Here is a 55,384-nt window from a genome sequence, read left to right as displayed (position 1 = left end):
GCAGCGATGGCCTACATCGACGACGAGACCGCCCTGCTCTCCGCGACGACGGCCGGCAAGGCTCCGCGCGAAGGCTTCGACTTCTTCCCGCTCACGGTCGACGTCGAGGAGCGCATGTACGCCGCGGGCCGCATCCCCGGCTCGTTCTTCCGCCGCGAGGGGCGCCCCTCGACGGACGCCATTCTCGCGTGCCGGCTCATGGACCGCCCGCTCCGCCCCGCGTTCGTCAAGGGCCTGCGCAACGAGGTCCAGGTTGTCGTGACCGTTCTCGCGATCGATCCGGACGAGCTCTACGACGTGGTCGCGATCAACGCGGCCTCGATGTCGACGCAGCTCGCGGGCCTGCCCTTCTCCGGCCCGATCGGTGGCGTGCGCGTTGCACTCGTCCACGACGGCGAGGGTTCGCAGTGGGTCGCGTTCCCGAAGCACTCGCAGCTTGAGAACGCGACGTTCGACATGGTCGTGGCCGGCCGGGTTGTGTCCGGCGGCGCCGGCGGTGCCGATGGCGATATTGCAATCATGATGGTCGAGGCCGAGGCCACCGACCACTCCTGGAACCTCATCAAGGACGAGGGCGCTACTGCCCCGACCGAAGAGGTCGTGGCGGAGGGCCTCGAGGCGGCCAAGCCGTTCATCCGGGCACTGTGCGAGGCCCAGCAGGACCTTGCGGAGCGCGCGGCGAAGCCGACCGGGGAGTTCCCGCTCTTCCTCGACTACGAGCAGGACGTCTACGAGGCCGTGGAGTCTGCCGCGGCCGAGCGCCTCGCAGAGGTGTTCAGCATCGCCGACAAGCAGGAGCGCGAGGCCGCCTCGGATGCGCTCAAGGACGAGGTCGTGAGCCAGCTCGCGGGCCAGTTCGAGGGTCGCGAGAAGGAGCTTTCCGCCGCGTTCCGCTCGGTTACGAAGAAGGTCGTGCGCCAGCGGATCCTGCGTGACCAGGTCCGCATCGACGGCCGTGGCCTCACCGACATCCGTCAGCTCACCGCTGAGGTCGAGGTCCTGCCGCGAGTTCACGGCTCGGCGATCTTCGAGCGCGGGGAGACCCAGATCCTCGGCGTGACGACGCTCAACATGCTCAAGATGGAGCAGCAGATCGACTCGCTCTCGCCCGAGACGCACAAGCGCTACATGCACAACTACAACTTCCCGCCGTATTCCACGGGTGAGACGGGGCGCGTGGGTTCGCCCAAGCGTCGCGAGATCGGCCACGGCGCCCTCGCCGAGCGTGCGCTCGTCCCGGTCCTCCCGTCGCGCGAGGAGTTCCCCTACGCGATCCGCCAGGTCTCCGAAGCACTCGGGTCGAACGGCTCGACGTCGATGGGCTCCGTGTGCGCTTCGACGCTCTCGCTGCTCAACGCGGGCGTTCCGCTCAAGGCACCGGTTGCCGGCATCGCGATGGGCCTCGTCTCCGACGAGGTCGACGGCCAGACCCGCTACGCGGCCCTCACCGACATCCTCGGTGCCGAGGACGCGTTCGGCGACATGGACTTCAAGGTCGCCGGCACGAGCGAGTTCGTGACCGCCATCCAGCTCGACACCAAGCTCGACGGCATCCCCGCCTCGGTCCTGGCTGCCGCACTCAAGCAGGCTCGTGAGGCGCGGCTGCACATCCTCTCGGTCATCAACGCGGCGATCGAGGGCCCGGACGAGCTCTCCGAGTTCGCGCCGCGCATCATCGCGATCAAGATCCCGGTCGACAAGATCGGCGAGGTCATCGGCCCCAAGGGCAAGATGATCAACCAGATCCAGGAGGACACGGGCGCCGACATCTCGATCGAGGACGACGGCACCGTGCTCATCGGCGCGACCGACGGGTCCTCGGCGGAGGCGGCACGGTCTGCGATCAACGCGATCGCGAACCCGCAGCTTCCCGAGGTGGGCGAGCGCTACCTCGGCACGGTCGTGAAGACGACGACGTTCGGTGCGTTCGTCTCGCTCACGCCGGGCAAGGACGGCCTCCTTCACATCTCCGAGCTGCGCAAGCTCGCCGGTGGCAAGCGCGTGGACAACGTCGAGGACGTCGTCTCGGTGGGCCAGAAGGTCCAGGTCGAGATCACGAAGATCGACGATCGGGGCAAGCTCTCGCTCGCACCCGTAATCGCCGAAGACGAGGCCAGCAACGAGGAGGCCGTGACCGTCCAGGCAAGTGCCGAGGCGGCCGACGCCTAGCCCATGGCCAGTGTTGCCTTGCCGCTGACCTCCGGGCAGCTGGTCGACGGTGCGCCGTCGACGACCACGATCTTCGGGCAGGATGGGGGCGCCGTCGTGCGGCGTTCCATCCTGCCCGGAGGCGTGCGCGTCCTCACTGAGGCGATGCCGGGCCAGCGCTCGGCATCGATCGGCTTCTGGGTCGGGGTCGGCTCCCGGGATGAAGCTTCGGGCCAGCATGGCTCCACCCACTTCCTTGAGCATCTGCTCTTCAAGGGAACCCGCCGCCGGACCGCCCTCGAGATCGCTTCGGCGTTCGACGAGGTCGGCGGTGAGTCCAATGCGGCCACCGCCAAGGAGAGCACGTGCTATTACGCACGCGTCCTCGACACGGACCTTCCCATGGCGATCGACGTCATCGCCGACATGGTGACGTCCGCCGTCCTCGACGCCGACGAGCTCGAACAGGAGCGCGACGTCATCCTCGAGGAGATCGCGATGGACGGCGACGACCCGACGGACGTCGCCCACGAGCATTTCGTGGCCTCTGTCCTCGGAGAGCACCCCTTGGGGCGCCCGATCGGGGGCACGCCTGAGGCGATTCGCGCCGTCGCCCGTGATTCCGTGTGGGAGCATTACCGCCGCTACTACCGGCCCTCGGAGCTTGTGGTGACAGCCGCGGGCGGCCTGGATCATGACGTCGTCTGCCGGCTCGTGCTTGAGGCGCTCCAGTCCGCGGGATGGCGGCTCGAAGAGGGCACCGCGCCGGTCCCGCGCCGCTCCACGGCCGCGGCCGAGATCATAGGCCGCCCGGGCCTCACGGTCGTCAAGCGTCAGGTCGAGCAGGCCAACGTCATCGTGGGGTGCCCCTCGATCACGGCGACTGACGGCCGTCGCTACGTCATGAGCGTCCTGAACGCGGTGCTTGGCGGCGGGATGTCGTCACGCCTGTTCCAGGAGATCCGTGAGAAGCGGGGGCTCGTCTACTCAACCTACTCGTTCGCCTCTGCCTACGCGGACGCGGGGTACTTCGGCCTGTACGGCGGCTGCGCGCCAGCCAAGGTCCCGCAGGTGCTCGCGCTCATGGACACCGAGCTTGCCAAGCTCGCCGAGCACGGGGTCACCGAGGAGGAACTCCGCAAGGCGGTCGGCCAGCTTTCGGGCGGGATCGTGCTGGCGCTTGAGGATACCGGCTCGCGCATGTCCCGTCTGGGCCGCGCCGAGCTCGTTTCGGGGGAGTTCCAGGACGTCGACGAGACGCTCACCCAGATCCGATCCGTGACGGCCGACGACGTCCGCGAGTTGGCGGCCCAGCTCGCCTCGGCGCCGCGCACCGTCACTGTCGTGGGACCGTTCGACGAGACGGAGACGTTCGGGCTCTAGGCCAGGATGTCCTTGGTGCTGAACCTGCCATAGGCGAGCGCTCCGAAGAAGGCGACGTACGCCGCCTGAAGGAGGGCGTTCGCGCCGAACGAGCTCCACGAGATCGGTTGGCGCAGGAGGTCGGCGAGGTCGAGCCAGTGGTCGCTCAGGAGCCACGGGTGCAGCCAGTCGAGCTGGTCGAGTGCGTCGAGCACCTGGGAGACGACTGCGAGGACGACTGTGGCGGCCATCGCGCCGACTGGAACCGTTGTCATCGTCGAGGCGAAGAGACCGATGGCGGCGAGGCCCAGGAGCGAGACCGTGGCAAAGCCCCCCATGAGCAGGAGCCGCCCGAAGGCCTCGCCCGGCCCGATCGTGTCGCCCGAGAGCAGGGTCGCCCGCCCGACCGGGAAGAGGGCGAGGCCGGTGAGGACACCTCCGAGGACGACGGCGAGTGCCGCGGAGACGCAGAACACCGCTGAGGCGAGGTACTTGATGACGAGGAGGCGGAGCCGGCCCGCGGGCGCCACGAGCAGGTAGCGCAGCGTCCCGAGGCTGGCCTCGCCCGCGATCGTGTCGCCAGCCACGACCCCGACCGTGAGCGGGAGGAAGAGGGGCGTGCAGACCACGAGCCCGACGACGCCGACGAACAGCCCGTTGTGAGTGATCTGGTCGAGGAAGGCGGGGCCGCGCCCCGTCGGCGGCCCCTTGGGCGAGAAGCGGACAGCGAGCCCAATGAGCACTGGCACGGCAGCGAGCGCCGCGAGCATGGCCCAAGTGCGCCAACGTCGGAACAGGACGGATACTTCGGACGCGAAGAGCCTGACACCCGGCAGCAAGCTATTCTGCAACATCGAACCCCTCTCCCGTGAGCTCGACGAAGCGTTCTTCAAGGCTCGCAGCGCCGGCGCTGAACCCTCGCACACGGGCTCCGGCCCGCACTAGGGCGGCGACGATGTCCTCGGCCGGTGGAGCGCCGTCGGCCTCCGCAACGATGCTGCCTGACCCCGCCGGTTCGGGTTTGAGGCCGAACTTGCGCAGGACGTCGGCAGCCACTCCTAGGTCAGGCGTCCGCACCTCGATTCGGTGCTGCGCCGCGCCGCGGAGTTCGTCGAGTGGCCCCTGCGCCACGAGCTGGCCTGCACGGAGCACCGCCGCGTGGGTGCAGATCTGCTCGACTTCGGCGAGGAGGTGGCTTGAGACGAAAACGGTCGTGCCGTCGTCTGCGAGCGAGCGGATGAGCGACCGCACCTCGCGCGTGCCCTGGGGATCGAGTCCGTTTGTCGGCTCGTCGAGGACGAGCAGTTCTCGCGGAACGAGGAGCGCCGCGGCCAGTCCGAGACGCTGCTTCATCCCCAGGGAGTAGGCATGGACCTTCTTGTGAGCAGCGTGCGAGAGCCCGACACGTTCGAGCGCACGAGCGACCCGCGCGCCCTGAGTGGCGGCGGGCGACTTGAGGTCGGCGGTGTCGAACCGGCGGAGGTTTGCCTCGCCGGAGAGGAACGGGTAGAAGGCGGGCCCCTCGACGAGCGCGCCCACCCGGGGGAGCACGTTCCCGAGGCGCTCGGGCATCTCTTCCCCGAGCACGACCGCCTGGCCTTCGGTCGGCGCGACGAGCCCGAGCAGCATGCGGATCGTCGTCGTCTTCCCGGAGCCGTTGGGCCCGAGGAAGCCGAACACAGCCCCTTGCGGGACAGCCAGTTCAAGGCGGTCGACCGCGGTCTGGCGCCCGAAGCGCTTGGTAAGCCCGATGGTGCGGACAGCGAGCGCTTCCGTCACTTGGCGGCGGCCATGAGGGTCGCCGCGGGGACGCTACCGGCGATGACCCTCCCGTCGTTCGTGATGAGGATGTTCAGGAGAGAGGACGAGAGCAGTCGGCCGCCGGCGACGGGGGAGGCGAGCTGCTTGACAAGCGCCGAGCCGGTGAAGCCTGCGGGCACCTTGTCGGCCGGGACGACGACGACGGAGTCCCAGTTCTTCGCTGGCTCAGTCGCCTTGGACGCCGTTGCCTTCGGCTTCGGTGTAGCTTCGGAACCGGCCTTCGGCGCCGGGAGCTGTTCCTGCTTGACAGTCGCGCCAGCAGGAGGCGTGAAGGCGAACACCGACGCATCCGGGGCGTGCAGGTCGAGCTTCTGGAACGCGGTATGGAATGCGGGGTCGGACTGGCCCTTCGCGTAGACGTCCACTGACAGCGGAAGCCCGGTCTGGGATTCCACTGCGATCTGCACAGATGCGACGAGCGTCCCCGAGGTCTTGGGCGTCAGGACGAGGGTGTAGGCGCTGTGGTCTGCGACCGTCGTCGTTGGACCGAGCGTGACGTTGGTGCTCGGCCCTGCGGCCGTGAGGAAGCGCTGGGCGAGCTGGTCAGGCGTCACAGCCGGCACGCTGGGGCTCGTTGAACCGCTCGATGTGCCAGAAGGCAGACTCGCGTGCGTGGCCGTATTGGTCTTGGAATCGTACGTCCAGGCGTCGCTCCCGTTCCGGACGGCGTCGCGCTCGGCGAGCTGGTCCATCACCTGGACGCGGAGCTTGCTCGGCCCGTCGGCGTAGACGCGTGCGGTGTGCGGGGTCGTGAGGAGTTCGAGGACCGTGGCCGCGGAACCGAGGCTTGAGCTGCTGGTCGCCGGTCCGAGCGCCTGGGAGGGGATCGAGGGCAGCCCAAGGTCTGCCTTCTCCTCTATGGTTCCCGAGAACCTTTGCGCTGTGTGCCCGGCGACGAGGGCCAGCACCTGTTCGGGAGTCGAGGGCGACGGCGGCGTCACAGCCGAGGCTCCCCCTGCGAGCACAGCAACCGCTACCGCAGCCGGGGCCGCAGCCGCGGGGAGCCATCGGGTCCAGATGCGCTTCATACCTCCACGCTACGCCGAGTGCCCGAGCATGTCGTCCTCCCTGAGTCGTATCTCGCGGGATCCCTCAGGGCTGGTAGGCGACGTATGCGAAGCGGTCGCCCGCGGGCGACCAGCTCGGGACGTTGATTGTTCCTTGGCCGCCCCAAAGCGGCAGCCGGCGGACGGGATCTGTCCAGTCGTCCGCGACCACGCACAGCTCGACGTCGAGACCTCCCGGGTGCCCCAGGGTGCCAGCGGGGTAGCTGAGGTAGACGGCCGCGCTCCCGTCCGGGGTGAGATGCGGGAACCAGTTGACCCGCTCGTCGAACGTGAGCTGCTCCGGCTCGCCGCCCTCTGCCGGGATGCGTGCGATCTGTGCGTGCCCCGGTGAGAAGGCTTCGGTGTTGAAGTAGATCCAGCTCCCGTTCGGGGAGAACTCGCATCCGTCCGCTGGCGCGCTTCCGAAGGTGAACTGCTGATCGGGGCCGCCCTGCGACGGGATCGTGAAGACGTTCGCACGCGCCCACCGGTTGTCGCCTTCGGCCTCGACCCCCACGTAGGCAAGGGTGCCGCCGTCCGGGCTCACCCCGTGGAGGAAGTGGAGCCGCCCCGTCTCGTTCGTCACCCGCACTCCGCGCCCTCCGCTCAGAGGCGCCCGGTAGATGTGCCCATCGTGCGCGGAGAGGAAGACGTGTTCCCCGTCGGGGTCCAAGACGTGGTCGTTGTTGAGCTCCGGCACCCCCGAGATCGGAATTCGGTCGAGGCTGTTGGTCGCGAGGTCGAACCGCCACAGGACTCCGTCGCCGTTGAGGATCAAGGCGCGCCCGTCCTGGCTCCAGTTGGGTGCCTCGAGATGCAGATGGTGGGTCTCGAGGACGAGTTCGGGCTCGCCGGCGATAGAGGTGGTGAAGACTTGGGAAATCACGCGCCTATCCTCGCGCTATCCGCCCGCGAACGGCGGGAGGACGTCGACGAGGTCGCCGTCGGCGAGTCGCCGCTTCGGGTCCCTCGCCGCGACTTCGTTGACCAGGTAGGAACAGCGGCGTAGGACCTCCTCGAGCCCCGGCGCGTCCGGGCCAGGAGAGCGGACGACGGCGCGGGCTGCCTCGAGCGCCGAGGCGAGAGTGGCGTCCTCAGGCACCTCGAGCCGCTCGCTTTCGACGCCGGCCGCGGCGGAGGCCGCGGCGTAGTACCGCAGGGTAATGACCATGGGTGCCGCTTCAGCCCCCGATCGCGCTCATGGAGCGGTCGGGCTGGACGAAGTCGGGGGCGCCGAGGCCCACGTGGCCCATGCCATGTGCGCGGGGCTTGACCCACATGGCGTCTTGCCAGCGGGCGGCGATCTCGTCGTCGTCCGCGCCTCCGCGCAGGAGATCGCGGAGATCGACCTCCTCACGTGAGAAGAGGCAGCTCATGACCTTGCCCTCGGCGGTGATCCGGGTCCGCTTGCAGTCGGCACAGAACGGCTCGGTGACCGAAGCGATAATGCCCACGGTGCCCAGCGGCGGATCGCCGGCCGCGGCATTGCGGGGGCGGACTTCGAAGCGTTCTGCGGGAGCGCCGTCGCGCTCTCTGGGATCGGGGGAGAGGGTGAACCCTTCGCTCAGGCGATCGCGGATCTCGGAGGCCGTGATCATCCCCTCCCGGGTCCAGCCGTGGTCGGCGTCGAGGGGCATCTGTTCGATGAACCGCAGCTCGTAGCCGCGTTCGAGGCACCACTCGAGGAGTTCAGCTCCGTCGCCGTCGTTGATCCCGCGCATGAGTACGGCGTTGATCTTGATCGGCCCGAGCTCCGCGGCATCGGCTGCCTCGATCCCGGCGAGGACACGGTCGAAGAACGGCCTGCGGGTGAGCTGGGCGAATGTCTCTGGGTGGAGGGTGTCGAGGGAGATGTTGATCCGCGTCAAGCCCGCCGCCTTGAGCGGCGCGGCCTTCGCGGTGAGCCCGACGGCGTTGGTCGTGAGCGCGATGGGGAGGTCGGGGTGAGCGGCTCGCAGCGCCGCGACGATCTCGACCACATCGGCCCGCACAAGCGGCTCGCCGCCCGTGAGACGGAGCTCGCGGACTCCAAGCCGGTCGACGCCGATACCGACGATCCGCACTATCTCCTCCGCGGAGAGCACTGCCTGCTTGGAAAGCCAGGCGAGGCCCTCTTCGGGCATGCAGTACGAGCAGCGCAGATTGCACTTGTCGGTCAAAGAAAGCCGGAGATCGGTCGCAACCCGCCCGAACCGATCCCGCAGCCCTTCGAATGCCGGGCGCTCTACTGTCATAGCTCCACGTTACGCCAGTGACCCCCACCATGCCCCGCTTGCGCTCAGGATGCGGACCTATTCTGGTGGCATGGGAGCAACCCAGCTGCGCCCCCCAGTCGCTACGGCGCGGCATGCGTATTGGTGGTCGGCCGCAGCGGGAGTGCTCGCGGCTGTCGCAGGCGTCCTGACGGGCGAGCTTCTCGCGGGCCTCGCGAGCCCCTCGCTGAGCCCGGTTTCGGCCGTGGGGAGCGCCGTCGTCGACCTCGCGCCGCCCAACGCCAAGGAATGGGCCATCCAGACGTTCGGGACCGGCGACAAGACGTTCCTCGTGACCGTGATCTCGATTGTCCTCCTGGCCGTCGGGGCAGCGGCCGGCCTGCTCGAATTCCGCCGCCCCGGGACCGGTGTTGCCGTCGCGACCCTCATCGGGATCGTCGGCATCGCTGCTGTCGCAACACGGGCCCTCTCGAACCCCCTCGCCATCGCGTGCGCCGTCGCCGCGGCCGCGGTGGCAGCTGGCCTCGTGCGCTGGCTCGTCGGAGCGCTGCGGGCCGAGGAGCAGGCTCCTGAAGCAATGACCGAGGAATCCGGCTTTGCCCGCCGTAAGTTCCTGCGCATTATGGCGGGCAGTGCCGTCGTCGTGGCGCTCGGCGGCGTCGTGACCGCCGTCGTCCGCGGAACCGCCCTCGCGGCGAGCGCGGCGCGGGACGCGCTCAAGCTGCCGGCGCCCGCCTCGCCTGCTCCGCCCGTTCCGCCGGGGGCCTCGGTGGGGCTTTCGGGCATCGATCCCCTCGTGACACCCGACGGCAGCTTCTACCGCATCGATACCGCCCTCGTGGTTCCCTCGGTCGATCCCAACGGCTGGTCGCTGCAGGTCACCGGAATGGTCGAGGAGCCGCTCAGCATCTCCTGGCAGGAACTGCTGGCGAAGCCGCTCATCGAGCGCTATGTGACGATCGCCTGCGTTTCGAACCCCGTGGGGGGCAACCTCATCGGCAACGCGCGCTGGCTGGGCTGGCCCATCCGCGAGCTTCTTGCCCGTGCGCGGCCCAAGCCCGGGGCAGACATGGTCCTCTCGCGCAGCGTCGACGGCTTCACCGCGAGCACGCCGCTCGAAGTGCTCACGGACCCCGGGACGGACGCGATCCTTGCCGTCGCCATGAACGGAGAGCCGCTCCCACCCGAGCACGGCTTCCCCGTCAGGATGATCGTGCCGGGACTCTATGGCTTCGTATCCGCGACCAAGTGGGTCAACGAGCTGAAGGTCACGACTTTCGCGGCAGATCAAGCCTACTGGTCGACCAGGGGCTGGTCCGAGCGCGGCCCGATCAAGACCTCGTCCCGGATCGACGTGCCGAAGGACGCCGCGCAGGTTCCGACGGGCGACCTCATGGTCGGGGGAGTGGCCTGGGCCCAGCACCGCGGCATCTCGAAGGTCGAGGTCATGGTCGACGAAGGCTCGTGGCAGCCCGCTACGCTCGGCACGGGGATTTCTCGGGACACGTGGTACCAATGGTCGGCAAAAGTGGAGCTCTCGGCGGGGAAGCACCAGATCAGCGTTCGTGCCACGGACGGTACGGGGGCTCTCCAAGCGGAGCAGACGGCGCCCCCGCCGCCGGACGGGGCGACCGGCTACCATACCGTCACGATCGAGGCAGGAGCTTGAGGCATGGGAACGAGCGTCGACGACTACCGGGCGTCCATCCGGACCCTCCTCGCGCCGCTCGCCCAGCGGGAGCCCGTCACTCGGCCCCTTGACCGAGCGCTCGGCCTCGCCCTCGCCCGTGATCTCGCGGCACCGGTGAGTCTTCCCCCCTTCGACAACTCGCAGATGGACGGCTTCGCGGTCCGGAGCGAGGACTTTGGCGCGGTGCCGGAGTTCGCCGTCGTCGCGCCGATCCCCGCTGGCGCCGTCCCGGTTCCGCTTGCGGCCGGGCAGGCCGCGCCGATCATGACCGGCGCCATGCTCCCCGACGGTGCCGACGCCGTCATCCCCGTGGAGAGAGCGCAGCCTCCGCGATTTCCCGAACCTTCCGAGCTCTCGGACCACGCGCGCGTCGTCCTGCCCGTCACCGAGGCCGGGACCTTCGTGCGGCGAGTCGGGAGCGATGTGGGCGTCGGCGACGTCGTCCTTGCCGCCGGGACCAGGCTCGGCCCCGCCCAGCTCGGCCTCGCCGCAGCCCTGGGCCTCACCGAGGTTCCGGTCCGCGCTCCGGTACGGGTCGCCGTCGTCAGCACCGGAGCCGAGCTCGCCGTTCCCGGCGAGCCGCTCTCGCCCGGCCGGATCTACGATTCCAACGGAGCGCTCCTTGTCGCCGCTCTGCGCGAGGCAGGGATCGAGGCGAGCGCGACGGCGGTGCGCAGCGACGAGCCGGGCGAGCTCCGGGCGGCGCTCGCCGACTCCGCTCAATCCGCCGACCTCCTCGTGACCACGGGAGGCGTTTCAAAGGGGGCGTTCGAGGCGACGAAGCTCGCGCTCGCGGACGCGGACGTCGAATTCGTCCACCTCGCGATGCAGCCGGGGGGCCCGCAGGGCATCGGCACTGTGGCGGGCGTGCCGTTCCTGGGATTCCCCGGGAATCCCGTGAGCTGCTGGGTCTCATGGGAGGTTCTCCTGAGGCCGGTCCTCGCCGAGCTCCTCGGTGCGCCGATTGCCAGGCCGCGCCTTCGGCTCCCTCTTGCCAGCCCCCTGGACTCGCCGTCCGGCAAGCTCCAGGTGCGGCGCGCACGTCTCGGGGACGACGGCCGCGTGGGCCTTGTCGGCGGTTCAGGTTCCCACCTGCTCGGAGCGCTCGCCGCCTCCAATGCCCTCGTGCTCGTCCCCGAGGACGTGACGGAACTCGAGGCCGGAGCCGACGTGGAAGTATGGCTCCTGTGAACGACTCCGAACCCACCCAGAGCCTCACGCACGTCCGCGCGGACGGCAGCGCCCACATGGTCGACGTGAGCGAGAAGCCCGAGACGAGCCGCGAAGCGACGGCGCAAGCCGTCCTCCGAACGACCACGGAGGTCATCTCGCTCCTGTCCGAGGGCGGCCTCGCCAAGGGGGACGCGCTCGCCGTGGCTCGAGTGGCCGGCATCATGGCGGCGAAGAAGACGCCTGAGCTGATCCCGCTGTGTCACCCCCTCCCGATCTCCAAGGTGACCGTGGACTTCGAGGTGGCGGAGAGCTCCGTCCGCGTCCTCGCGACGGTCAAGACCCGCGGTGTGACCGGCGTCGAGATGGAGGCCCTCACCGCGGCGTCGGTCGCCGCGTTGGGCGTCTACGACATGATCAAGGCTGTCGACAAGCATGCCGTGGTCAGCGAGGTCAGGGTGCTGGCCAAGAGCGGCGGAAAGAGCGGCGACTGGAGGCTCCCAGCAGAGGAGCCAGCAGGGGAGCCAACAGAGGAGCCAACAGGGGAGACGGCGGGGGAAACGGCGTGACCCGTCGCGCCGGGATCGTGATCGCATCCACGCGGGCGGCGACAGGGATCTACGAGGACCAGTCCGCGCCCGTCATCGCGGACTGGCTCACCGAACACGGCTTCGACATCATCCCCGCCGCGGTCGTCCCAGACGGCCCCTCGGTGGGCGCCGCGCTCCGCGGCCTTCTCGCCCTCGCGCCGTCCGTCGTCGTCACGAGCGGGGGCACCGGCTTGAGCGCCGACGATGCCACGCCCGAGGAAACGCTGCCGCTCCTCGATCGCGAGGTGCCAGGCATCATGGAGGCGATCCGGCGCGCAGGGGCAGCGAAGACGCCGCTCGCGGCGCTGAGCCGCGGGTACGCCGGAGTCGCAGGAAGGACCTTCGTCGTGAACCTTCCCGGGTCGCCATCAGGGGTCATGGACGGGCTCACCGTGCTGGACCCGATCATCGGGCATCTCTGCGACCAGTTGGAGGGTGGACATGGCCACTGACAGGACTCCTGCCCAGATCGAGGTCGTGCAGGCGCAGATCTCTGCCGAACCTTTGGACGAATCCGCCGCCCGGCAGGCGGTGGACGCTCCCGACGCGGGCGCCGTCGTCTCGTTCGCCGGCGTCGTGCGCAACCATGATGAGGGCCGCGGCGTCCTTCGGCTTCACTACACTGCACACCCGACCGCGGAGGCGACCCTCCGGGGCGTCGTGGACAGGGTTGTCGGCGAGCATCTCGAACGATTCGGGGTCTCCGAGCGCGCGATGCGTGTTTGGATCGCGCACCGGGTCGGTGACCTCGGGGTCGGCGACGTGGCCTTCGTCTGTGCCGTCTCGTCGGCGCATCGCGGCGAGGCGTTCCGCCTCTGCTCGGACCTCGTGGACCGGGTCAAGGCCGAGGTGCCCATCTGGAAGGAGCAGTTCTTCGACGACGGCGGCAAGGAGTGGGTCGCCGCGCTCGGCTGACGCGCTCCATTAGGCTTGAACCCATGGCAGAACGACTTCCGGTGGCAGTGCTGGGCGCGAACGGGCGCATGGGTTCCGAGGCGGTGAAGGCCGTCGAGGCGGCCCCGGACATGGAGCTCGTGGCCGCGCTGGGCCGGGGCGACGCTCTCGAGGCGATCGTCGACGCCGGAGCCCGCTACGTCGTCGACCTCACCGTCCCGGATGCGACCGAGCGGAACGTTCGCTTCGCCGTCGAACACGGTCTGCACGTCGTCGTCGGCACGACTGGGTGGACAGGCGAACGACTCGAGGGGCTTCGCGCCCTGCTCGATGAGCACCCCGGCGTCGGGGTGCTCATCGCCCCGAACTTCGCACTCGGCTCGGTGCTGGCGACGGCGTTCGCGGCCAAGGCTTCCCGCTACTTCGAGTCGGTGGAGATCGTCGAACTGCACCACCCCGAGAAGGTCGACGCGCCCTCTGGCACCGCGGTGCGGACCGCACAGCTCATTGCAGCCAACCGCGCCGAAGCGGGGCTCGGCGCCTCGCCTGATGCGACCGAGAAGCAGCTCGACGGCGCACGGGGCGCCGACGTCGACGGGGTCCGGGTGCATGCGGTACGGCTCCGAGGCCTCGTGGCGCACCAGGAGGTCCTGCTCGGGGGGCCGGGGGAACAGCTGACCATCCGCCACGATTCCTTCGACCGCGCGTCGTTCATGCCGGGGGTCATCCTCGGCCTCCGCGCGGTAGGCGAGCATCCCGGTCTGACCGTCGGGCTCGACGGGTACCTGGATCTGGGGCTCTGAACATGGACTGGCTCAAGGAACACCGGACCAAGCTGTGGGTCGCGGGCGTTGCGTTGCTCCTCGTGTTCTACTTGGTGCTCACCCTCAACCGGGCGATCCTCCTCCTCGCCGACCCACAGCTCATCGCCAAGGCCATCGGCGCCGCCTACCTCGTGCTGCCCGTCATCGGAGCCTGGGCGCTGGTGCGCGAGATCATGTTCGGCGCGGGTCTCGAGCGGCTCGGCCGCGAACTCGAAGCCGAAGGCGGCCTGCCAGTCGATGCGCTCCCGCGGACCCCCGGGGGAAGGATTGTGCGGTCGGCGGCTGACGCCGAGTTCCCGCGGTATCAGGCCGAGACCGAGGCCGCACCGGAGGACTGGCGCTCGTGGTATCGGCTGGGGCTCGCCTATGACGCCTCCGGCGATCGGAAACGTGCCCGTGCCGCGATGCGTCGCGCGATTGCCCTGCACCGCGGGACCACGGAGGCACCAGGCTCGTCCCACTGAGGCGTCTCGCCCCATGCATACAGTGCGAAGATGACCGCTCGCACTCAGGGGGACCGCATGGCACGGCAACGATCCCGGTACGCACTCGTTCCTCTGATCGTGGTGATGCTGCTGGCCTCGGCGGCATGTTGGAATCCGACCGAACAGGCCTCCGTGACCGCGAGTTCTCCTGATCCCGCCGGGTCTCGTGGACGCGCCGGTGCTCGTGGACCAGTCGGCAGTGCGCCTGCGCTGCCGGATGTCGCGAAGGAGAACACCCGCGAAGGCTTTGCGGCCTTCGCACAGTACTGGCTCCACACTGTGACCTACGCTCTGGAGACCGGTAACGTGGCCCCTTTGAGGGAAGCCTCTGCCCCTTCTTGCGGGACCTGCGCGGGGTATGTTGACGCCGCGCTCGGCGTCAACGACAACGGCTGGAGCTCGGAGGGGCCGCGCTGGACGATCGTAGCCTTCACCTCCGACGTACCGTGGGGCCGGCCCGGTCCAGTTCTCGGCTTCTTCGTCGTTGAGGAGTCGCCATCAAGGAGGCTGGACGCTTCCGGTGCCGTCGAATCCCACGACGGGGGTCGGAGCGATCGGGCCAAAGCGATCTACGCGCTGTACGAGCAGGGTCGATGGAAGACGGTGCAAGTCCAGGAACTCACCACAGCCAGCTAGAACAGCCTCCGGTCGACTACCGGCGTCGTGCCAACGAGCCGTCCGGGGTTCTGGGGCGTTGAGGGCGGCTCGGGGCCCTCTCTTGGTGGAGGGAACCAAGGCGATACGCTCCGTGCGCCATCCACTCGAGCGGACCCCGCCAGCCGTTCGCTCGGAACAGCAGGCCGATGGCGAGCGCGAGGACGGCGTGCACCGCAAGCAGTCCACCCTGCTCAAGCCCAGGAGCCCCGCCGGCTTCCGACCATGAGAGGGCCCCCACGTGCAGGGTGTAGAGGGTCAAGGTCATGCCTCCGGCGCCCGCGAGGGGCAGGAGGAGACCCGTCCGCTCGAGTGGCCGGACTCGAGCGAGCAGCAAGAACGCGCCGAGGGCAGCAGCGGAGGTGCCGGAGGTGTGGAGGAGGTCGAGGGTCGTACCGGAGTGTGGGGCAGCGGTTGTGAGCCACCAGATGCTTCCCGTCTGCTGGACCCCAAGCAGGTTGACGCGGAGCATCGCATCAAGCGGCCATTGGCTCGCCTGCGGAGTCGCAAGGAGGGCGTTGTGGCCGCCCAACGGACCCATGAGCGCCCACTCGGTGGCCTTGGCCAGCGCCGCGGCGGCAGCCCCGCCAAGCATGAGACCCACTTGGACCCCCGTGTGGCGGAGCGGCAACCGTCCAATCCACAGGCCAACCAGCAGGTACGCGAGCCACTCGAGGACTGGGTAGCTGCCCGTCACGAAGACGTCGGCGGCGAGGCGTGCGGGATCAGCAAAGTCTGTCCACGTTGGGTTACGTCCGAGCTGCAGGGGATGCCCGCCTAGGACGAGCAACGGCCGCACGAGGTAGGCCACGATGGGTGCGAGAAGTATCCAGGCCGACGCGAGAAGTCCGAGGGCGCGCTGCCCGAGCCGCAGCGCGGGGATGATGCACCAGAACAACACTCCGTACTGGACCAGGATGACGGCAACGCTGACGTGGAGCGTGCCGAGGCAAAGCCCGACGACGGCGATGACGACCCCGCGCAAGGCAAGTCCGAGCCGGTTCCCCGCCGCCGGGACGCTGCCGAGAGAGAGGGAGACCCCCGCGAGTACCGCGAAGAGTGCCGCGGAACGTCCGGAAAGGACGAGGCCAGCCCACGTGGGCCCGAGACGACCCGCCGCATCCGGTGCCACGGTCGGCAGCACATGCACCGCCATCATGGCGAGGAGGGCAGCTCCTCTGGCCAAGTCGACCCCCGTGAGCCGCTGGGCCGGGAAGCGGTGGCCGGGCGATCTCGTTGTCGATGTCCGCGCGGGCATGCGCTCATGCTCTCACGGAGGCTCCTCTGGGTACTTAGACGCCCGCGGGCACCGCTGAGATCTCACCGGCCGGCGAGTGCGACGGGTCCCTGGACGGTCGTCACTTCGCGGTTTCGACGTCCGCCCTTGTCATTCGAACATAGTTTCGATTATGCTCGAGTGCATGGACGCGCCTGCACAGAAGTCGCTTCCGCAGACGTCCGGGGCCACCCCGCCGCACCTGTCCCGCGACGAGGTGGCCCCGGATCCGGAGGCTTGGCCGCCAGGGGCCGGCCCACTCGTCGACGAGCCGTTGGAGAGTGGGTCGCTGCCTGCCGAGACCGCGCGTCGGCTCGGCGAAGTGGACGTCGAAGCCTGCTCGGCGCGCACTGAGGCTCCCATGCTGATGCCCTAATATGGGCCGCATGTCCGCTGAGCTCACCGTCGCAGCCGTGCAGTACGAGTCGAGCCCAGGCGGGATCGCCGCGAATATCGCAGCCCATGTGAATGCCATCGAGGACGCGGACAGCCACGGAGCGCGGATAGCAGTCTTCCCCGAGCTTTCACTCATCGGCTACGACCTCTCCCGGCTCGACGACGACGCGTGCTGGCTGACGAATCCGTCCGTCGAGCTCGCCGAAATCCAGGCGGCGTGCGAGGACATGGGGATTGTCGCCGTCGTCGGTGCAGCGGCCCGGGAGCCGGACGGTACGCCCCGCCTCGCATCGGTGCTCCTGCGCCCGGGTGCTGCGCCGCTTATCGCACCGAAGACACACCTCCATGGTGACGAACGGCACTACTTCGAGCCGGGGGGTGGCCCCACTCTCGTCGACGTCGACGGATGGAGCGTTGCACTCGCCGTCTGCTTCGACGTCGCGGAGCCCTCGCACGCGGCAGAGGCTGCCTCGGCCGGGGCAGACCTCTACGCGGCCTCCGCGATCTACGTGGTGGGGGAGGAACGCCGTCTTGACCTGCATTTCGGGGCCAGAGCCATGGACAGCCGCTTCTTCGCACTCCTCGCGAACGCCGCTGGCACCACCTCGTTGGGGCCCTCGTGCGGCGGTAGCGGAGTATGGGGGCCCGACGGGCACCGCATGGCCCACTCGCGGGCGACCGGCCCAGAGGTAGTCTCGGCCCTGCTGTTCAGGTCCGCGCTCGAGCGTTATCGGCGGTAAACCGGGCCGTCGCCGTTGTCCAGGACGTGCCGCGACAGGGTAACGTTTTGAGCATGGCTGACTCTGACATCCGGACCCAAACTTTCGGCACTCTCCTGACCGCCATGGTGACCCCTTTCACCAAGGACGGAGAGGTCGACTACGAGGCGGCGGGTCAGCTGGCAGCGAAGCTTGTCGACGACGGCTGCGACGGCCTTGTCGTCACGGGCACCACGGGCGAGACCTCGACCCTCACGGACGAGGAGAACCTCGGCATGTTCAAGGCGGTCCTCGAGGCCGTGGGCGGCCGTGCGAAGGTCATCGCCGGAACCGGAACCAATGACACGCGTCACTCGATCAGCCTCTCGCGCCGGGCAGCGGAGCTCGGAGTCGATGGCCTCCTCATTGTCACTCCCTACTACAACAAGCCCAGCCAGACGGGAGTCCAGGCTCACTTCGAGGCGATCGCGTCCGCGACCGAGCTCCCGGTCATGCTCTACGACATCCCCGGGCGAAGCGGCATCCCCATTGCGACAGAGACGATCCTCCGGCTCGCCGAGCACCCGAACATCCAAGGCCTCAAAGACGCCAAGGCCGATTTCGCCTCGATCACCCGGGTGCTCGCGAAGAGCGATCTCGCCGTCTACTCGGGCGACGACGGTCTTACCCTTCCGTGGATGGCTGCGGGAGCGCTTGGCGTGGTGAGCGTGACGGCCCACGTCGTGACGAAGCAGTTCCGCGCTCTCGTCGACGCTGCCCTTGCGGGCGACTTCGCGACCGCCCGCAAGATCCACTTCGAACTCGACCCCGTCATCCGCGGCATCATGACCCGCGTCCAGGGCGCCGTCGCGACCAAGCAAGTTCTCACGTGGCAGGGAATCCTGCCCACCTCCACCGTCCGACTCCCGCTCGTGGAGCCGAATGACGCGGAGCTCGCCCTCATCCGCGCCGATCTGGCCGAAGCCGGAATGGACTTTGCCTAGATGGCCGGTGCTTAGCTACATGGCGCCTGCGCCTAGAAAGAAGAAGCAATGACCCAACTTGCCCTCCCGGTCCTCACGACACCGCCGAAGCTGCCGCAGGGCACGCTTCGGATCGTGCCCCTCGGGGGACTGGGCGAGGTCGGCCGCAACATGGCCGTCTTCGAGATCGACGGCAAGCTCCTCATCGTCGACTGCGGCGTCCTCTTCCCGGAGGAGAATCAGCCCGGAGTGGATCTCATCCTCCCGGACTTCTCCTACATCGAGAACCGCATTCAGGACGTTGTGGCCTGCGTGCTCACCCATGGGCATGAGGATCACATCGGGGCTGTCCCGTACCTTCTGCGGCACCGCCGGGACATCCCCCTCGTCGGGTCGCAGCTCACACTCGCGCTAGTCGAGGCCAAGCTGGCCGAGCATCGCATCACGCCGGTCCTGCGGGTGGTGGAAGAGGGCCAGGTCGTTGACTTCGGGCCCTTCCAGACAGAGTTCGTCGCCGTCAACCACTCGATTCCGGACGCGCTCGCGGTGTTCATCCGCACGGCCGGGGGAAGCGTGCTGCACACGGGCGACTTCAAGATGGACCAGCTCCCGCTCGACGGCCGCATCACCGACCTGCGGCACTTCGCGCGGTTGGGCGAGGAGGGCGTGGACCTCCTCATGGCGGATTCGACGAATGCAGACATCCCCGGCTTCACCACTGCTGAGAAGGAGATCGGCCCCGTCCTCGACCGCTTGTTCGGCCAGGCGCGCAAGCGGATCATCGTCGCGAGCTTCTCATCCCACGTCCACCGGGTGCAGCAGGTGCTCGACGCCGCCCACCACCACGGCCGCAAGGTCGCCTTCGTGGGGCGCTCGATGGTGCGGAACATGACGATCGCGGCCAAGCTCGGCTACCTCGACGTGCCCCCTGGGATCCTCGTCGACGTCAAGCACATCGAGGACTACCCGGACCACCAGCTCGTCCTCATGTCCACCGGTTCGCAGGGCGAGCCGATGGCAGCCCTGTCCCGCATGGCCAACGGCGACCACCGCGTGCAGGTGGGCTCCGGGGACATGGTGATCCTCGCGTCCTCGCTCATCCCCGGCAACGAGAACGCGGTGTTCCGCGTCATCAACGGGCTCCTCAAACTCGGCGCGAACGTCGTGCACAAGGGCAATGCGAAGGTGCACGTCTCGGGCCATGCGGCTGCGGGAGAACTTCTCTACTGCTACAACATCATCGAGCCCCTCAACGCGATGCCCGTCCACGGCGAGACGCGCCATCTCATCGCGAACGGGAACCTCGCGCTCGAGACAGGCATGGAGCCGGACAGCGTCATCCTCGGGGACAACGGGACCGTTGTGGACCTCGCGAACGGGCGGGCGCGGATCGTCGGCCAGGTCGAGGTCGGATTCGTGTATGTCGATGGGAGCAGCGTCGGCGCGATCACCGACGCCGATCTCAAGGACCGCCGGATCCTGGGCGACGAGGGCTTCATCTCCGTGATCACGGTGGTGAACCGCTCGACCGGCAAGGTTGTTTCGGGTCCTGAGATCCACGCCCGTGGCGTGGCGGAGGATGACGCCGTGTTCGACGACATCATCCCCAAGGTCAACGAGGCGCTCGAGGAGGCCATCCTTGCGAAGCCGGACCACACGGCCTACCAGCTTCAGCAGGTAGTCCGCCGGGTGATCGGCACGTGGGTGAGCCGCAAGCTGCGCCGCCGTCCCATGATCATTCCGGTCGTGCTCGAAGCCTGATCGGAGGCTACCGGCCGCAGGAGGGCCGCCGAACCGGGTGCGCCAGTCGTGGATGTCCCCGGATTCGGCGGCCTTCCGCGCTACCGTAGGGAATATGGCGACTCGCACTTCCTCCGCGCCACGAAGCACCCGCTCCGGCCCATCGGCCCGGTCTGGCCAAGGCAAAAGCTCTGGCTCCGGGTCGAAGCGCCCCTCCGGCAGGTCTTCGTCCGTCACGACGAGAGATTCGGGACAGCCGTGGCTCGCTCGCGTTATCGGGGGAGCGTGGCAGGGGGTCGCCCATACGGTGGGCGCCGGGGTTCGTCGCATCGGCACGGACGTGAGCGGCCTCGATCCAGCCGCGCGCCGCGACGGCGCGGGCCTGTTCAACCTTGCGCTTGCCGTCTTCATCGCAACGTTCTCCTGGTGGGGCTGGCACGGCTGGTTCCCGGATGGCGTCTACGCCGTCGTCAACGGGACGTTCGGCTGGGTCTCGCTCGTGCTCCCACTCATGCTCGCGGTGTGTGCCGTCCGGCTCTTTCGGCATCCCGAAGACCAGCGAGGGAACAACCGAGTCGGCATCGGGTTCCTGATCATGGCGTTCTCCGGAGCCGGGATTGCCGACGTCATCGGCGGTCTCCCTTCCCCGGCAGACGGGTTCGACGGTCTCCGCGCCGCGGGCGGCATGCTCGGCTTCCTCGCGGCTTCGCTTCTGGCGTCCATCCATCCGGTGGTGCCGCTGCTCGTGTACTCGTTCCTCGCGTTTGTCTCCGTTCTCATCGTCACCGCGACGCCGTTCACGGCGATTCCCCGGCGGCTTCGGGGGGCATGGGACCACTTGGTGGGTGCGGACCTGATGGACCATGACGACGACGGCGCCCGCCACGACCGCAGCTACCTCTACGACTCGGAGCGGCGAGCCGAGGAGGCCGCACGGGGCCCTGAGAAGTCCCCCAAGAAGAGGCGCCGCCTGTTCGGTCGGGACGAGGGGTCGGAAGAGCCGGAGCTTCCGGACGGCTTCGCCGGCGACGAGCCGTACGAGCGCGCCGTCGTCGGAGAGGATGAGCCCACCGAGGCCTTGCCAGCTCCAGGCCGATCACAGGCCGAGGCGGCGATCGAGAAGATCCGTGCCGCGCGCGGGGGGATCACGGGCGGCAAAGACGCCGGTCCCAAGGCCCCCGAGGGAGCCACCGAGTCTATTCCCACCGTCGCCGCAGCCGCCCCGATCGTGCCTTCCGCGCCGTGGCCGCCGGTCGCGCCGCCGTCGCCCATTCCCCAGCGGACCGAGCAGCTCCAACTCGCAGGGGATGTCACGTACACCCTCCCGTCGTCGGAGCTCCTGGTGCAGGGTACAGCCCCGAAGGAGCGCACCGAGGCCAACGATGCGATTGTCGCGGCGCTGACCAACACGCTCCAGCAGTTCAACGTCGATGCGGAAGTGACTGGCTTCAGCCGCGGCCCGACGGTCACGCGCTACGAGATCGAGTTGGCCTCGGGAACGAAGGTCGAGAAGGTCACTGCGCTGAGCAAGAACATCGCGTACGCCGTCGCGAGTTCCGATGTGCGCATTCTGAGCCCCATCCCGGGCAAGAGTGCGATCGGCATCGAGATCCCCAACACGGACCGCGAGACGGTCTCGCTCGGTGATGTCCTCCGCAGCCAGAACGCCCGCCGCACGGATCACCCCATGGTCATGGGGGTCGGCAAGGATGTCGAGGGCGGATTCGTCGTCGCAAACCTGGCCAAGATGCCGCACATGCTCGTCGCGGGCGCGACGGGCGCCGGCAAGTCGTCATTCGTGAACTCGATGATCACTTCGATCCTCATGCGGGCCACGCCCGACGAGGTCCGAATGGTCATGGTCGATCCGAAGCGTGTCGAACTTACCGCCTATGAGGGAGTTCCGCACCTCATCACGCCGATCATCACGAATCCGAAGAAGGCGGCCGAGGCTCTCCAATGGGTCGTTCGGGAGATGGACGCGCGGTACGACGACCTCGCCAACTACGGCTTCAAGCACATCGACGACTTCAACAAGGCCGTGCGCGCCGGGAAGGTGGTGCCTCCTCCCGGCTCGGAGCGGAAGATCAAGGCGTACCCCTATCTCCTCGTGATCGTCGACGAGCTCGCTGACCTCATGATGGTGGCCCCTCGCGACGTCGAGGACTCGATCGTGCGCATCACCCAGCTCGCGCGCGCTGCGGGCATCCACCTCGTGCTGGCGACCCAGAGGCCGTCGGTCGATGTCGTGACGGGCCTCATCAAGGCGAATGTGCCCTCGCGGATGGCCTTCGCGACGTCGTCGGTGACCGACTCCCGCGTCGTCCTCGACCAGCCGGGCGCGGAGAAGCTCATCGGCCAGGGTGACGCGCTCTTCCTGCCCATGGGCGCTTCCAAGCCGATGCGTGTGCAGGGCGCGTGGGTCTCCGAGTCGGAGATCCATCAGGTAGTCGAACACGTCAAGGGCCAGCTGCAGGTGACGTACCGCGAGGATGTCGCCGCGGAGCCGGAGAAGAAGCAGATCGACGAGGAGATCGGCGACGATCTCGAGGTCCTTCTCCAGGCCACCGAGCTCGTCGTGACGACCCAGTTCGGCTCGACCTCGATGCTCCAGCGGAAGCTGCGCGTCGGCTTCGCGAAGGCGGGCCGGCTCATGGACCTCCTCGAGAGCCGTGGCGTCGTCGGCCCCTCGGAGGGCTCCAAGGCACGCGACGTCCTCGTCAAGCCCGACGATCTCCCTGCCGTCCTCGCCGCCCTCCGAGGCGAGGACTCGCCGTCGTCCGCTTCTCCGGCGAGCCACACGGAGCAGGCGTTGGCCGAGAACGCCAACGCGAACCACCATCTGGGCGATCAGGCCGTCGACTCGCCCTACGCCGAGGACCTCGTCGCGGCGGACCTGGACGACCGCACGCAGGCCGTGGACTACTACGACGAGGACGACGACGGCGGTGGCGAGGACGCCTGGCAGCTCACCGGCCGCTAGTCTTGGTTGGTGAGCACCGCACAGCCGCCTGGGCAGGAGGGCCCCGCACAGAGGAGTCAGCTCTGGAACCTTCCGAACGTCCTCACGATGTTCCGAATCGTCCTCGTCCCGGTGTTCGTCTGGTTGATGCTCGCGGACGACTCGCGGCAAGGACTGCTCCGTTGGCTCGCTCTCGCGGCGTTCGCGGTTGCGATGTACACCGATCAGCTCGACGGCCAGATTGCCCGCCGTCGCAATCTGGTGACCGACTTCGGGAAGATTGCGGACCCGATTGCGGACAAGCTCCTTACCGGCGCGGCGCTCGTCCTGCTCTCGGTACTCGGTGAGCTCCCGTGGTGGATCACCATCGTGATCCTCGTGCGGGAGTGGGGGATCACTGCCCTCCGGTTTGTGGTGATTCGATACGGTGTCATGCCGGCGTCGTCCGGTGGCAAGCTCAAGACCGTGCTTCAGACGGTCGCACTCGTGCTCTTCCTGCTGCCGCTCCGGTACGTCGCACCCGCGGTGCCGGTCGTCGCCCTGGTCGTCATGCTCGCGGCCGCGGCCGTCACGGTGGTGACGGGGGTCGACTATGTTGTGAAGGCTGCGCGCCTTCGCGCCGAGGCGATGAGGGCAAGGTGAGCAGGAGATGACGGTGCGGGTTCAGGACGTGGTTGCGGCCTTCATCGCGCGGGGAACGACGGTTGCAACGGCAGAATCCCTCACGGCCGGCCTCGTTGCCGCCACGCTCGCAGATGTTCCCGGAGCCTCGGCAATGCTTCGTGGGGGCATCGTGAGCTACGCCAGCGAGGTGAAAGCCCAGCTTCTCGATGTCTCCCCGGACCTGTTGAGGGAAGTCGGATCCGTGGACGGAGAGGTTGCGCGGCAGATGGCCCAGGGGACGCGCAAAGCATGCGGCGCGGACTACGGGGTGTCGACGACCGGCGTAGCTGGACCCGACCCCCTCGACGGGAAGCAAGTGGGAACCGTGTTCGTCGCCGTGGCGGGCCCGGCGCGGACGGAGGTCCGCGAGTGCCACTTCTCGGGCTCCCGGGAGGACATCCGGAGAGCCGCCCGGGATGCCGCGCTCGAGGCGCTCTTCGCGGCCCTGACTCCGGAGACTCCGCTTGGAGTTAACTGAGAGCGATCTGTGACTTTGGGTAGGCATGGCGGTCAGCGGGGAACAAACCACCACGTCAGAGAGTTGTCACTAGTGTCGTCAAGGATCGGCGGCACTAGGATGGGTCACACGGAAGCCCGGAGTCCGGGCCCCGCGAACAAGGAGCGCACAGATACATATGGTCAAGCAGCCCGTAACCGTCAATGGCGTAGTCCGCTGGCGCAATGTGGGCTTGGCTGAAATCGCCCCTGAAGAGAAGAAGGAGCGCAAGATGGTAGTTCTGCGTCATGAGATTGGAGACGTCCTGCGTGACGTCCGCCAACGTCAGGGCCGTACGCTCCGTGAAGTCTCCCACAACGCGCGGGTTTCGCTTGGTTACCTGAGCGAGGTCGAGCGGGGCCAGAAGGAAGCCTCGTCCGAACTCCTCTCCTCGATCTGCTCGGCACTAGACGTTCCGCTGTCGGCCATGCTCCGCGAGGTGAGCGACCGTGTCGCGGTCGCCGAAGGCGTTTCCGTGCCGGACACTGTCCCTCAGGAGTTCTCCCAGCGCTACGGACGTGACCTCACCGAGGAACTCGGCATCGAGCTCAGCGGATCGCGTTAATCTTCGTCAGCCAAAGACACTTCGCCACGAGGGGCCGGGTTTGCGCCCGGCCCCTCGTGCGTGTGCCTGAGGGTGTCGGACTTTCGGCGGGCCGCGGTCGCGAGCGCCTCGTTGACCCTTGAGAAGTAGCCGGCCAGATTCGACAGGTCGGTGAGGTCCCATGAGCCGAGCGCGTCGCGGAAGAAGGAGAGGCGCCGGCGTCGCAGCTCTTCGATCTCTGCCGCACCCGCTGGGCTGAGGATGACTCTCTGGGCTCGGCGGTCTGCGGGGTCGTCTTCCTTCAGGACGAGCCCGATGCGCTCGAGGAGCGCGACCTGTCGGCTCACCGAAGGCTTTCCGATGCCGATGAGGGCCGCGAGTTCGGTGACCCGGAGCGGACCCTCCCTCAGAAGGATCATGAGCACGCCGTACGCGCCCGGCTCGATCTCCGGGTGGAGTGATCGCGAGATTGTGTGGGAGACGGACCTGGCCCGGCGCCAGAAGAGGCTCAACTGCTGCTCGATCGATTCGAACGCGGCATCGAACTCTTCCGGTTCCTGGCTTGGGGTTGGCATGAGCCAATCATAGGTGGGCAGGTGAATGGGGACCGATGGGAGAATGGTTCGATGCGGCACAGTGACTTCTGGCGGCTCATGGAGGACGAGTTCGGTGCGGGCTACGCGCGAGTCCTCGCATCTAGCCTCGTGCTCACCTCGGTAGGGGGACGCACTGCTGTGGAGGCCCTCAAGGCCGGGCAGAACCCGCGGACCGTGTGGCTCGCCGTGTGCGATATGCAGGACGTCCCCGCAGAGCGCCGGCTGGGCAAAGACCGGCCGCTCAAGGACTGAGATCGCGGCTGAGGAATCGCAACACGCCGAGCCGCTTATTCGAAGGTGTGTTCGGGCGGGCGTATCCTCGTTGTCGAGGAGATTCACGGGTTCCCGCCGAGTTGTCCACATACGCCAGCGCGGGGCGCTGGACTGTCGGTGACCCTCGGTAGCGTAGCGAGTGGATTGAACGACAACCCCGACCGGAGGTGGACCATGGCGGCAGCGCCAGATCGTGAAAAGGCCCTTGAGGCGGCCCTCGCGCAAATTGACAAGCAGTTCGGCAAGGGCTCGATCATGCGACTCGGCGATGACACGCGTGCGCCGATCGAGGTCATTCCGACCGGATCGATCGCGCTGGATGTTGCGCTCGGAATCGGCGGCCTTCCGCGCGGCCGCGTGGTCGAGATCTACGGCCCCGAGTCGTCGGGTAAGACCACGGTTGCCCTACACGCAGTTGCCAACGCCCAGCGCAATGGCGGGATTGCCGCCTTCATCGACGCCGAGCACGCGCTCGATCCGGAATACGCCGCCAAGCTGGGCGTCGACACGGACGCCCTCCTTGTCTCCCAGCCCGACACGGGCGAGCAGGCTCTCGAGATCATGGACATGCTCGTCGGTTCAGGCTCGCTCGACATCATCGTCATCGACTCGGTGGCGGCCCTTGTGCCGCGCGCCGAAATCGAGGGTGAGATGGGCGACAGCCACGTAGGCCTGCAGGCGCGACTCATGAGCCAGGCGCTGCGCAAGGTGACCGGGCGCCTCAACCAGACGAAGACGACCGCGATCTTCATCAATCAGCTGCGCGAGAAGATCGGCGTCTTCTTCGGCTCCCCTGAGACCACGACCGGTGGCAAGGCGCTCAAGTTCTACGCGTCGGTCCGTATCGACGTACGTCGCGTCCAGACCCTCAAGGAGGGGGCCGATTCGGTCGGCAACCGGACGAAGGCGAAGATCGTCAAGAACAAGATGGCTCCGCCGTTCAAGCAGGCAGAGTTCGACATCATCTACGGCCAAGGGATTTCGCGTGAGGGCGGGATCATCGACATGGGCGTCGAGCACGGCATCATCAAGAAGTCGGGCTCATGGTTCACCTACGACGGCGATCAGCTCGGCCAAGGCATGGAGAACTCGCGGCGTTTCCTCCGTGACAACCCGGAGCTTGCGGACGAACTCGAGCGGCTCATCAAAGAGAAGCTCGGGGTCGGGATCAGCAAGCCCGCCGAGGAGCAGCCGCGGCTCAAGGCTGTCGACGGCGAGTAGTCCTTGACCGGAACTGCACCGGAGGAGGACCGCGAAGCCGACCCCGAGTCGGTCGCGCGCGCGATCCTCCTCCGGCAACTCACGCTGGGGCCGAGGAGCAAGCATCAACTTGCGATCAAACTTCGGGATCGCCGCGTTCCCGAGGACGTGGCTGTGGCGCTGCTCGATCGATTTGAGGATATTGGGCTCATCGACGACACAGCCTTCGCCGAGATGTGGGTCCGAAGTCGTTTCGCTACAAAAGGTCTGTCGAAGTCCGCTCTTCGCCGGGAACTCGCCTCTAAGGGCATCGATGGTCCGGTTGCCGAAGCGGCCCTTTCCGAGCTTGACGACGACGAGGAGTTGAGTGCCGCCCGTGCTCTCGTGGAACGGCGGAGGCGGCCGTTCGATACGGGGGATCTGACGGCTCGGGACCGAGAACTTCGACGGCTTGTGGGGATGCTGGCGCGCAAGGGCCATCCGCCGGGGAGGGCCTTCCGCGTGGTTTCCGAGGTGCTCGACGCTGAGAATAACCCGTGAATTGGGCGTGGTGCGTGGACTGAACGGTTGCAGAACCTCAATACTCTGAGGCAGTATGCGACGTCAAACAGCCATCCGACTGCGCCAGTCAGCCCTTGCGGCCACGGTCAGCGCCTTCCTGGTGCTGAGCTTTGCTGCGCCATCTGCCGTCGCCGACGATGGTCCCCCAACGGGGTTCCCCACGTGGGCCGATGTGCAGGCTGCCAAGGCAAACGTCGCTGCTGCCCAAGCCGAGGTCGACAAGATCAACGGCCTCCTCTCGTCTGTGCAAGCGACCGCGGCGGACGCGTCGGCGAAGGCCGTGGCCGCGGGCGCGGCCTACGCGAAGGCCGACTTGGCGGTGAAGAACCAGCAGAAGATCGTCGATGCTCTTCAGCAAGTCACCCAGCAGCGGATCAAGGACCGCGACGCAAGCAAGCAGGCGGCGGGCCGCATCGCCGCGGCTGCGTACACCGGCGGTACACCCTCGGGCGCCCTCGATGCCTTCTCGGTTCTCAATCAGCCGGACGGACTCGATCGCTTGGGTACCCTGCAGATCCTCGGCGACCAAGCGGCCAAAGCCGTCGCCGACTACCAGAGCGCCGCGAACAACGCGGCTCAGGCCCAGGCTCAGTCGAGCGCGGCCGAGGACGCCCTCGCGAAGCTCTCGGATGCGGCCAAGCAGGCGTTCGGCGTGGCGCAAGCCGCCCAGCAGCACGCCGAGCAAGTCGTGTCCCAGACGCAGCAGCAGCAGAGCACTATGACCGCTCAGCTCGCAGATCTCAAGGGAACCTCGACAACCGTTGAGCAGAAGTACGAACAGGGGCAGCAGGCTCTCGCCGCGTATGAGGCGGCACAGGAGGCCAAGCGGAAGGCGGCGGAGGAGGCGGCTGCGCAGCAAGCCGCCCTCCTCCAGCAGCAGCAACAGCAGGCCGCGCTCCTGCAGCAGCAACAGCAGCAGGCTGCCGCAGCCGCTGCGTCGGCTCAAGTGCCGGTCCAGGTCCAGGTGCAGTCGGCGCCGACAGTCGTGAGCCCGGGAGTCGGATCGGTCACGGACGACCCCGCAGGAGCTCAGGCCTATGCTTCGTCACAGATCGGCGGCTACGGCTGGGACGGTTCGCAGTTCCAATGCCTGCTGCAGCTGTGGACGCGGGAGTCGAGCTGGATGACGGACGCGACCAACCCCTCGAGCGGTGCTTACGGCGTGGCGCAGGCGCTGCCGGCGTCGAAGTACGAATCGGCCGGCGCGGACTGGCTCACGAACTACCGGACCCAGATCAACTGGGGTCTCGGCTACATCCAAGACCGATACGGAAGCCCCTGCAACGCTTGGGCGCACGAGGTCTCGAACAGCTGGTACTGATCACCAGCCACGCTCAGGCGACCGGTACCCTTGATGGGTGAGTTCCACGATCGACGAGAGCAGCCCGCGCAGCTACGAAGTGCGCACGTTCGGCTGCCAGATGAACGTCCATGACTCCGAGCGCATGTCGGGTCTTCTCGAGGCTGCGGGCTACGTCCGGGCCGAGGAGGGGACCGAACCGGACGTCGTGGTCTTCAACACCTGTGCCGTACGGGAGAACGCCGACAACCGCCTGTACGGCAACCTCGGCCAGCTCCGGCCCGTAAAGGACCGGCACCCCGGCATGCAGATCGCGGTCGGAGGCTGCCTCGCCCAGAAGGATCGGGACACGATCCTCGAGAAGGCGCCTTGGGTCGATGCCGTCTTCGGAACTCACAACGTCGGCGCTCTTCCCGCGCTGCTTGAACGCTCGCGGCACAATCACGAGGCCCAACTCGAGATCCTTGAATCTTTGGAAGTCTTTCCTTCGACGCTGCCGACCAAGCGCGATTCGGTCTACAGCGGCTGGGTGTCCATCTCTGTGGGCTGCAACAACACGTGCACGTTCTGCATCGTCCCCAGCCTCCGAGGCAAGGAGCGCGATCGGCGCCCGGGCGAGATCCTGGCCGAGATCCAGGCACTCGTGGACGACGGCGCCATCGAGGTCACACTGCTGGGTCAGAACGTGAACTCGTATGGCGTCGAGTTCGGCGACAGGCTCGCGTTCGGCAAGCTCCTGCGCGCATGCGGCGAGATCCGAGGACTCGAGCGAGTGCGCTTCACGAGCCCGCATCCGGCGGCCTTTACCGATGACGTGATCGAGGCGATGGCTGAAACGCCGAACGTCATGCCGCAGCTGCACATGCCGCTCCAGTCGGGCTCGGACCGTTTGCTCCGCGCAATGCGGCGTTCGTACCGTTCGTCCAGATTCCTTGGAATCCTCGACCGGGTCCGCGAGCGGATCCCTCACGCGGCGATCACGACCGACATCATCGTCGGGTTCCCAGGGGAGACCGAGGAGGACTTCCAGGCGACCCTCGACGTCGTCGAACGCGCGCGCTTCTCGAGCGCCTTCACATTCCAGTACTCGAAGCGGCCAGGCACTCCGGCCGCCGAGATGCCCGGGCAGCTCCCCAAGGCCGTCGTCCAGGAGCGCTATGAGCGCCTCATCGCCTTGCAGGAACGCATCTCCGAGGAGGAGAACGCGCGCCAGGTGGGCCGCGAGGTCGAGCTCCTCGTGACAGCTCAGAGCGGCCGCAAGGCGGGGGAGACCCACCGGCTCTCGGGACGCGCGAAAGATCATAGGCTCGTCCATTTCACCGTTCCCGCCGGTGCCGAGGAACCGCGCCCCGGCGATCTTGTGCGCCTCAGCGTGACCGAGGCCGCGCCTCATCACCTCATCGCGGATCCGCGACCCGAGGAGTATTCAGTGCGCCGCTCGCGCGCCGGCGATGCTTGGGATCGAGCCCAAGCGGACTCGTGCGGCGCCCCCAACCCGGGAACGGCGGCGACGGCGTCGGCAACGCGGGCCGCTGTGAGCCTCGGAATGCCCTCGCTTCCTTTGCATGCGGGATAGCCAGTGGATCGAGGCGAGTCGCCCGGGCCGGTGATCGCCGTCGTCGGTCCCACTGGCACGGGCAAGTCGGATCTCGCCGTGGAGCTGGCCTTGGCTCTGGATGGGGAGATCGTGAATACCGACTCGATGCAGTTCTACCGGGGCATGGACATCGGGACGGCGAAACTCTCGGTCGAAGAGCGTCGGGGTGTTCCCCACCACCTCCTCGACATCCTTGACGTGCACGAGGACGCGAGTGTCTCGGCCTTCCAGACCGCCGCGCGCGCCGCGATCGAGGACATCCATTCAAGGGGCCGCCGGGCCATCCTCGCAGGTGGTTCTGGCCTCTACGTGCGGGCGGCGACCGATGTCCTCGAGTTTCCCGGAACCGATCCGGCAGTCCGCGCCCGGCTCGAGAAGGAGGCGGAGAGCGAGGGAATCGGGGCCCTCGCGAGGCGACTCCAGGAGATCGATCCGGAGTCGGCGTCCCGACTTCGGGACGCGCGGCGGATCATCCGGGCTCTCGAGGTCCGCGAGGTGACCGGACGGCCGTTCAGTTCCTTCATGCCGCGGCGGGAGTATGTGCAGCCGACCTTGCAGATCGGCTTGGACATGGACCGCCCCTCCCTGCACAGTCGGCTCGCCGAGCGAGTCCGCGGCATGGTGCGGGCGGGACTCGTAGACGAGGTGCGGAGGCTCGAGGGCGAAGGCCTCCGCGAGGGACGCACCGCCTCGCGTGCGCTCGGCTATGCGCAGTTCCTGCGGGTGCTCGACGGCGAGGCCACAGCAGAGGAAGCTGCTGAGGAGACCATCATCGCGACCCGCCAGTTCGCCCGACGACAGGTGACCTGGTTCCGTGCGGATCCCAGAGTCCAGTGGCTCGATGCCCTTCGCCCCGACGTCGTGGCCGCCGCGCTCGCCCTCGTCTCGTCGACGGGTTCCGCAGGGGGCGTCGGTATTCTAGACGCATGACCGCCGCCCCAGATTCCTTGATCTTCGCCGCGCGCCCGCTCGCTGAGCTTGCAGGGCTCCCGTTCGCAAAGGGCCACGGGACCGGAAACGATTTCGTCCTCATCGCCGATCCCGACGGCATCCGCGATGTCACAGCCGTCCAGGCAGCAGCGCTCTGCGATCGGCATCTGGGCATCGGGGCAGACGGCCTCATCAGGGCGGTGCGCTCGGAGCAGCTTCCGGAGGGCCGTGAGATCCTCGCGGAGGATCCCGACGCCGTGTGGTTCATGGACTACCGCAACGCCGACGGCTCCGTATCCGAGATGTGCGGCAACGGTGTCCGTGTCTTCGTGGCGTTCCTGCTCGATCAGGGGCTCGTCGACCTCGAGCCCGGAGGCACGCTGCCTGTCGGCACGCGCGCGGGGGTGAAGCGCGTGGAACGCCGCGACGGAGGCTTCGCGGTCGATATGGGGCCGTGGCAGTTCATTCACCCTGCGCAGGCGGAAGCAGAGGCGGGGGACTCCCTCGTCACCGCTGACGGACTCGATGTCTCCCGTCCCGCGCTGAGCGTGAGCATGGGGAACCCCCACACCGTCGTTGCCCTCGCCGAGGATGCAGAGCTCGAGAGGCTCCGGCTGTTCGACTCGCCGAAGGTCGAGCCGGTGCCGCCGCACGGAACGAACGTCGAGTTCGTCGTGCCCGCGGAGCCGCTCGTTCGCGACGGGATCGGAAGCATCGCGATGCGCGTGCACGAGCGGGGGGTGGGGGAGACGCAGTCCTGTGGAACCGGCGCCTGCGCTGCCGCGGTAGCGATCCGCCACTGGGCCGGCGCAGGCGCACCGAGCCGCTGGGACGTGCGCGTTCCGGGGGGAACCGTGCAGGTCGCGTTCGTGACCGCCCCTGAAGGGACCGAGCACGTCGAGCTCAGCGGTCCCGCCGTGATCGTCGCGCACGGCTCTCTCGGCTAGGAGCTGCCCTCTCCTCCCCGGGTGACCCGGAGAATCCGGAAGCCCTTCGACGTGGCTTCGCGGCCGACGTCGTACGCCCCGCCGAGGGTGTCCGCAAGCCAGCGCTGAAGCGAATCGGCGCCGAGGTTCTTCTGCACGACGAGCCATGCCTCCCCGCCCACCTCGAGACGGGGGAGCCACTGAAGGAGCAGCTCGTGCAGGGCCTGCTTGCCGATTCGGATCGGCGGGTTGGACCAGATCGTGGAGAACCGCAAATCAGCTGGCACGTCTTCGGGAAGAGCCGCACGGATGTTGGCGAGCCCCAGCCTTCCTGCGTTGGCCGCCGTGAGCGAGAGGCTTCGCTCGTTGACGTCGACGGCGTGCACGGTCGCACCGGGAGAGCGCAGCGCCATCGTGAGGGCGATCGGCCCCCAACCGCACCCGACGTCGAGCAGGTTGCCTTCCGGCGCGGGGTCGGGGACTTCCGCGAGCAGCACGGCCGTACCCTTGTCCACCCCATCCGGGCTGAAGATGCCCGACGAGGTCTCGAGAGCGCGCTCGGCTCCTTCGAGGACGACGGCGAGGGGGCGCCGTACGTCGGGCACGTCCGGCTGAGCGTTGAAATAGTGGGCGGGTTCCATCATCAAGTAGAATAGATCCATGCGCCTGTTCAAGTAGCCACCCCTTCCCGCTGGCCAACGCCCCGCCGTCGATCTCGTTCCGGCCGGGCTCAACAGGACGAACCCATGGAGACGCCTTATGCGTGACCTCTCTTCTGTCACCCCTGAGAACTATTCTGGAAAGGACTTCCCGACGAAGGAGAACATGACCAACCACGACGCCGCGCGCGAGCCGCAGCCGCAGGACCTGAGCGCCCAGGACATTCAGGCCGTCATCGACCGGATCCTCGCGAAGGAGGAGGCAGCCGCCGCCAAGGGCGCGGGCCACCGAGCGGAGGACAACGGCGACCGCGCACCGTCCGCTCGCCGCGGGGGCCTCACGAGCGGCAAGGCTCTTGCGCTGTCCGAACTCGACGACGAACACGGCGAGTACGACGGCGAACAGCGCGACCTCGAAGAGCGCAGGGCCCTCCGCCGCACCGCGGGCCTCTCGACAGAACTCGAGGATGTAACCGAGGTCGAATACCGGCAGCTGCGCCTCGAGCGCGTCGTGCTGGCGGGCCTGTGGAGCGAGGGCAGTCTCGAAGACGCCGAGAACTCCCTTCAGGAGCTCGCGGCGCTCGCCGAGACCGCGGGCTCGGAGGTGCTAGACGGTATTGTCCAGCGCCGGCTCAAGCCGGACGCGGGGACGTTCCTCGGCTCGGGCAAGGCGCAGGAGCTCAAAGACATCGTCTACTCGACCGGCGCAGACACTGTGATCGTCGACTCGGAACTGTCGCCGTCGCAGCGGCGCGGACTCGAGGACATCGTCAAGGTCAAGGTCATCGACCGGACGGCACTCATCCTCGACATCTTCGCCCAGCATGCCAAGAGCCGCGAAGGCAAGGCCCAGGTCGAACTCGCCCAGCTCGAGTACCTGCTCCCGCGCCTCCGCGGCTGGGGCGAATCGATGTCCCGCCAGGCGGGCGGTCGAGTCGGCGCCGCGGGCGGTGGGATCGGCTCCCGTGGCCCCGGCGAGACGAAGATCGAGCTCGACCGGCGCCGCATCCGCACGCGGATGGCCAAGCTTCGGCGAGAGATTGCTGGGATGAAGCCTGCCCGTGAGACGAAGCGGGCCAATCGCAAACGCAACGAAGTTCCGTCCGTCGCGATCGCGGGATACACGAACGCGGGCAAGTCTTCACTGCTCAACCGGCTCACGGATGCAGGGGTCCTCGTGGAGAACGCCCTGTTCGCGACCCTGGATCCCACCGTGCGGCGGGCCGAGACGCCGGATGGCCTTCCGTACACCCTTTCCGACACCGTCGGGTTCGTGCGGTCGCTTCCGACGCAGCTCGTGGAGGCCTTCCGCTCGACGCTCGAGGAAGTCGCCGACGCGGACCTGATCCTCCACGTCGTCGACGCGTCGCATCCTGATCCGGAGGGCCAGATCGCCGCTGTCCGGGAGGTGTTCTCGGAGGTCGACGCCCGGAAGATCCCCGAGATCATCGTCCTCAACAAGGCCGACGCTGCCGACCCCTTCGTCCTCGAGCGGCTTCGTCAGCACGAGCCGCGCAACGTCGTGGTCTCGGCGCGGACCGGCCTCGGAATCGACGAGCTCAAGCAGACGATCAGCGCAGCCATCCCGCGGCCGGACGTCATGCTCACGCTCCTCATCCCGTACAGCCGGGGTGACCTCCTCAGCAAGCTTCACGAGAGCAGCTCGGAGATCCGCTCGCTTGAGCACACGGCGGACGGCACAGTTGCGCGCGTAGTGGTGCGCGAGGAGTTCGCTGCGGAGTTGGAGCCGTTCGTCGTCGATGACTGAGGTGAGGGTGAGCGCGGTCGAGGAGACCGCTGTCCGACTGCTGGACGTCGCAGTTGCGGCGATGGGCGGCCAGCAGCGCGACGGTCAGCACGAGATGGCGCGGCACGTGGCGCGCTCGATCGACGAGGGCAAACACCTGCTTGTGCAGGCGGGGACGGGAACGGGCAAGTCGCTTGCCTACCTCGTGCCGCTCATCGCGCACGCGCAGAGCAGCGGCCGGCCCGCTGTTGTTGCCACGGCCACGCTCGCCCTTCAGGCCCAGATCGTCGGCCGCGACCTCCCGCGGCTGCTCTCGGCGATTACGCCTGAGCTCGACCATCCAGTCGACGTCGCCCTCATCAAGGGGCGATCGAACTATCTGTGCAAGCACAAGCTCTCGGGCGGGTTCCCCTCTGACGAGGGCGGCGAGGGGACCCTCTTCGCCCTCGGCGAGGACACCGGCGTCGCCCACCCGGCTGGCTCCGGTCCAACAACCCAGCTCGGGCGCGAGATCAAGCGCCTGCGGGAGTGGGCGGAGGAGACTGATACAGGGGACCGTGACGATCTTGTGCCCGGGGTCACGGATCGCGCGTGGCGCCAGGTCTCGGTCACCGCCCTCGAGTGCCTCGGAGCCCAGAGGTGTCCCATGGCCGCCGAGTGCTTCAGCGAACTTGCGCGGCAGCGCGGCGCCGAAGCGGATCTGGTGGTCACCAACCATGCGATGCTCGCGATCAACGCCTTCGAGGGGCTCAACGTCCTGCCGGAGCACGACATTGTGGTCGTCGACGAGGCGCATGAGCTCCAGGACCGCGTGACGGGGGCAGTGAGCGGGCAACTCTCGAGCGCGATGGCCACTGCCGCGACGTCCAGCCTGCGCCGCCACTGCGGCCTCTCGGTCGAGGCGCTCCAATCGGCCGCCGTTCAGCTCGAGCTCGCGCTGGCGGATGTTCCGACGGGACTCCTTGCCCGGGGGCTCACTGAGGAGCTCGCGCAGGCCCTCGTGCTGCTGCGCGACGCGAGCCGCGCGGCGCTCTCTGACTCCAAGCCGGGCGACGGTCAGTCCTCCGATGGCGGCCGACAGGTGGCGCGGTCCCGGGTCAGCGCAGTACTCGAGTGCTGCGAGCGGATGCTCGACGCGGAGGCCCAGGGAGAGGTCATCTGGGTCTCGCGAACCGGGACGTTCGACCCCGCATCCGGTTATTCCGCACCCGCTGACGATGCACCTGCAACGCTGTGCATCGCGCCCCTCAACGTCGGCGGAAAGCTGCGTGACGGCCTCTTCGCCGACCACACTGTGGTGCTCACATCTGCGACTCTCGCGATCGGGGCCGCGTTCGAGCCCGCCGCCGGAGGGCTAGGCCTCCTCGGCAAGGGCGCCCCGACCTGGACCGGCGTGGACGTCGGTTCTCCCTTCGACTATCCACGTCAGGGCATCCTCTATGTTGCGCGCCATCTACCCAAGCCGGGCCGAGGTGTATCCGCAGAGGCAATCGACGAGCTCGAGACCCTGATCCGGGCGTCCTCCGGCGGCGCGCTTTGCCTCTTCTCGTCACGGCGCGCCGCCGAGGACGCCGCTGACGAGCTGCGCGAGCGCCTGGACGTTCCGATCCTCTGCCAGGGCGAGTCATCTATGAGCGCCCTCGTACGGCAGTTCGCAGACGAGCCGGACACCTGTCTCTTCGGGACGATGTCCCTGTGGCAGGGCGTCGATGTGCCCGGTCATTCGTGCCGGCTCGTGGTGATCGACCGCATCCCGTTCCCGCGGCCTGACGACCCCCTTGCGACGGCCCGATCGCGCGCCGTCGCACAAGCGGGCGGGAATGGCTTCATGAGTGTTTCGGCTTCGCACGCGGCCGTGCGGCTCGCACAGGGCGCTGGCAGGCTCATCCGCTCCACGGAGGACCGCGGGGTGGTCGCGGTGCTCGATTCACGCCTTGCCACGGAACGCTACGGCGCGTTCCTCCGCTCGGCGCTTCCGCCCTTGTGGGGCACCACGGACCGCGCAGTCGTGCTCAAGGCGCTCGAGCGGCTCGCTGCCTCAGACGACTGAGCGCAGCACCGAGACAACGCGGCCCATGATGGTCGCGTGGTCGCCCAGGATCGGCTCGTAGCGGGTGTTCTGCGGGAGCAGCCAAGTGTGGCCATCTCGCTGCCGAAACGTCTTGACCGTCGCCTCGTCGTCGAGGAGCGCCGCGACGATATCGCCGTTCTCTGCGTCGTTCTGGCGCCGGACGACGACCCAGTCCCCGTCGCAGATGGCCGCGTCGATCATCGAATCTCCGCGGACGCGCAGCATGAACAGCTCTCCGTAGCCCACGAGCTGCCGGGGGAGTGGCATGACGTCCTCTACGACCTGGTCGGCGAGGATCGGGCCGCCGGCGGCGATGCGCCCGACGAGCGGAACCATCGCGGTGTCCGCGGCGCTCGCCATGTCATCCACCGGGATGCCTCCGACGCCGAGCACCGGTGCCGCGCTCTCGGCCTCCATGGTGAGGGGGCGCTCGTCGAGGTTCAGCGGCATGAGGACTTCCATGGCCCGGGGCCGCTTGGGATCGCGGCGGAGGTAGCCGAGCTTCTCGAGCTGGGCGAGCTGGTGGGTCACGCTTGAGAGGCTTGCAAGGCCGACAGTGTCGCCGATCTCCCGCATCGACGGTGGGTAGCCCTTGGTCTGGACCGAGCGCTGGATCGTCTCGAGGATCTTCCGCTGGCGCACCGTGAGTCCTTTGGCGGCTCTGGCCACTCCTGCCATGCGTGCCCTCTTTCCCGTTTCTCGGTCTTCTGCTTCGTGCTCTGCGTGGTCTTCTTCGCGGGCTCCTTATTTTGTCGGTGCCCGCCTGGATGCTGATTCCACCGTAGGGGACACGGAGGCACCTTTCAAACATGTGTTCTAGCGAGTCTGGACATCGTTCGATGAGAAGTGCTAAAAGTGTTCTGGCTGGTTCGAAGACATGTTCGAAGACATTCCTGAGGAGGAAGAACCGTGGCACACGCATTCGCAGTTCCGTTCGCAGGGGCACCGGCTCAATCAGCCGGGGCGGAGGATCGGCGTTCCCGCCTGCGGCTCACGCGCCGCGGCCGACTGGTGCTCATTGCGCTGCCGTCGTTCCTTGGGGCGGTCCTGCTGCTCGCGTTCCTCAGCGGACTCATCGCGCCTGCGCATGCTGGCGATACCGCCCCGACAGTCACTCACACGAGGCAGGTGACCCTCCAGCAGGGGCAATCGCTGTGGACTGTCGCTGCGCAGTACGCTCCAGACCGCGACCCGCGCGCGGTTATCGGCGAGATCGTCGAGCTCAACAACCTCGATTCGACCAATGTCGCTGCAGGGCAGCAGATTCAGGTCCCGACGGCAGGCTGAAGCGGGGCTCAAAGAAGCGGGGCTTAAAGCTGAGGCGGGCCTGGTTCACGAATGCGGAGCCGTCATCCGTGCGGGCGTAGGCTGGACCGGTGAACGATCAGACTGTGCAGCCCACCTCCCGTGAGGAGCGCCTCGCGCGGCTCCCTTTGCGCGAGGACCTGCGCGGCCAGCATCCTTACGGAGCGCCGCAGCTGGACGTCCCGATCATGCTCAACGTCAACGAGAATACGTACGGAGTGCCCCAGGACGTCCAGGAGGCCATAGCTCGATCCGTGCGAGAAGCCGTCTCGACGCTCAACAGATACCCCGACCGCGAATTCACCGAGCTTCGCGAGGCTCTCGCCGAGTATCTGGGCCATGACCTGACCCCCGAGCAGCTCTGGGCCGCCAACGGCTCGAACGAGGTGCTCCAGCAGCTCCTCCAGGCCTTCGGCGGTCCCGGTCGCTCTGCCCTCGGCTTCCCTCCGACCTATTCCATGTACCCACTGCTTGCCGCGGGTACAGGAACCGCCTACCTCAAGGGCGTGCGGGATGCCGATTACGAGCTCAGCGCGGAATCGGCGGCGCGGCAGGTGCGGGAGCTCGCGCCCAACATCGTCTTCCTGTGCTCGCCGAACAACCCCACGGGGACCGCGCTCGGCCTCGACGTCGTCGAAGCCGTGTACGAAGCCGGCGAGGAGAGCCAAGCCATCGTTATCGTCGACGAGGCGTATGCGGAGTTCGCACAGCTCGGGACGCAGAGCGCACTCACGCTCCTTCCGGGACGTCCGCGACTCGTGGTCAGCCGGACGATGAGCAAGGCCTTCGCCCTCGCCGGCGCCCGTCTCGGGTACCTCGCGGCGGCGCAAGAGGTGACCGACGCCCTCCGGCTCGTCCGCCTTCCCTACCACCTCTCAGCGATAACCCAGGCGACTGCCCTCGCGGCCCTTCAGCACCGCGCTTCACTCATGTCCGAGGTCGAGGCGATCAAGCACCAGCGGGACCGCATCGTGAAGGAGCTCGAGCGACTGGGGCTGAGGCCCGCATCCTCCGATTCGAACTTCGTCTTCTTCACCGGGCTGGCGGATCCACAGCGCATCTGGCGGGGACTGCTCGAGGCAGGCGTGCTGGTCCGTGACGTGGGAATCCCCGGCAGCCTTCGGGTGACGGCCGGAACCGAGTCCGAGACCTCTGCCTTCCTCTCGCGGCTCGAAGAGCTCCTCGAGGAGGAGCGCTCCTAGGCCGCCTAGAATGGATTGGTCTCCCGCATCAGCTTCCATTGAAGGACGTTCACCCATGACCACCGAGCTGCAGGCTGCGCGTCGCACTTCGCGAACGGCGCGGATGGAGCGCACGACTTCCGAGTCGTCCGTCTTCGTAGAGATCAACCTCGACGGCACGGGCCGTTCCGAGATCTCGAGCAGCGTGCCCTTCTACGATCACATGCTCACGGCGCTGTCCAAGCATTCGCTCATCGATCTCACAGTCAGGGCCACGGGGGACACGCACATCGACGTCCACCACACTGTCGAGGACATCGCGATCACCTTTGGCGAGGTGCTCAAGGAAGCGCTCGGAAGCAAGGCGGGCATCCGGCGGTTCGGCGAGGCGACGATTCCGCTCGACGAGGCGCTCGCGAACGCGGTGGTGGACGTTTCCGGACGGCCATACCTCGTCCACTCCGGCGAGCCGGCGGGGCAGGAGTACCACCTCATCGGCGGCCACTTCACCGGGTCCCTCACACGCCACGTCTTCGAGGCGATCACCCTGCACGCGGGCATCTGCCTGCACATGACTGTGCTCGCCGGCCGGGATCCGCACCACATCGTCGAGGCGCAGTTCAAGGCGTTCGCCCGCGCCCTGCGGGCCGCAGTCGAACTCGACCCGCGGATCGGCGAGGCAATCCCTTCGACGAAGGGTGCGCTGTGAGCGAAGCGGGGGAGTCCGCAACCAACGGAATCGCCGTGGACGCACGCAACCACGGGGGCCCCGCACCCGATCCCGAAGGGCGCCCCACCGTCGTCGTCCTCGATTACGGCTCGGGCAACGTGCGCTCGGCGGTTCGCGCACTCGAAAGCGCTGGTGCGGCTGTAACCCTGAGTTCGAAGCCGGAGGATGCGCTCAACGCGGATGGTCTCGTGGTTCCGGGCGTCGGTGCATTCGCGACGGTCATGGACGAGCTCAAGTCGGTGGACGGCCTGAGGATCATCGGTCGGCGCGTGGCCGGGGGTCGCCCGGTTCTCGCCATCTGCGTCGGCCTCCAGGTCATGTTCGAGCGCGGTGTCGAGCACGGCGTCGAGTCGGAGGGACTCGGGGAGTGGCCGGGAACCGTAGAGCTGCTGCCTGCCGCCGTCGTCCCCCACATGGGATGGAACACGGTGAGCGTGCCCGAAGGGTCGCGCCTGTTCGAGGGCATCGAGGACGAGCGCTTCTACTTCGTGCACTCGTACGGCGTGCAGGAATGGAAGTTCGACGCTAGCCATCCGGGCATGGCAGCGCCGCTCGTGACTTGGTCGGAGCACGGTGCTCCGTTCATCGCGGCTGTCGAGAACGGCCCGCTGTGCGCGACGCAGTTCCACCCGGAGAAGTCGGGCGAGGCCGGCGCGCGGTTGCTGCGGAACTGGGTGTCTTCCCTCAAGCCGAAGAACGCGCCCTCGAATGAGAAGGCCTCCGCCTAGATGTGGTCGGTGCTGCTCTTCGGCCTCGCCGGGATCCTCATCGGCGGTGTCGTGTCCTTCCGCCGTCAGGGAATGGCGAACTGGGTCTGGATCTCATTCGCTGTTCTCGCTGCCGCCGCGCTTGTCGCTGCCTACCTCTTCACTCAATCGGCCTGAAAGCCGCCCACCACAAGGAGATCCTTCATGACCGCTGGCGAGTCCATCCTCGAGCTGCTGCCCGCCGTTGACGTCGCCGACGGCCAGGCCGTGCGCCTCGTGCAGGGCGAGGCCGGGAGTGAGACGAGCTACGGCGAGCCGCTCGAGGCGGCGCTCGCCTGGCAGAACGACGGTGCCGAGTGGGTGCATCTGGTCGACCTCGATGCCGCTTTCGGTCGCGGCAGCAATCGCGAGCTGCTCGCCGACGTCGTTCGCCAGCTCTCCGTGAAGGTCGAGCTCTCCGGCGGCATCCGCGACGACGCGTCCCTCGACGCCGCGCTCGAGCTCGGCGCCGCGCGGGTCAACCTCGGGACGGCAGCACTCGAGGACCCGGCCTGGACGGCGCGCGCGATCGAGCGCTACGGCGACCAGATCGCCGTCGGCCTCGATGTACGGGGGACGACGCTCGCCGCCCGCGGCTGGACGAAGGAGGGCGGTGACCTCTGGGAGGTGCTCGCGCGCCTCGAGGACGCAGGATGCTCGCGCTACGTCGTCACGGATGTCACGAAGGACGGAACGCTGCGCGGCCCCAATGTCGAACTCCTCCGCGAGATGTGCGAGCGGACCGACAAGCCTGTTGTCGCCTCGGGTGGAATCTCGAGCCTCGACGATCTCCGTGCGCTCCGCGAGCTAGTCCCACTCGGCGTCGAGGGAGCGATCGTCGGCAAAGCGCTCTACGCGGGCAAGTTCACGCTGCCGGAGGCGCTCGACGTCGCCGGCCGCCGGTGACATGAGCGCGGAAGGCAACCCGGCCCCGCGGCACCTTCCGGGGCACATTGCAGCAGCCCTCCACCGGGCGGGCGAGGGAACTGACTCGGCCGGCCAGCCCTGGGCGGGGCGCGACCTCGCCGGCGAGGGGAATCCGCTCCACCGCTTCGACGCCGACGACGGCGCGGCGGACCCGGCCGTAGAGGCGGCCTTGGAGGCGCTTGCCTCGGGCGGGACGGAGGAAGCTGTCCACGAGGCGCTCTCGGCGGCCCGGGTGTTCGTCCCTGTCGTCGCGACCCTTGCCGAGGGCGGTCTCGGCGACCATGGCTTCGCAGAGGACAAAGAGGCCGATATGGCCCTCGTGACGCTCAGCGCCCCCGATGGGCGAAAGGCTCTCCCCGCGTTCACCTCCGTCGCGCGGCTTGAATCGTGGCACCCCGAGGCGCGTCCTGTCGCTGTCTTTGCACCACGGGCTGCCCTTTCGGCCGTTTCGGAGGGTGCCGAACTCGTGGTCCTCGATCCCGGGGCGGACAGAACCTTCGTGCTTCGCCGGCCGGCCGTATGGGCGTTGGCGCAGCAACGGCTATGGACGCCGTCGTACCGCGACGAGACGCTCGTGCAGGTCGTTGCGGCCGCCATCGAGGGGATCGAGCAGATTCGCGGGGTTCGTCTTGAGCCGGGCAAGGGCGTCGTGAGCCGAGACCGCTCAGGGCGGATCCTGAACGGCGGCGGCCCGGGTCCTGAGCTCCGGATCGTTCTCGAGCTCAGCGCCGGCTTGCCTGCGGAGTCCGTACGTGGCATCGTGGCAGAGCTGAACGGCCGGCTCGCACGCACCGAGCGCTTCGCAGAGGCCGTGGACTCGATCGAGGTTTCCCTCCGCACGGCAGGGGTCCGATAGGGGAAGGCGTTACGGGGAGGACGCAAAGAGGGGGACCGATGGACTTCGCCCTGTACGGGCAACTTTGGCGGCGCCGCCCCGTACGGAATCTGCTGCTCGTCGCGATGGTCGCGCGGATTCCACACTCGGCAGCCGGCGTGCTGCTCACGCTGCATGTCGTCCAGACCCTTCGCCTGGGTTACGGCCCAGCCGGGGCCGTGGCGGCGCTCCTCACGATCGGCATCGCGATCGGTGCACCGTGGCGTGGTCGCCGGGTCGACACGGTCGGGCTCCGGCGCGCGCTCATCCCCTCGATTGTGGCTGAGGCCGTCGTCTGGTCGATTGCGCCGCATCTCAACTACCCCGGCCTGCTGGCTGCGGCCCTCGTCGGCGGAATGTTCGCGTTGCCGATCTTCTCCGTCGTGCGGCAGTCGCTCGGCGTCATGACGACACCCGCTCAGAGGCGGACGGCCTTTGCGCTCGATTCCATCTGCACCGAAGTCACGTTCATGGTGGGGCCCGCGCTCGCGGCGCTTGTCGGGGTGCAGCTCTCTACCGTCGTCGGAATCACGGCCGTCGGTCTCTCGGCGGCCCTTGCCGGACTCGCTCTCGTCTGGTTCAACCCTCCGACGCGCTCGGGTCAGCCAGGTGCTGTAGCGGACGAGGGCGCAGCGGCCTGCGAGCCGGATGTGGCATCGGGGGTTGAATCGGCCGAGAGCGCAGCACCCGCTGAGGTCGCTGCCGGCCAGGCGGACGGCGCCTCGGGCCTGCGCCGGATCATCGGCCGTGCCAGCGGAGGGCTCGGCTGGCTCTCGACGGGCGTCGTCGTCGTTCTCGTCGTCGCTGCCGGAGCGGGCATCGTCCTGTCGGGTACCGACGTCGGGATCGTGGCTGTCCTGCGCGGTCACGGCCAGGGGGAGGAACTCGGAGTCGTCTTCTTCGCGTGGTGCCTCTCCTCGCTCGTCGGCGGTCTCGTCTACGGCGCGATGACTCGCAAGGTGCATCCACTCGTGCTGCTGCTACTCATGTCTGCGCTCACGATCCCGATGGGGTTCGCGGGAGACGTGGCGAGTCTGGCCCTGCTCTCCGTGCCTGCCGGGTTCCTCTGCGCGCCTACGCTCTCCGCGGCGTCCGAGGCCGTGGCCTCGCTCGTCGACGAAGCGCGCCGCGGCGAGGCCATGGGCTGGTACGGTTCCGCGCTCACGGCGGGGACGGCCCTTGGCTCGCCCTTCACAGGACTCACGATCGACGCAGTCGGACCCTGGGCCGGCTTCGTCGGGATAGGGGTCGAGGGCGTCGTGCTATGCGGCGCGGGCCTGCTCGCGCAGGGCGCGCGACGACGGCGTCGCGCCGCCGTCGAAGGGGTCAGTTGACAGGGCCGGTGTACTTCTCGCCGGGGCCCTTTCCCGGAGCGTCTTGGATGGTCGACGCCTCTCGGAACGCAAGCTGAAGCGATCGCAGCCCGTCGCGAAGTGGGGCCGCGTGCTGGGAGCCGATCTCGGGGGCCGCGGCGGTGACGAGGCCTGCCAGCGCTGTGATGAGCTTTCGTGCCTCGTCGAGGTCCTTGAGTTCTTCACCCTCGTCGGCCAGACCTACTTTGACGGCCGCGGCGCTCATGAGGTGGACCGCGGTGGTCGTGATGACCTCGACGGCGGGGACTTCCGCGATGTCCCGCAGTTCGGTGCTCGCGCCGGCGCCCGTGCCGTTCTGGTCAGTGTGGTCAGTGCTCATGCTGCTAAGCTTGGCACAGACCGACTGGATGTCGTTATTCAGGCGTTTTTTTGCCTGTATACTTGATTGACAGTTTGCAAGCGGAGATCTCTCCCACCCGCGTCGGCGTGCGATCGCATTGCTGCCGGGTACTCAGGTTGACTGGCGCGGCACCCCGCCGCTGCCGGACACGGCGTCCAAGGCGGCGCCCACCTTCGAGGCCTCCGATTGCACCGACAATCGGGGGCCTTCCTCGTTGTCGGGGCTGTCCCGGACTACTTGAGGAGCTTGAACATTAGCGATCCACGCATCAATGAGCGAATCCGCGTCCCTGAGGTGCGCCTCGTGGGGCCTGCTGGCGAGCAGGTCGGCATCGTGCGTATCGAGGACGCGCTGCGTCTGGCGGCCGAGTCGGACCTCGATCTCGTTGAGGTAGCACCCCAGGCGAAACCGCCGGTGTGCAAGCTGATGGACTTCGGCAAGTACAAGTACGAGGCCGCGGTCAAGGCTCGCGAGGCACGCAAGAACCAGACGAACACGGTTCTGAAGGAGATTCGCTTCCGCCTCAAGATCGATACCCACGACTATGAGACGAAGAAGGGCCACGCGCTGCGCTTCCTCGGGGCCGGGGACAAGGTCAAGGCCATGATCCAGTTCCGCGGCCGCGAACAGCAGCGTCCCGAGATGGGCATCCGGCTCCTGCAGCGCTTCGCGGACGATGTGGCCGAGGTCGGCACCATCGAATCGGCGCCGCGCATCGACGGTCGCAACATGGTCATGGTGATCGGTCCGCTCAAGAACAAGGCTGAGGCGAAGGCCGAGGCCCGAAGGGTCGCGCAGCGCGCCGCTGACAAGGCCAAGGCCGAGGCAGCGAAGACCGCGAGCGTGACAGCGGACAACGCTCCGCTGACCCAGTCTCTGGGCGACGCGCTTCCCGAGGCCCTGCGGCAGGCGGCCGTCCAGGCCGATGAGCAGGCGCCCGAGGCCGTGGAGGCTGAGGCGTCGGCCGAGACGCCGCAGGAGGAGACGACGGCGGAAACGCCAGCTGTAGCGGTGGAGGAACCGGCGCACGCGGCGGAGGAACCGGCGCAGGCGGCGGAGACGCCAGCTATGGCGGCGGAGGAACCGGCGCAGCCGGCCGAGAGGCCAGCTTCGGTGACGGAGACGCCCGCAGCCAAGAAGCCCGTGGCCCAACCCGAGCGCAAGGCGGCTCCGGCTCCTTCGCCCAGGCCGGCACCGGCGCCTCGGCCCCAGGCACCCAAGCCCGCCGAGGCCGCCAAGCCCGCAGCGCCGAAGCCGTCGGCGCCTCGGCCGCAGGCCCCGAAGCCGGGAGCACCTCGACCCGGTGCCGCAGCTCCCAAGCCCTCGGCACCACGCCCGTCAGGACGACGGGGCAACTAGTCCACCGCAGCCGCTGAAGACCTTTCGGTCTTGGCGGCCAGCGGAACCACCAGTCGGCCCGCGGAAGCGGGCCGCCAGAGAAAGCCGCGGCCTGGTGCCGCGGGAAACGAAGGAGATCGGTCACCATGCCGAAGATGAAGACCCACAGTGGCGCCAAGAAGCGCTTCAAGCTGACTGGCTCGGGCAAGCTCAAGCGTCAGCAGGCGAACCGCCGCCACTACCTCGAGCACAAGCCGACGACGCTCACGCGCCGCCTGCACGCGGACAAGATCGTGTCCGGAGGCGACGCCAAGGTCATCAAGCGGATGCTCGGCATCTGAGTTCTTTCCCAGTCAACCGGCCCTTCGGGGCCACCTAGCCGTCCCGGCCGGGCGCAGGGCGCCCGCGGCTCTGGGAAGGATTCTGAAGGAGTACACACATGGCACGTGTGAAGCGGGCAGTCAACGCCCATAAGAAGCGCCGCACCGTCCTCGATCGGGCGTCCGGCTACCGAGGCCAGCGTTCGCGCCTCTACCGCAAGGCCAAAGAGCAGCTGCTGCACTCGTTCGTCTACAGCTACCAGGACCGCCACAAGCGCAAGGGCGACTTCCGCCGCCTCTGGATCCAGCGCATCAACGCCGCTGCCCGCGCCAACGGCCTGACCTACAACCGCCTCATCCAGGGCCTCAAGGCCGCCGAGGTCGAGGTTGACCGCCGCATGCTCGCCGAGCTTGCTGTCTCCGACGCCGGCGCATTCGCCGCCCTCGTCGAGGTTGCCAAGAAGGCCCTCCCGTCGGACGTCAACGCTCCGGTTGCCGCGAAGTAGTCCATCGCACACCGCGCTCTGAACGCCCGCACTGCCGCTCGGCAGTGCGGGCGTTCGCTTAAGGTGGACCCGTGACTTCCATGACCAATCCCCGCGCCGACCGCGTCCGGGATGTCGCCAAGCTGGCCCAGCGTTCGGCCCGCCAACGGCGTGGGCTGTTCCTCGTGGAGGGGCCCCAAGCCGTACGTGAGGCCCTGCGGCTTGACGCTAGCCGCGGCACGCCGCTTGTGACCGAGGTCTACGCGAGCCCCGCCTGCCTCGACCGGTATCCGGAGCTGGACGAACTGGCCACCGCGACGGGCGCCCTCCGCCTCGCAACCGACGAGGTGCTGGCTGCCCTGGCGGACACCGTGAACCCCCAGGGGATTGTGGCTGTGTGCCGCTATCTCGACACCTCCCTCGACGACGTCCTCGCGCGGTCCCCGCGTCTCGTGGCCGTCCTGTGCCGCGTCCAGGACCCGGGCAACGCGGGGACCATCCTGCGGGCGGCCGACGCAGCAGGCGCAGACGCTGTGGTCCTCACAGAGGGCAGCGTCGACGTCTACAACCCGAAGGTCGTCCGGAGCACGGCAGGGTCCTTGTTCCACGTCCCCGTCGTCATCGGGGTGGATGGGGACGAGCTCGTCGCCCGGGTGCGCGAAGCCGGCCTTGGCGTGCTCGCCGCAGACGGCTACGGCGTCGTCGACCTCGACGTGCTCCAGGACGAGAGTGCAGCCCGCCGCCTGGGCTCCGAAGCAAGCGGTGGGGGGAATGGCGCTGGCGACTCGCCGTCGTCGTACGCTCTGGAGCGCCCCACAGCGTGGCTCTTCGGCAACGAAGCCCAAGGGCTCTCCGAAGAGGAGCTGGCACTTGCCGATGCCAGGGTTGCCGTGCCCATCTACGGCGAAGCGGAAAGCCTCAACGTCGGGACTGCCGCCACGGTGTGCCTCTACGCGAGCGCGCGGGCACAGCGGCTTGACCCCGGACTGAACGGGTAGGTTCAGAGGCATGTCGGCTTCCGGGGGTCCCAAGGCAGTAGTCGCGGCGCTCGCGGCCAACCTCTCGATCGCGGCGATGAAGTTCGTCGCGTTCGTACTCACGTCATCTTCATCAATGCTCGCCGAGGCCATCCACTCCGTCGCAGACTCCGGAAACCAGGTTCTGCTGCTGATCGGCGGAAAGCGGTCCGCGCGTCAGGCGAGCCCGCAGCACCCGTTCGGCTATGGTCGCGAGCGCTACATCTACGCCTTCATCGTCTCGATCGTCCTGTTCACGGTCGGTGGCCTCTTTGCCCTGTTCGAGGCGTGGGAGAAGTTCCAGCATCCCGAGCCGATCGAGGGCGCGTGGTGGTGGGTACCCCTCGCGATCCTGCTCGGCTCGATCGTTGCTGAGGGCCTCTCATTCCGCACCGCAATGGGGGCGTCCCGGCCTTCGCGCGGAGGGCAGAGTCTCGCGCAGTTCGTCCGTGCGGCGAAGCAGCCGGAGCTTCCGGTGATCCTTCTCGAGGACTTCGGGGCGCTCATCGGGCTCGCGTGTGCGCTTTTCGGCGTCTCGCTCACGCTCATTACCGGCAACGGGGTCTGGGATGCCGTCGGCACCGCGATGATCGGGATCCTGCTCGTGGTCATCGCAGCGGTCCTGGCGTTCGAGACGAGTTCGCTCCTGGTCGGCGAATCGGCCACCTCTTCCGACATCGCGAAGATCGAGTCGGCCCTGGAGAGCGATGGGACGCGCATCATCCACCTGCGCACGATGCACCTCGGACCGGACGAACTGCTCGTCGCCGCCAAGTTCAGCGTGGGGACCGCGTCGACGGGCGCGCAGATCGCCAAGGCGATCGACGACGCCGAGGCGCGGATCCGGGCGGCAGTTCCGAGCGCGCGGGTCATCTATCTCGAGCCGGACATCCCGCGCGCGGACTAGCCAGCCCATTCTCCTAGGCCGGGTCGGGTTCTACACTGTGGGCATCCAACGGCGGACTCACGGAGGACATCGACCATGGCTGTCATCGAGCAAGTACGCGAAGGAATGCATGTCGTCGGACCGGATGGAAAGAAGATCGGCAAGGTCGCGGAACTCAAGATGGGCGATCCGGAGGCAGTGACTACCGAGGGCCAGACCGCTCCTGAGACCGGGGGCCTCGGCAGCCTTATCGATGACCTTGCCGAAACCGCAAAGCTGCCCCGACACATCGCGGAACGGCTCTTGCGGCTGGGCTACGTGAAGGTCGACAAGTCTGGCCTGCTCGCAGGAGACCGATATGTCGCGGCGGATGAGCTCGACCGGGTCGAGGACGACACGCTGTGGCTCAACGTAGGCGAACACGCCGACCAGTAGGGGGCCGGTGCCACAGCCAACAGCACCTAGACTTGCCCAGTGCATGTGGAAGGAGCGCCGGGGACAGTCCAAGTAGTGGGCGCGGCGATTGTCGATTCCCTCGGGCGCCCAATGAGGCTGCTCGCCGCCCGAAGGACTGCTCCGCCGGCCTTCGCGGGAATGTGGGAGTTCCCCGGCGGGAAGGTCGAGCCGGGCGAGACACCTGAGGCCGCACTGCACCGGGAGCTCGCCGAGGAGCTGGGCATCCGCGTGCAGCTTGGCCGGGAGGTTGCCGCCCCCGAGCCGGGCGGATGGCCACTCAACGCGAAGGCAGCCATGCGCGTCTGGTTCGCCGAGATCATCGACGGGGATCCCTCGCCGCTCGAGGACCACGATGAACTGCGGTGGGTGGAGCTGGACGACGTCGAGCGCCTTACGGGCCTCGCCTGGATTCCCGCCGACTTCCCCATCCTCGAGGCCGTGCGAGCAGCCGGCTGCGCCTAGGCTCCGGGCTCAGAAGAGCTCGCCCTGCACGGCCGCGGGCCGGAGCGCGATGCTGCTCTCAGGGGTGCTGCCCTCAGCTGCGCTGCCCGCGCGAGAGGCCCCCATGCGGTGCCCAAAGCTCTCCGAGCCGGCGAAGCCATGCCGCGCCTTCGCCGCGCTGACCCGGCGGGCGAGCCACGTCCGATAGTCCTTGGGCGCATACGCCCCGGCTCCGTAGAGCCGCCGGTACCGCCCCACAAGGCGAGGATGCTCACGCGCGAGCCACTGCATGAACCATTCTTTGGTCCCGGGGCGCAGGTGGAGCGCGCCGGCCGTCACCCCGGTCGCGCCGGCCGAGGCGAGGGAGCCGAACAGAGCGTCGAGCTGTTCCTCGCCATCCGTGAGCCAAGGCAGGATCGGCATGGCCATCACGCCGCACGCGAGCCCGGCATCCCGCAGTTTCGAGATGAGGGACAACCTGGCCGAGGGCGTCGGGGTCCCCGGTTCGATCATGGACTGGAGGGCGGGATCGAGCATCGCGAGCGATATTGCGGTGCCCACGGAGACGTGAGCGGCTGCCGCCTTCAGGAGAGGCAGGTCGCGGGCGAGCAGGGTTCCCTTCGTGAGGATCGAGAAGGGAGTGCCTGATTCGGCGAGTGCGCGGATGATCCCCGGCATGAGCGCGTACCGCCCCTCGGCACGCTGGTATGGATCGGTGTTGGTGCCGAGGGCCACGTGCTCACGGGACCATGAGGGCCTCGCGAGTTCTGCCTTCAGTACCTCGACGACGTTGACCTTGACCACGAGCTGGCGGTCGAAGTCGAGGCCCGAATCGAGGTCGAGATAGGCGTGGGTGCCGCGCGCGAAGCAGTACACGCACGCATGGCTGCACCCTCGGTAGGGATTGATCGTCCACCGAAACGGCATGGAGGACGCCGGCGGCACCTTGTTGAGCGCCGATCTCGCGGCGACCTCATGGAACGTGATGCCTTGGAACTCCGGCGTCCGGACGGCCCGGAGTAGGCCTGCAAGCGGAATGAGAGGAGTTCCCTCCCCGCTCGCTTCGCTCTCACCCTGCGCCGTCTGCGTGTTCCATCGCATGGCAACTATTCGAATACATCTTCGAACTTGATGTCAAGCCCTGCTCGCCTTGCTGGGGGCCGGCGAGAGTCGCCACGTCACTGCGACGGAGGCGTTGACGTCCGTTTCGCCCGCCTCGATCGGCATGGGCTGGACTGTGCTCGCGAGGGCAGCCCGAGCGAGGGGGACGGGCGCCCCGGGCGGAGTGAAGGCAGCAGCGTCGATCCGTAGGACCTCGCCCAGGGTGCGTCCCGCCTTGCGCGCGAGCCGCTCGGCGGCGGCCCGCGCGTCGTCGAACGCCGCCTCCTGAGCCGCTGCCTCGAGGCTCGCCCGATCGCTCACCTCCAGTCCGACGCCGTGGACCCTGAGCGCGTCCCCAGCGGAGCGCACGACGGCGTCGAGCACCTTGGGCGTGTCCGCGAGCTCGCGCACGGTGACGGTAAGGCCGGTGCTGGCCACGTAGGCGACGACCTCCTGGGCGCTGTTCTCGCGCCACACCGTCTCGCTGCGGACGCTGAGGCCGCTGGTCGAAATGTCGTGGCGGGGAATTCCCTGCTCGAGCACACCCTCCACGACCCTTCGCGCCGCCGCGGATGCGCCCGAATAGGCATGGGCCAGGCCCGCCTCGCGTACTTCGACGCCGAGGCGGAGGACGGCGGTGTCCGGTGCGGCGCGGACGGCGCCGACGCCGGTCGTGCTGACAAGGTCGGGCTTGCGTACCACGTCTCCCACGGTAGCGGGGCTCCGCTGGCTCGCCCAGAGTCTAGGGCACGTCTACTAGACTGAGGGCGCAAACCCACCCGCTGCGTAAGAACGGTCCATGACTGAAACACTGCCCGGCGCCACCGTCCCGGATCCTCTGGACGAGACCGCCGTCACCGCCGCCGTCGAGCGCGCCCTCCAGGACATCTCGGGCGCGGCCAATCTGGACGAACTCAAGGCCGTCCGCATCGCCCACACCGGAGAGAAGTCTCCGCTTGCCCTCGCCAATCGCGCCATCGGCTCGTTGCCCAAGGAATCCAAGGCGAGCGCGGGCAAGATCATCGGCTCGGCGCGCGGCCGCGTCAACAAGGCGATTGCCGAGCGCTCCGAGGTTCTCGAGGCGGAGAACGACGCCCGGATCCTCCTCGAGGAGACGGTCGACGTGACGGCTGCGCCCCGGCGTCGCCGCGCGGGCGCCCGCCACCCCCTCTCGACGCTTCAGGATCGCGTGAGCGACATCTTCGTGGGCATGGGCTGGGAGATCGCCGAGGGTCCCGAGGTCGAGTCCGAGTGGTTCAACTTCGACGCCCTCAACTTCAAGCCGGACCACCCCGCGCGGGAGATGCAGGACACGTTCTTCGTCGATCCTCCCGAGCGGCATGTCCTCCTGCGCACGCACACCTCGCCGGTCCAGGTGCGGGCCATGCTCGAGCGCGAGGTGCCGATCTATGTCCTGTGCCCGGGGAAGGTGTTCCGCACGGACGAGCTCGATGCGACGCACACCCCCGTCTTCCACCAGTTCGAGGGCCTTGCCGTCGACAAGGGGCTCAGCATGGCGGATCTCCGCGGGACCCTTGAGCACTTCGCTCGGCTCATGTTCGGCCAGGAGGCGCAGATCAGGCTTCGCCCGAACTACTTCCCGTTCACCGAACCGAGCGCCGAACTCGACATCTGGCATCCCGGTGCGAAGGGCGGCCCCCGCTGGATCGAGTGGGGCGGCTGCGGCATGGTCAACCCCAACGTCCTCCGGGCTGCAGGGATCGACCCCGACGTCTACTCCGGCTTCGCCTTCGGCATGGGCATCGAGCGGACCCTCATGTTCCGCAACGACGTCGTCGACATGCGGGACATGATCGAGGGCGATGTCCGCTTCAGCGAGCACTTCGGGATGGAGATCTAGGGACATGCGAATCCCCCTTTCATGGCTGCGCGAGTACACGCAGCTTCCGGCGGACGCGACCGCCGAAGACCTCATGGCTGACCTCGTCTCCGTCGGACTCGAAGAGGAGGCCGTGCACCGGCCCTCCGAGAGCATCAGCGGGCCGATCGTGGTCGGGCAGGTCCTCAGCCTTGTCAAGGAGCCGCAGACCAACGGCAAGACCATCAACTGGTGCCAGGTCCGCGTGGTCCCCGAAGGCCAGGAGCAGACGCTTACCGGCAAGGGCATCGACCCCTCCGGGGTGCAGGGCATCGTCTGCGGCGCCCACAACTTCGTCGAGGGCGACAAGGTCGTTGTGACCTTGCCGGGCGCGACGCTGCCGGGCGACTTCCATATCGCTGCCCGCAAGACGTACGGTCACGTCTCCGCCGGCATGATCGCGTCGGCTCGCGAGCTCGGCATCGGCGAGGACCACGACGGCATCATCGTCCTCTCGCGCCTCGGCCTCGACCCGGAGCTCGGTACGGACGCCCTCGCACTCTTCGGACTGAACGACCAGGCCGCTGAGATCAACGTGACCCCGGATCGCAGCTACTGCTTCTCGATCCGCGGCATCGCTCGCGAATACGCGCACGCCACGGGCACCTCGTTCGAGGACCCCGCCACGCTCGTCACCGCGCCGGCATCCCTCGAAGGCGGCTACGACGTCGTTCTCGACGACCGTGCGCCGATCTACGGCGTCCTCGGCTGCGATCGCTTCGTCGCCCGCACAGTGCGCGGGATCGACCCGACCCGGCCCACCCCCCAGTGGATGGTTTCCCGCCTTCGGCTCGCCGGGGTGCGCTCCATCTCGCTGCCCGTCGACATCTCGAACTACGTCATGTTCGAGCTGGGCCAGCCGACGCACTGCTATGACCTCGACAAGCTCACCGGCACGATCACGGTGCGTCGAGCCGAGGAGAGCGAGAAGCTCGAGACACTCGACGGCAAGGTCCGCGAGCTCGATCCGGAGGACCTGCTCATCACCGACGAGTCTGGCCCCATCGGCATTGCAGGCGTCATGGGCGGCGCCTCGACGGAGTGTTCGGACACGACGGTCAACGTTCTCGTCGAGTCTGCCCACTTCGACACGGTGACCGTCGGCCGCTCCCGCCGTCGGCACAAGCTGCCCTCCGAGGCATCCAAGCGCTTCGAACGCGGGGTCGACTGGCAGGTCGCAGACGAGGCTGCACAGCGGGTCGTCGACCTGCTGGTCGAGCTCGGCGGCGGCGTGGCGGACGAGTCCGGCACGGATGTGGGCAGTGCGCCCGAGCCCGTCAACATCCTGCTGCCCGGGGCGTTCGCGTCCGAACGCATCGGCATGGAGTTCAGCGAGGAGCTCATCGCACGGACGCTGGGAGACCTCGGGGCCAAGATCGAGCGGCGGGGTGCGGACTACCTCGTCACGCCGCCGAGCTGGCGCCTCGACCTCGAGACGAAGGAGGACCTCTCCGAAGAGATCGCGCGCCTCGTCGGCTACGACAAGATTCCCTCGCGCCTTCCGGTTGCGCCCCCCGGCCGGGGCCTGACCCGGACGCAGCAGCAGCGCCGTCGCCTCGTGCAGGCCCTCGCCGACGCTGGCCTGACGGAGGTGCTCGCGTACCCCTTCGTCTCGCAGGCAGCCAACGACACGTTCGGCGTCGCCGAAGCCGGAGCGGTGCGCCCTGCCGTCAAGCTCGCGAATCCGCTGAGCGAGGAGCTCGGCTGGCTGCGGACGTCGATACTCCCGGGCCTGCTCGAGGTCGCGAAGCGCAACCTCTCGCGCGGGTTCCGCGACCTCGCGCTCTTCGAGGCGGGGCTCGTGTTCCTGCCCGAAGACAGCAGGATCGGTACGGCTTCGATCCCGCCGCTCGGCACTCTGCCGACTGACGACGTCCTCGATGCGCTCGAGGCGGGCCTCCCGCATCAGCCGCTACACATCGGTGCGGTCTTCACCGGCCACGACTCGCCCGCCGCAGCGAACCACGCGCCCAGGCTCTGGGACTGGTCCGACGCTCTCGACATAGCGCGTCTGGCAGGGGACATCCTGGGGGTCGAGCTCGTCGTGACCCAAGGCGTCCATCAGGCCTTCCACCCGGGGCGGACGGCGCAGCTTGCCCTTCGCACGGGCGAGGTCGTCGGTTTCGCCGGCGAGCTCCACCCGAAGCTCCTGGCGGCTCAGGACCTGCCAGCGCGTTCGGTCGCGCTCGAGCTCGACGCGGACATGTTGTTCGAAGCCGCCCCCGACGTGATCGTGGCGCGGCACATCTCGACGTTCCCGATGGCGACGCAGGACGTCGCGCTCATTGTCGACGCCGGGGTCCCGGCCGACGATGTCAAGGAAGCGTTGCGGGAGGGAGCAGGCGAGCTCCTCGAGGAGGTGCACCTCTTCGACGTGTACGCGGGCCAGGGCATCGGCGAGGGGAAGAAGTCGCTCGCGTTCGGCCTGCGGTTCCGAGCTTCGGACCGCACGCTGACCGCGGACGAGGCCTCGGAGGCGAGGGCAGCAGCCGTCGCGCGCGCCGCCGAACGTTTCGGGGCCGTTCAACGCTGATCCTACGAGCCGTGCCGCTTGGGGGAGCCGACCTTCCTTGGCCGACGGGCGAGCCGACGGCGGGGGAGGCCCAGCGTGCGCGAGCGATGGCGGATCGGGACAAGGCGCGCGAGTTCACGCTCGCGCGCCTCGCCTTGCGTGGCCTCGTCGCGAGTGTGCTCGGGCTACCGCCGCAGGTCATCCTCCCGGCCTATGAGTGCCCGGATTGCGGCCAAGGAGAGCACGGCTCACCCGGTTTTGCCCTGTACCGCGATCACGGCGGGCAGGTCGGGCTGCCGATCGCTGCGAGTGCGTCCCGGGCGGGCGGCTGGGCTCTGCTCGCAGTCGCGCCGGCCGACGACGGCGAGCGGGTGCGTCTCGGCGTCGACCTCGCGGCCGTCGCGGATTTACGGAACGCCGTTCCCGAGGCGGCCTTCTCGCGGGCAGAGCGCCGTCGTCTGTCCCAAGTCCCCGACCGGGGCGCCGAGGCCGCGCGGCTCTGGGCTCGCAAGGAGGCCCTTCTCAAGGCCCGTGGGGAGGGTCTGCGCACGGACCCCGCCACCGTCGAGACTCTCGACAATCCCAGTATCGCGGATCTTTCCACGAGCGGGCTCGGGCTCCCGGGCGGCTTCGTGGCGGCACTCGCCGTCGTCAAGCCTTGACGACGCCCTCGGGCAGGGCAGGGAGCTCCTGGCAGTAAAGCCAGCGGTCCAGTATGCGCGCGGCGTCGAAGTCCGCGACCTCGATGCAGACGCGGTCGAGCACCGCGACGAGGTCGGGCGTTGACGCGTTGCCGTGGCGGTAGTCGGATGCGAAGGCCCGCAGCGAACGGAAGAAGAGCTCCTCGCCCACAGCCGTCGACGAGCAGGCCGCCGAGGATCGGGCCCACGAGCGTGGCGAAGCCGGCTGTCGCGCCCCAGAGGGCCATCGCCGTTCCGCGCTTTTCGGGCGGGGAGGTG

General features: G+C 68.2%; 58 protein-coding genes and 1 pseudogene (1 of these 59 cut by a window edge). 45 read left to right on the top strand and 14 right to left on the bottom strand.

The features are described 5' to 3' along the window. Both LK10_RS18655 and LK10_RS18650 read left to right on the top strand, forming a co-directional pair. Nucleotides 1–2,169, top strand: the 3' portion of a protein-coding gene (locus LK10_RS18655; RefSeq protein WP_043127125.1) for a polyribonucleotide nucleotidyltransferase. Its footprint begins 108 nt before the window's first position; the window shows 2,169 of its 2,277 coding nt (coding positions 109–2,277); its start codon lies off the left edge, out of view; it ends in the stop codon at nt 2,167–2,169. A 3-nt stretch (nt 2,170–2,172) separates the two neighbouring features. Continuing rightward, nucleotides 2,173–3,531 carry a M16 family metallopeptidase gene (locus LK10_RS18650; protein WP_081998677.1) on the top strand — a complete coding sequence of 453 codons (1,359 nt, stop codon included), beginning with the start codon at nt 2,173–2,175 and terminating at the stop codon, nt 3,529–3,531. Here LK10_RS18650 and LK10_RS18645 read toward each other — a convergent pair. From LK10_RS18645 to moaA, 6 genes are all read right to left on the bottom strand, one after another. Then, entirely contained in the window at nt 3,528–4,364 is an 837-nt protein-coding gene (locus tag LK10_RS18645; protein WP_043127122.1) for an ABC transporter permease, read from the bottom strand. The two genes, LK10_RS18650 and LK10_RS18645, sit on opposite strands and share 4 nt — an antisense overlap. After that, the gene (locus LK10_RS18640) at nt 4,351–5,289 is read right to left on the bottom strand and encodes an ABC transporter ATP-binding protein (protein WP_043127120.1); all 939 of its coding nucleotides are present in this window, start codon (nt 5,287–5,289) and stop codon (nt 4,351–4,353) included. The genes LK10_RS18645 and LK10_RS18640 overlap by 14 nt, the downstream gene beginning before the upstream one ends. Beyond that, the gene (locus tag LK10_RS18635) at nt 5,286–6,359 is read right to left on the bottom strand and encodes a LolA family protein (protein ID WP_043127118.1); all 1,074 of its coding nucleotides are present in this window, start codon (nt 6,357–6,359) and stop codon (nt 5,286–5,288) included. The genes LK10_RS18640 and LK10_RS18635 overlap by 4 nt, the downstream gene beginning before the upstream one ends. A gap of 64 nt (nt 6,360–6,423) precedes the next feature. After that, nucleotides 6,424–7,263, bottom strand: a complete 840-nt coding sequence (locus LK10_RS18630; protein WP_043127115.1) for a TolB family protein — start codon at nt 7,261–7,263, stop codon at nt 6,424–6,426. Nucleotides 7,264–7,278: 15 nt separating this feature from the next. Then, nucleotides 7,279–7,548, bottom strand: coding sequence for a MoaD/ThiS family protein (locus LK10_RS18625; RefSeq protein ID WP_331377598.1), 270 nt, complete (start codon nt 7,546–7,548; stop codon nt 7,279–7,281). A gap of 10 nt (nt 7,549–7,558) precedes the next feature. Continuing rightward, nucleotides 7,559–8,611 carry a GTP 3',8-cyclase MoaA gene (moaA, locus tag LK10_RS18620; protein ID WP_043127112.1) on the bottom strand — a complete coding sequence of 351 codons (1,053 nt, stop codon included), beginning with the start codon at nt 8,609–8,611 and terminating at the stop codon, nt 7,559–7,561. Nucleotides 8,612–8,681: 70 nt separating this feature from the next. On the opposite strand from moaA, the gene LK10_RS18615 reads away from it, so the two are divergent. From LK10_RS18615 to LK10_RS21065, 8 genes are read left to right on the top strand one after another with little or no spacing between them, the layout of a single operon-like run. Next, on the top strand, nt 8,682–10,259 hold the full coding sequence (locus tag LK10_RS18615; RefSeq protein ID WP_156144259.1) for a molybdopterin-dependent oxidoreductase: 1,578 nt from the start codon (nt 8,682–8,684) through the stop codon (nt 10,257–10,259). A gap of 3 nt (nt 10,260–10,262) precedes the next feature. Next, nucleotides 10,263–11,471, top strand: coding sequence for a molybdopterin molybdotransferase MoeA (locus tag LK10_RS18610; RefSeq protein WP_043127107.1), 1,209 nt, complete (start codon nt 10,263–10,265; stop codon nt 11,469–11,471). After that, the gene (gene moaC, locus LK10_RS18605) at nt 11,459–12,019 is read left to right on the top strand and encodes a cyclic pyranopterin monophosphate synthase MoaC (protein WP_052207577.1); all 561 of its coding nucleotides are present in this window, start codon (nt 11,459–11,461) and stop codon (nt 12,017–12,019) included. Before LK10_RS18610 ends, moaC begins: the two co-directional genes overlap by 13 nt. Next, entirely contained in the window at nt 12,016–12,492 is a 477-nt protein-coding gene (locus LK10_RS18600; protein ID WP_043127105.1) for a MogA/MoaB family molybdenum cofactor biosynthesis protein, read from the top strand. Before moaC ends, LK10_RS18600 begins: the two co-directional genes overlap by 4 nt. Then, the gene (locus tag LK10_RS18595) at nt 12,482–12,955 is read left to right on the top strand and encodes a molybdenum cofactor biosynthesis protein MoaE (RefSeq protein ID WP_043127103.1); all 474 of its coding nucleotides are present in this window, start codon (nt 12,482–12,484) and stop codon (nt 12,953–12,955) included. The genes LK10_RS18600 and LK10_RS18595 overlap by 11 nt, the downstream gene beginning before the upstream one ends. A gap of 23 nt (nt 12,956–12,978) precedes the next feature. Continuing rightward, nucleotides 12,979–13,737 (top strand): 4-hydroxy-tetrahydrodipicolinate reductase, encoded by a 759-nt coding sequence (gene dapB / locus LK10_RS18590; RefSeq protein ID WP_043127100.1) that lies wholly within the window; start codon nt 12,979–12,981, stop codon nt 13,735–13,737. 2 nt (nt 13,738–13,739) lie between these two features. Next, nucleotides 13,740–14,222 (top strand): hypothetical protein, encoded by a 483-nt coding sequence (locus tag LK10_RS18585; protein ID WP_043127096.1) that lies wholly within the window; start codon nt 13,740–13,742, stop codon nt 14,220–14,222. 30 nt (nt 14,223–14,252) lie between these two features. Further along, nucleotides 14,253–14,879: a DUF6318 family protein gene (locus tag LK10_RS21065; protein ID WP_156144258.1), complete on the top strand. Its 627-nt coding sequence runs from the start codon at nt 14,253–14,255 to the stop codon at nt 14,877–14,879. A 16-nt stretch (nt 14,880–14,895) separates the two neighbouring features. Here LK10_RS21065 and LK10_RS18575 read toward each other — a convergent pair whose 3' ends face one another. Continuing rightward, nucleotides 14,896–16,155, bottom strand: a complete 1,260-nt coding sequence (locus LK10_RS18575; RefSeq protein ID WP_052207575.1) for a heparan-alpha-glucosaminide N-acetyltransferase domain-containing protein — start codon at nt 16,153–16,155, stop codon at nt 14,896–14,898. Nucleotides 16,156–16,318: 163 nt separating this feature from the next. On the opposite strand from LK10_RS18575, the gene LK10_RS18570 reads away from it, so the two are divergent. From LK10_RS18570 to LK10_RS18535, 8 genes are all read left to right on the top strand, one after another. Continuing rightward, nucleotides 16,319–16,549 (top strand): hypothetical protein, encoded by a 231-nt coding sequence (locus LK10_RS18570; RefSeq protein ID WP_156144257.1) that lies wholly within the window; start codon nt 16,319–16,321, stop codon nt 16,547–16,549. Between the two features lie 10 nt (nt 16,550–16,559). Continuing rightward, nucleotides 16,560–17,309, top strand: coding sequence for a carbon-nitrogen hydrolase family protein (locus LK10_RS18565; RefSeq protein ID WP_043127233.1), 750 nt, complete (start codon nt 16,560–16,562; stop codon nt 17,307–17,309). Nucleotides 17,310–17,362: 53 nt separating this feature from the next. After that, a complete protein-coding gene (gene dapA / locus LK10_RS18560) occupies nt 17,363–18,271 on the top strand; it encodes a 4-hydroxy-tetrahydrodipicolinate synthase (protein WP_043127090.1) in 909 nt (302 codons plus the stop codon). A 48-nt stretch (nt 18,272–18,319) separates the two neighbouring features. Next, the gene (locus LK10_RS18555; protein WP_043127087.1) at nt 18,320–20,011 is read left to right on the top strand and encodes a ribonuclease J; all 1,692 of its coding nucleotides are present in this window, start codon (nt 18,320–18,322) and stop codon (nt 20,009–20,011) included. A 94-nt stretch (nt 20,012–20,105) separates the two neighbouring features. After that, nucleotides 20,106–22,973, top strand: coding sequence for an FtsK/SpoIIIE family DNA translocase (locus LK10_RS18550; protein ID WP_043127230.1), 2,868 nt, complete (start codon nt 20,106–20,108; stop codon nt 22,971–22,973). A gap of 9 nt (nt 22,974–22,982) precedes the next feature. Next, nucleotides 22,983–23,594, top strand: coding sequence for a CDP-diacylglycerol--glycerol-3-phosphate 3-phosphatidyltransferase (pgsA, locus tag LK10_RS18545; RefSeq protein WP_043127083.1), 612 nt, complete (start codon nt 22,983–22,985; stop codon nt 23,592–23,594). 7 nt (nt 23,595–23,601) lie between these two features. Beyond that, nucleotides 23,602–24,093, top strand: coding sequence for a CinA family protein (locus tag LK10_RS18540; protein WP_043127081.1), 492 nt, complete (start codon nt 23,602–23,604; stop codon nt 24,091–24,093). Between the two features lie 157 nt (nt 24,094–24,250). Beyond that, complete coding sequence (locus LK10_RS18535; protein WP_043127079.1) at nt 24,251–24,676, top strand: helix-turn-helix domain-containing protein; 426 nt, start codon at nt 24,251–24,253, stop codon at nt 24,674–24,676. Here LK10_RS18535 and LK10_RS18530 read toward each other — a convergent pair. Beyond that, nucleotides 24,673–25,230 carry a MarR family winged helix-turn-helix transcriptional regulator gene (locus LK10_RS18530; RefSeq protein WP_052207573.1) on the bottom strand — a complete coding sequence of 186 codons (558 nt, stop codon included), beginning with the start codon at nt 25,228–25,230 and terminating at the stop codon, nt 24,673–24,675. The two genes, LK10_RS18535 and LK10_RS18530, sit on opposite strands and share 4 nt — an antisense overlap. A gap of 51 nt (nt 25,231–25,281) precedes the next feature. Here LK10_RS18530 and LK10_RS18525 point away from each other — a divergent pair, with 51 nt between their 5' ends. From LK10_RS18525 to dapF, 7 genes are all read left to right on the top strand, one after another. Further along, a complete protein-coding gene (locus LK10_RS18525) occupies nt 25,282–25,503 on the top strand; it encodes a DUF3046 domain-containing protein (protein WP_043127076.1) in 222 nt (73 codons plus the stop codon). Between the two features lie 195 nt (nt 25,504–25,698). Then, complete coding sequence (gene recA / locus LK10_RS18520) at nt 25,699–26,745, top strand: recombinase RecA (RefSeq protein ID WP_043127073.1); 1,047 nt, start codon at nt 25,699–25,701, stop codon at nt 26,743–26,745. Between the two features lie 3 nt (nt 26,746–26,748). Continuing rightward, nucleotides 26,749–27,264 carry a regulatory protein RecX gene (locus LK10_RS18515; protein ID WP_043127070.1) on the top strand — a complete coding sequence of 172 codons (516 nt, stop codon included), beginning with the start codon at nt 26,749–26,751 and terminating at the stop codon, nt 27,262–27,264. A 55-nt stretch (nt 27,265–27,319) separates the two neighbouring features. Next, a complete protein-coding gene (locus LK10_RS18510; protein ID WP_043127068.1) occupies nt 27,320–28,606 on the top strand; it encodes an aggregation-promoting factor C-terminal-like domain-containing protein in 1,287 nt (428 codons plus the stop codon). A 37-nt stretch (nt 28,607–28,643) separates the two neighbouring features. Further along, complete coding sequence (miaB, locus tag LK10_RS18505; protein ID WP_043127066.1) at nt 28,644–30,161, top strand: tRNA (N6-isopentenyl adenosine(37)-C2)-methylthiotransferase MiaB; 1,518 nt, start codon at nt 28,644–28,646, stop codon at nt 30,159–30,161. A 3-nt stretch (nt 30,162–30,164) separates the two neighbouring features. After that, nucleotides 30,165–31,112, top strand: a complete 948-nt coding sequence (gene miaA, locus LK10_RS18500; RefSeq protein WP_043127063.1) for a tRNA (adenosine(37)-N6)-dimethylallyltransferase MiaA — start codon at nt 30,165–30,167, stop codon at nt 31,110–31,112. Then, the gene (gene dapF / locus LK10_RS18495) at nt 31,109–32,059 is read left to right on the top strand and encodes a diaminopimelate epimerase (protein WP_052207572.1); all 951 of its coding nucleotides are present in this window, start codon (nt 31,109–31,111) and stop codon (nt 32,057–32,059) included. Before miaA ends, dapF begins: the two co-directional genes overlap by 4 nt. Here the strand turns inward: dapF and LK10_RS18490 are convergent. Further along, nucleotides 32,056–32,679 carry a class I SAM-dependent methyltransferase gene (locus LK10_RS18490; RefSeq protein WP_043127223.1) on the bottom strand — a complete coding sequence of 208 codons (624 nt, stop codon included), beginning with the start codon at nt 32,677–32,679 and terminating at the stop codon, nt 32,056–32,058. The two genes, dapF and LK10_RS18490, sit on opposite strands and share 4 nt — an antisense overlap. 184 nt (nt 32,680–32,863) lie before the next feature. On the opposite strand from LK10_RS18490, the gene hflX reads away from it, so the two are divergent. Both hflX and LK10_RS18480 read left to right on the top strand, forming a co-directional pair. Next, nucleotides 32,864–34,465 (top strand): GTPase HflX, encoded by a 1,602-nt coding sequence (hflX, locus tag LK10_RS18485; protein WP_043127220.1) that lies wholly within the window; start codon nt 32,864–32,866, stop codon nt 34,463–34,465. Further along, nucleotides 34,458–36,494, top strand: a complete 2,037-nt coding sequence (locus LK10_RS18480) for an ATP-dependent DNA helicase (RefSeq protein WP_043127060.1) — start codon at nt 34,458–34,460, stop codon at nt 36,492–36,494. Before hflX ends, LK10_RS18480 begins: the two co-directional genes overlap by 8 nt. Here the strand turns inward: LK10_RS18480 and lexA are convergent. Beyond that, the gene (gene lexA, locus LK10_RS18475) at nt 36,483–37,193 is read right to left on the bottom strand and encodes a transcriptional repressor LexA (protein WP_043127057.1); all 711 of its coding nucleotides are present in this window, start codon (nt 37,191–37,193) and stop codon (nt 36,483–36,485) included. The two genes, LK10_RS18480 and lexA, sit on opposite strands and share 12 nt — an antisense overlap. Before the next feature lie 231 nt (nt 37,194–37,424). On the opposite strand from lexA, the gene LK10_RS18470 reads away from it, so the two are divergent. From LK10_RS18470 to LK10_RS18440, 8 genes are all read left to right on the top strand, one after another. Further along, a complete protein-coding gene (locus tag LK10_RS18470) occupies nt 37,425–37,802 on the top strand; it encodes a LysM peptidoglycan-binding domain-containing protein (protein ID WP_043127055.1) in 378 nt (125 codons plus the stop codon). 89 nt (nt 37,803–37,891) lie between these two features. Continuing rightward, on the top strand, nt 37,892–39,022 hold the full coding sequence (locus tag LK10_RS18465) for a histidinol-phosphate transaminase (RefSeq protein WP_231567842.1): 1,131 nt from the start codon (nt 37,892–37,894) through the stop codon (nt 39,020–39,022). Nucleotides 39,023–39,077: 55 nt separating this feature from the next. After that, the gene (hisB, locus tag LK10_RS18460; RefSeq protein WP_043127052.1) at nt 39,078–39,710 is read left to right on the top strand and encodes an imidazoleglycerol-phosphate dehydratase HisB; all 633 of its coding nucleotides are present in this window, start codon (nt 39,078–39,080) and stop codon (nt 39,708–39,710) included. 29 nt (nt 39,711–39,739) lie between these two features. Further along, nucleotides 39,740–40,459: an imidazole glycerol phosphate synthase subunit HisH gene (hisH, locus tag LK10_RS18455; protein WP_156144264.1), complete on the top strand. Its 720-nt coding sequence runs from the start codon at nt 39,740–39,742 to the stop codon at nt 40,457–40,459. A 9-nt stretch (nt 40,460–40,468) separates the two neighbouring features. Then, nucleotides 40,469–40,615, top strand: a complete 147-nt coding sequence (locus tag LK10_RS22445; RefSeq protein ID WP_197061997.1) for a hypothetical protein — start codon at nt 40,469–40,471, stop codon at nt 40,613–40,615. A gap of 27 nt (nt 40,616–40,642) precedes the next feature. Beyond that, the gene (gene priA, locus LK10_RS18450) at nt 40,643–41,383 is read left to right on the top strand and encodes a bifunctional 1-(5-phosphoribosyl)-5-((5-phosphoribosylamino)methylideneamino)imidazole-4-carboxamide isomerase/phosphoribosylanthranilate isomerase PriA (protein ID WP_043127049.1); all 741 of its coding nucleotides are present in this window, start codon (nt 40,643–40,645) and stop codon (nt 41,381–41,383) included. A gap of 1 nt (nt 41,384) precedes the next feature. Beyond that, nucleotides 41,385–42,260, top strand: a complete 876-nt coding sequence (locus LK10_RS18445; protein ID WP_043127046.1) for an SseB family protein — start codon at nt 41,385–41,387, stop codon at nt 42,258–42,260. A gap of 38 nt (nt 42,261–42,298) precedes the next feature. Beyond that, nucleotides 42,299–43,612, top strand: a complete 1,314-nt coding sequence (locus LK10_RS18440) for an MFS transporter (RefSeq protein ID WP_043127043.1) — start codon at nt 42,299–42,301, stop codon at nt 43,610–43,612. On the opposite strand, the gene LK10_RS18435 is transcribed toward LK10_RS18440, so the two are convergent. Next, nucleotides 43,605–43,970, bottom strand: a complete 366-nt coding sequence (locus LK10_RS18435) for a DUF1844 domain-containing protein (protein WP_043127040.1) — start codon at nt 43,968–43,970, stop codon at nt 43,605–43,607. The two genes, LK10_RS18440 and LK10_RS18435, sit on opposite strands and share 8 nt — an antisense overlap. Before the next feature lie 267 nt (nt 43,971–44,237). Between LK10_RS18435 and infC the strand changes: the two genes are divergently transcribed. From infC to LK10_RS18400, 7 genes are all read left to right on the top strand, one after another. After that, the gene (gene infC / locus LK10_RS22900) at nt 44,238–45,350 is read left to right on the top strand and encodes a translation initiation factor IF-3 (protein WP_269429535.1); all 1,113 of its coding nucleotides are present in this window, start codon (nt 44,238–44,240) and stop codon (nt 45,348–45,350) included. Between the two features lie 125 nt (nt 45,351–45,475). Further along, nucleotides 45,476–45,670, top strand: coding sequence for a 50S ribosomal protein L35 (gene rpmI / locus LK10_RS18425; RefSeq protein ID WP_043127037.1), 195 nt, complete (start codon nt 45,476–45,478; stop codon nt 45,668–45,670). 98 nt (nt 45,671–45,768) lie between these two features. Next, nucleotides 45,769–46,155 (top strand): 50S ribosomal protein L20, encoded by a 387-nt coding sequence (gene rplT, locus LK10_RS18420; protein ID WP_043127034.1) that lies wholly within the window; start codon nt 45,769–45,771, stop codon nt 46,153–46,155. An 80-nt stretch (nt 46,156–46,235) separates the two neighbouring features. Then, nucleotides 46,236–47,132, top strand: coding sequence for a TrmH family RNA methyltransferase (locus tag LK10_RS18415; RefSeq protein ID WP_043127031.1), 897 nt, complete (start codon nt 46,236–46,238; stop codon nt 47,130–47,132). 10 nt (nt 47,133–47,142) lie between these two features. Continuing rightward, the gene (locus LK10_RS18410; RefSeq protein WP_043127028.1) at nt 47,143–48,057 is read left to right on the top strand and encodes a cation diffusion facilitator family transporter; all 915 of its coding nucleotides are present in this window, start codon (nt 47,143–47,145) and stop codon (nt 48,055–48,057) included. 75 nt (nt 48,058–48,132) lie between these two features. Continuing rightward, nucleotides 48,133–48,471 (top strand): hypothetical protein, encoded by a 339-nt coding sequence (locus LK10_RS18405; RefSeq protein ID WP_052207571.1) that lies wholly within the window; start codon nt 48,133–48,135, stop codon nt 48,469–48,471. 39 nt (nt 48,472–48,510) lie between these two features. Continuing rightward, on the top strand, nt 48,511–48,954 hold the full coding sequence (locus LK10_RS18400; protein ID WP_408021469.1) for a (deoxy)nucleoside triphosphate pyrophosphohydrolase: 444 nt from the start codon (nt 48,511–48,513) through the stop codon (nt 48,952–48,954). A 9-nt stretch (nt 48,955–48,963) separates the two neighbouring features. On the opposite strand, the gene LK10_RS18395 is transcribed toward LK10_RS18400, so the two are convergent. Together LK10_RS18395 and LK10_RS18390 are read right to left on the bottom strand one after the other, a co-directional pair. Then, entirely contained in the window at nt 48,964–50,034 is a 1,071-nt protein-coding gene (locus LK10_RS18395; protein WP_081998676.1) for an Rv2578c family radical SAM protein, read from the bottom strand. A 33-nt stretch (nt 50,035–50,067) separates the two neighbouring features. Further along, nucleotides 50,068–50,736 (bottom strand): SIMPL domain-containing protein, encoded by a 669-nt coding sequence (locus LK10_RS18390; protein ID WP_043127195.1) that lies wholly within the window; start codon nt 50,734–50,736, stop codon nt 50,068–50,070. A 97-nt stretch (nt 50,737–50,833) separates the two neighbouring features. Here LK10_RS18390 and pheS point away from each other — a divergent pair, with 97 nt between their 5' ends. The 3 genes from pheS to LK10_RS18375 are packed head-to-tail and all read left to right on the top strand — an operon-like array spanning nt 50,834 to nt 55,087. Next, nucleotides 50,834–51,895: a phenylalanine--tRNA ligase subunit alpha gene (gene pheS / locus LK10_RS18385; RefSeq protein ID WP_043127026.1), complete on the top strand. Its 1,062-nt coding sequence runs from the start codon at nt 50,834–50,836 to the stop codon at nt 51,893–51,895. 4 nt (nt 51,896–51,899) lie between these two features. Beyond that, nucleotides 51,900–54,446, top strand: a complete 2,547-nt coding sequence (gene pheT / locus LK10_RS18380; RefSeq protein WP_043127024.1) for a phenylalanine--tRNA ligase subunit beta — start codon at nt 51,900–51,902, stop codon at nt 54,444–54,446. Between the two features lie 11 nt (nt 54,447–54,457). Beyond that, entirely contained in the window at nt 54,458–55,087 is a 630-nt protein-coding gene (locus LK10_RS18375; protein ID WP_156144256.1) for a 4'-phosphopantetheinyl transferase family protein, read from the top strand. Here the strand turns inward: LK10_RS18375 and LK10_RS18370 are convergent. Further along, a pseudogene (locus LK10_RS18370) lies at nt 55,077–55,384 on the bottom strand (hypothetical protein); the annotation flags it as partial. The gene LK10_RS18375 and the pseudogene LK10_RS18370 overlap by 11 nt on opposite strands.

It is taken from the genome of Sinomonas humi (assembly GCF_000802235.1).
In the GTDB taxonomy this organism is placed as follows: Bacteria; Actinomycetota; Actinomycetes; order Actinomycetales; family Micrococcaceae; genus Sinomonas; species Sinomonas humi.
Note: the sequence above shows the minus strand (reverse complement) of the source record. Positions and strands in the feature narration are given on the sequence as shown.

Bases quoted from the DNA above. Each gene is read 5' to 3' on its own strand.
- LK10_RS18650 (WP_081998677.1), top strand. From the start codon at position 2,173: ATGGCCAGTGTTGCCTTGCCGCTGACCTCCGGGCAGCTGGTCGACGGT.
- LK10_RS18645 (WP_043127122.1), bottom strand. From the start codon at position 4,364: ATGTTGCAGAATAGCTTGCTGCCGGGTGTCAGGCTCTTCGCGTCCGAA.
- LK10_RS18635 (WP_043127118.1), bottom strand. From the start codon at position 6,359: ATGAAGCGCATCTGGACCCGATGGCTCCCCGCGGCTGCGGCCCCGGCT.
- LK10_RS18625 (WP_331377598.1), bottom strand. From the start codon at position 7,548: ATGGTCATTACCCTGCGGTACTACGCCGCGGCCTCCGCCGCGGCCGGC.
- moaA (WP_043127112.1), bottom strand. From the start codon at position 8,611: ATGACAGTAGAGCGCCCGGCATTCGAAGGGCTGCGGGATCGGTTCGGG.
- LK10_RS18615 (WP_156144259.1), top strand. From the start codon at position 8,682: ATGGGAGCAACCCAGCTGCGCCCCCCAGTCGCTACGGCGCGGCATGCG.
- LK10_RS18610 (WP_043127107.1), top strand. From the start codon at position 10,263: ATGGGAACGAGCGTCGACGACTACCGGGCGTCCATCCGGACCCTCCTC.
- moaC (WP_052207577.1), top strand. From the start codon at position 11,459: ATGGCTCCTGTGAACGACTCCGAACCCACCCAGAGCCTCACGCACGTC.
- LK10_RS18595 (WP_043127103.1), top strand. From the start codon at position 12,482: ATGGCCACTGACAGGACTCCTGCCCAGATCGAGGTCGTGCAGGCGCAG.
- dapB (WP_043127100.1), top strand. From the start codon at position 12,979: ATGGCAGAACGACTTCCGGTGGCAGTGCTGGGCGCGAACGGGCGCATG.
- LK10_RS18585 (WP_043127096.1), top strand. From the start codon at position 13,740: ATGGACTGGCTCAAGGAACACCGGACCAAGCTGTGGGTCGCGGGCGTT.
- LK10_RS21065 (WP_156144258.1), top strand. From the start codon at position 14,253: ATGACCGCTCGCACTCAGGGGGACCGCATGGCACGGCAACGATCCCGG.
- LK10_RS18575 (WP_052207575.1), bottom strand. From the start codon at position 16,155: ATGCCCGCGCGGACATCGACAACGAGATCGCCCGGCCACCGCTTCCCG.
- LK10_RS18570 (WP_156144257.1), top strand. From the start codon at position 16,319: ATGGACGCGCCTGCACAGAAGTCGCTTCCGCAGACGTCCGGGGCCACC.
- LK10_RS18565 (WP_043127233.1), top strand. From the start codon at position 16,560: ATGTCCGCTGAGCTCACCGTCGCAGCCGTGCAGTACGAGTCGAGCCCA.
- dapA (WP_043127090.1), top strand. From the start codon at position 17,363: ATGGCTGACTCTGACATCCGGACCCAAACTTTCGGCACTCTCCTGACC.
- LK10_RS18555 (WP_043127087.1), top strand. From the start codon at position 18,320: ATGACCCAACTTGCCCTCCCGGTCCTCACGACACCGCCGAAGCTGCCG.
- LK10_RS18550 (WP_043127230.1), top strand. From the start codon at position 20,106: ATGGCGACTCGCACTTCCTCCGCGCCACGAAGCACCCGCTCCGGCCCA.
- LK10_RS18540 (WP_043127081.1), top strand. From the start codon at position 23,602: ATGACGGTGCGGGTTCAGGACGTGGTTGCGGCCTTCATCGCGCGGGGA.
- LK10_RS18535 (WP_043127079.1), top strand. From the start codon at position 24,251: ATGGTCAAGCAGCCCGTAACCGTCAATGGCGTAGTCCGCTGGCGCAAT.
- LK10_RS18530 (WP_052207573.1), bottom strand. From the start codon at position 25,230: ATGCCAACCCCAAGCCAGGAACCGGAAGAGTTCGATGCCGCGTTCGAA.
- LK10_RS18525 (WP_043127076.1), top strand. From the start codon at position 25,282: ATGCGGCACAGTGACTTCTGGCGGCTCATGGAGGACGAGTTCGGTGCG.
- recA (WP_043127073.1), top strand. From the start codon at position 25,699: ATGGCGGCAGCGCCAGATCGTGAAAAGGCCCTTGAGGCGGCCCTCGCG.
- LK10_RS18510 (WP_043127068.1), top strand. From the start codon at position 27,320: ATGCGACGTCAAACAGCCATCCGACTGCGCCAGTCAGCCCTTGCGGCC.
- dapF (WP_052207572.1), top strand. From the start codon at position 31,109: ATGACCGCCGCCCCAGATTCCTTGATCTTCGCCGCGCGCCCGCTCGCT.
- LK10_RS18490 (WP_043127223.1), bottom strand. From the start codon at position 32,679: ATGGAACCCGCCCACTATTTCAACGCTCAGCCGGACGTGCCCGACGTA.
- hflX (WP_043127220.1), top strand. From the start codon at position 32,864: ATGACCAACCACGACGCCGCGCGCGAGCCGCAGCCGCAGGACCTGAGC.
- LK10_RS18480 (WP_043127060.1), top strand. From the start codon at position 34,458: ATGACTGAGGTGAGGGTGAGCGCGGTCGAGGAGACCGCTGTCCGACTG.
- lexA (WP_043127057.1), bottom strand. From the start codon at position 37,193: ATGGCAGGAGTGGCCAGAGCCGCCAAAGGACTCACGGTGCGCCAGCGG.
- hisB (WP_043127052.1), top strand. From the start codon at position 39,078: ATGACCACCGAGCTGCAGGCTGCGCGTCGCACTTCGCGAACGGCGCGG.
- priA (WP_043127049.1), top strand. From the start codon at position 40,643: ATGACCGCTGGCGAGTCCATCCTCGAGCTGCTGCCCGCCGTTGACGTC.
- LK10_RS18445 (WP_043127046.1), top strand. From the start codon at position 41,385: ATGAGCGCGGAAGGCAACCCGGCCCCGCGGCACCTTCCGGGGCACATT.
- LK10_RS18440 (WP_043127043.1), top strand. From the start codon at position 42,299: ATGGACTTCGCCCTGTACGGGCAACTTTGGCGGCGCCGCCCCGTACGG.
- LK10_RS18435 (WP_043127040.1), bottom strand. From the start codon at position 43,970: ATGAGCACTGACCACACTGACCAGAACGGCACGGGCGCCGGCGCGAGC.
- rpmI (WP_043127037.1), top strand. From the start codon at position 45,476: ATGCCGAAGATGAAGACCCACAGTGGCGCCAAGAAGCGCTTCAAGCTG.
- rplT (WP_043127034.1), top strand. From the start codon at position 45,769: ATGGCACGTGTGAAGCGGGCAGTCAACGCCCATAAGAAGCGCCGCACC.
- LK10_RS18415 (WP_043127031.1), top strand. From the start codon at position 46,236: ATGACCAATCCCCGCGCCGACCGCGTCCGGGATGTCGCCAAGCTGGCC.
- LK10_RS18410 (WP_043127028.1), top strand. From the start codon at position 47,143: ATGTCGGCTTCCGGGGGTCCCAAGGCAGTAGTCGCGGCGCTCGCGGCC.
- LK10_RS18405 (WP_052207571.1), top strand. From the start codon at position 48,133: ATGGCTGTCATCGAGCAAGTACGCGAAGGAATGCATGTCGTCGGACCG.
- LK10_RS18395 (WP_081998676.1), bottom strand. From the start codon at position 50,034: ATGCGATGGAACACGCAGACGGCGCAGGGTGAGAGCGAAGCGAGCGGG.
- pheS (WP_043127026.1), top strand. From the start codon at position 50,834: ATGACTGAAACACTGCCCGGCGCCACCGTCCCGGATCCTCTGGACGAG.
- pheT (WP_043127024.1), top strand. From the start codon at position 51,900: ATGCGAATCCCCCTTTCATGGCTGCGCGAGTACACGCAGCTTCCGGCG.